The 57,671-nt window shown below is 38.0% G+C and carries 50 protein-coding genes (2 of these 50 cut by a window edge); 16 read left to right on the top strand and 34 right to left on the bottom strand.

Features of this window, described 5'->3' with window-relative positions:
• The 8 genes from ACQ96U_RS10300 to ACQ96U_RS10265 form a co-directional block, all read right to left on the bottom strand.
• A protein-coding gene (locus ACQ96U_RS10300; RefSeq protein ID WP_431721162.1) for a thrombospondin type 3 repeat-containing protein crosses the window boundary here: on the bottom strand, window positions 1-454 show its 5' portion. It extends 8,459 nt beyond the left edge of the window; 454 of the gene's 8,913 nt are visible here — the first part of the coding sequence; its start codon is at window positions 452-454; its stop codon lies off the left edge, out of view.
• A 40-nt stretch (window positions 455-494) separates the two neighbouring features.
• Window positions 495-4,727 (bottom strand): matrixin family metalloprotease, encoded by a 4,233-nt coding sequence (locus tag ACQ96U_RS10295; protein ID WP_431721161.1) that lies wholly within the window; start codon window positions 4,725-4,727, stop codon window positions 495-497.
• Between the two features lie 71 nt (window positions 4,728-4,798).
• On the bottom strand, window positions 4,799-5,062 hold the full coding sequence (locus ACQ96U_RS10290; RefSeq protein ID WP_431721160.1) for a hypothetical protein: 264 nt from the start codon (window positions 5,060-5,062) through the stop codon (window positions 4,799-4,801).
• A 35-nt stretch (window positions 5,063-5,097) separates the two neighbouring features.
• A complete protein-coding gene (locus tag ACQ96U_RS10285) occupies window positions 5,098-5,655 on the bottom strand; it encodes a hypothetical protein (protein ID WP_431721159.1) in 558 nt (185 codons plus the stop codon).
• 54 nt (window positions 5,656-5,709) lie between these two features.
• Window positions 5,710-6,456 (bottom strand): hypothetical protein, encoded by a 747-nt coding sequence (locus ACQ96U_RS10280; protein WP_431721158.1) that lies wholly within the window; start codon window positions 6,454-6,456, stop codon window positions 5,710-5,712.
• Between the two features lie 630 nt (window positions 6,457-7,086).
• Window positions 7,087-8,664: a sensor domain-containing diguanylate cyclase gene (locus tag ACQ96U_RS10275; RefSeq protein WP_431721157.1), complete on the bottom strand. Its 1,578-nt coding sequence runs from the start codon at window positions 8,662-8,664 to the stop codon at window positions 7,087-7,089.
• A gap of 75 nt (window positions 8,665-8,739) precedes the next feature.
• Window positions 8,740-9,912 (bottom strand): L,D-transpeptidase family protein, encoded by a 1,173-nt coding sequence (locus ACQ96U_RS10270; protein ID WP_431721156.1) that lies wholly within the window; start codon window positions 9,910-9,912, stop codon window positions 8,740-8,742.
• Window positions 9,913-10,543: 631 nt separating this feature from the next.
• Window positions 10,544-11,308, bottom strand: coding sequence for a substrate-binding periplasmic protein (locus ACQ96U_RS10265; protein ID WP_431721155.1), 765 nt, complete (start codon window positions 11,306-11,308; stop codon window positions 10,544-10,546).
• A gap of 222 nt (window positions 11,309-11,530) precedes the next feature.
• On the opposite strand from ACQ96U_RS10265, the gene ACQ96U_RS10260 reads away from it, so the two are divergent.
• The 6 genes from ACQ96U_RS10260 (at window position 11,531) to ACQ96U_RS10235 (ending at window position 17,197) form a co-directional block, all read left to right on the top strand.
• Window positions 11,531-13,354, top strand: a complete 1,824-nt coding sequence (locus tag ACQ96U_RS10260) for an adenylate/guanylate cyclase domain-containing protein (RefSeq protein WP_431721154.1) — start codon at window positions 11,531-11,533, stop codon at window positions 13,352-13,354.
• 336 nt (window positions 13,355-13,690) lie between these two features.
• A complete protein-coding gene (locus tag ACQ96U_RS10255) occupies window positions 13,691-14,248 on the top strand; it encodes a TMEM165/GDT1 family protein (protein WP_431721153.1) in 558 nt (185 codons plus the stop codon).
• Window positions 14,249-14,918: 670 nt separating this feature from the next.
• Window positions 14,919-15,842, top strand: coding sequence for an aspartate carbamoyltransferase (gene pyrB / locus ACQ96U_RS10250; RefSeq protein ID WP_431721152.1), 924 nt, complete (start codon window positions 14,919-14,921; stop codon window positions 15,840-15,842).
• Window positions 15,843-15,861: 19 nt separating this feature from the next.
• Window positions 15,862-16,317 (top strand): aspartate carbamoyltransferase regulatory subunit, encoded by a 456-nt coding sequence (gene pyrI / locus ACQ96U_RS10245; protein ID WP_431721151.1) that lies wholly within the window; start codon window positions 15,862-15,864, stop codon window positions 16,315-16,317.
• Window positions 16,318-16,354: 37 nt separating this feature from the next.
• Window positions 16,355-16,495, top strand: a complete 141-nt coding sequence (locus ACQ96U_RS10240; protein ID WP_431721150.1) for a hypothetical protein — start codon at window positions 16,355-16,357, stop codon at window positions 16,493-16,495.
• Window positions 16,496-16,918: 423 nt separating this feature from the next.
• Window positions 16,919-17,197 carry a hypothetical protein gene (locus ACQ96U_RS10235; RefSeq protein WP_431721149.1) on the top strand — a complete coding sequence of 93 codons (279 nt, stop codon included), beginning with the start codon at window positions 16,919-16,921 and terminating at the stop codon, window positions 17,195-17,197.
• A gap of 151 nt (window positions 17,198-17,348) precedes the next feature.
• On the opposite strand, the gene ACQ96U_RS10230 is transcribed toward ACQ96U_RS10235, so the two are convergent.
• The gene (locus ACQ96U_RS10230; RefSeq protein ID WP_431721148.1) at window positions 17,349-18,086 is read right to left on the bottom strand and encodes an alanyl-tRNA editing protein; all 738 of its coding nucleotides are present in this window, start codon (window positions 18,084-18,086) and stop codon (window positions 17,349-17,351) included.
• Between the two features lie 126 nt (window positions 18,087-18,212).
• Between ACQ96U_RS10230 and ACQ96U_RS10225 the strand changes: the two genes are divergently transcribed.
• Window positions 18,213-19,607 (top strand): PLP-dependent aminotransferase family protein, encoded by a 1,395-nt coding sequence (locus ACQ96U_RS10225; RefSeq protein WP_431721147.1) that lies wholly within the window; start codon window positions 18,213-18,215, stop codon window positions 19,605-19,607.
• A gap of 143 nt (window positions 19,608-19,750) precedes the next feature.
• Window positions 19,751-21,109, top strand: a complete 1,359-nt coding sequence (locus ACQ96U_RS10220; RefSeq protein WP_431721146.1) for a sensor domain-containing diguanylate cyclase — start codon at window positions 19,751-19,753, stop codon at window positions 21,107-21,109.
• A 125-nt stretch (window positions 21,110-21,234) separates the two neighbouring features.
• Here ACQ96U_RS10220 and ACQ96U_RS10215 read toward each other — a convergent pair whose 3' ends face one another.
• From ACQ96U_RS10215 to ACQ96U_RS10195, 5 genes are all read right to left on the bottom strand, one after another.
• Window positions 21,235-21,864, bottom strand: coding sequence for a response regulator transcription factor (locus ACQ96U_RS10215; RefSeq protein WP_431721145.1), 630 nt, complete (start codon window positions 21,862-21,864; stop codon window positions 21,235-21,237).
• Window positions 21,865-21,872: 8 nt separating this feature from the next.
• Window positions 21,873-23,264, bottom strand: coding sequence for a cache domain-containing protein (locus ACQ96U_RS10210; protein ID WP_431721144.1), 1,392 nt, complete (start codon window positions 23,262-23,264; stop codon window positions 21,873-21,875).
• Between the two features lie 436 nt (window positions 23,265-23,700).
• Window positions 23,701-24,795: an ABC transporter substrate-binding protein gene (locus ACQ96U_RS10205; RefSeq protein WP_431721143.1), complete on the bottom strand. Its 1,095-nt coding sequence runs from the start codon at window positions 24,793-24,795 to the stop codon at window positions 23,701-23,703.
• 212 nt (window positions 24,796-25,007) lie between these two features.
• Window positions 25,008-25,754, bottom strand: coding sequence for a substrate-binding periplasmic protein (locus ACQ96U_RS10200; protein WP_431721142.1), 747 nt, complete (start codon window positions 25,752-25,754; stop codon window positions 25,008-25,010).
• A gap of 262 nt (window positions 25,755-26,016) precedes the next feature.
• Window positions 26,017-26,775: a substrate-binding periplasmic protein gene (locus ACQ96U_RS10195; protein WP_431721141.1), complete on the bottom strand. Its 759-nt coding sequence runs from the start codon at window positions 26,773-26,775 to the stop codon at window positions 26,017-26,019.
• 449 nt (window positions 26,776-27,224) lie between these two features.
• Between ACQ96U_RS10195 and ACQ96U_RS10190 the strand changes: the two genes are divergently transcribed.
• Window positions 27,225-28,136 carry a DMT family transporter gene (locus tag ACQ96U_RS10190; RefSeq protein WP_431721140.1) on the top strand — a complete coding sequence of 304 codons (912 nt, stop codon included), beginning with the start codon at window positions 27,225-27,227 and terminating at the stop codon, window positions 28,134-28,136.
• A gap of 146 nt (window positions 28,137-28,282) precedes the next feature.
• Here the strand turns inward: ACQ96U_RS10190 and tesB are convergent, their stop codons facing one another.
• The 4 genes from tesB to ACQ96U_RS10170 form a co-directional block, all read right to left on the bottom strand.
• The gene (gene tesB, locus ACQ96U_RS10185) at window positions 28,283-29,146 is read right to left on the bottom strand and encodes an acyl-CoA thioesterase II (protein ID WP_431721139.1); all 864 of its coding nucleotides are present in this window, start codon (window positions 29,144-29,146) and stop codon (window positions 28,283-28,285) included.
• A 142-nt stretch (window positions 29,147-29,288) separates the two neighbouring features.
• Window positions 29,289-29,996 carry a tRNA (guanosine(18)-2'-O)-methyltransferase TrmH gene (gene trmH, locus ACQ96U_RS10180; protein ID WP_431721138.1) on the bottom strand — a complete coding sequence of 236 codons (708 nt, stop codon included), beginning with the start codon at window positions 29,994-29,996 and terminating at the stop codon, window positions 29,289-29,291.
• A gap of 399 nt (window positions 29,997-30,395) precedes the next feature.
• Window positions 30,396-30,686: a hypothetical protein gene (locus ACQ96U_RS10175; RefSeq protein ID WP_431721137.1), complete on the bottom strand. Its 291-nt coding sequence runs from the start codon at window positions 30,684-30,686 to the stop codon at window positions 30,396-30,398.
• A gap of 94 nt (window positions 30,687-30,780) precedes the next feature.
• Entirely contained in the window at window positions 30,781-31,593 is an 813-nt protein-coding gene (locus ACQ96U_RS10170) for an SDR family oxidoreductase (protein WP_431721136.1), read from the bottom strand.
• Between the two features lie 458 nt (window positions 31,594-32,051).
• Here ACQ96U_RS10170 and ACQ96U_RS10165 point away from each other — a divergent pair, with 458 nt between their 5' ends.
• The gene (locus ACQ96U_RS10165) at window positions 32,052-32,894 is read left to right on the top strand and encodes a zinc-dependent peptidase (protein WP_431721135.1); all 843 of its coding nucleotides are present in this window, start codon (window positions 32,052-32,054) and stop codon (window positions 32,892-32,894) included.
• Window positions 32,895-32,905: 11 nt separating this feature from the next.
• Here ACQ96U_RS10165 and ACQ96U_RS10160 read toward each other — a convergent pair whose 3' ends face one another.
• Together ACQ96U_RS10160 and ACQ96U_RS10155 are read right to left on the bottom strand one after the other, a co-directional pair.
• Window positions 32,906-33,637 (bottom strand): FAD-binding oxidoreductase, encoded by a 732-nt coding sequence (locus ACQ96U_RS10160; RefSeq protein ID WP_431721134.1) that lies wholly within the window; start codon window positions 33,635-33,637, stop codon window positions 32,906-32,908.
• A gap of 100 nt (window positions 33,638-33,737) precedes the next feature.
• On the bottom strand, window positions 33,738-34,439 hold the full coding sequence (locus ACQ96U_RS10155; RefSeq protein WP_431721133.1) for a hypothetical protein: 702 nt from the start codon (window positions 34,437-34,439) through the stop codon (window positions 33,738-33,740).
• A gap of 596 nt (window positions 34,440-35,035) precedes the next feature.
• Here ACQ96U_RS10155 and ACQ96U_RS10150 point away from each other — a divergent pair.
• On the top strand, window positions 35,036-35,983 hold the full coding sequence (locus ACQ96U_RS10150) for a phosphatidate cytidylyltransferase (RefSeq protein WP_431721132.1): 948 nt from the start codon (window positions 35,036-35,038) through the stop codon (window positions 35,981-35,983).
• Window positions 35,961-36,632 (top strand): lysophospholipid acyltransferase family protein, encoded by a 672-nt coding sequence (locus ACQ96U_RS10145; RefSeq protein ID WP_431721131.1) that lies wholly within the window; start codon window positions 35,961-35,963, stop codon window positions 36,630-36,632. Before ACQ96U_RS10150 ends, ACQ96U_RS10145 begins: the two co-directional genes overlap by 23 nt.
• Before the next feature lie 54 nt (window positions 36,633-36,686).
• Here the strand turns inward: ACQ96U_RS10145 and ACQ96U_RS10140 are convergent, their stop codons facing one another.
• Complete coding sequence (locus tag ACQ96U_RS10140) at window positions 36,687-37,967, bottom strand: zinc-dependent metalloprotease family protein (protein WP_431721130.1); 1,281 nt, start codon at window positions 37,965-37,967, stop codon at window positions 36,687-36,689.
• A gap of 34 nt (window positions 37,968-38,001) precedes the next feature.
• On the bottom strand, window positions 38,002-38,703 hold the full coding sequence (locus tag ACQ96U_RS10135; protein ID WP_431721129.1) for a hypothetical protein: 702 nt from the start codon (window positions 38,701-38,703) through the stop codon (window positions 38,002-38,004).
• 481 nt (window positions 38,704-39,184) lie between these two features.
• Between ACQ96U_RS10135 and ACQ96U_RS10130 the strand changes: the two genes are divergently transcribed.
• Window positions 39,185-39,478 carry a PA4642 family protein gene (locus ACQ96U_RS10130; RefSeq protein WP_431721128.1) on the top strand — a complete coding sequence of 98 codons (294 nt, stop codon included), beginning with the start codon at window positions 39,185-39,187 and terminating at the stop codon, window positions 39,476-39,478.
• A gap of 91 nt (window positions 39,479-39,569) precedes the next feature.
• Here the strand turns inward: ACQ96U_RS10130 and oppF are convergent, their stop codons facing one another.
• The 6 genes from oppF to ACQ96U_RS10100 form a co-directional block, all read right to left on the bottom strand.
• Entirely contained in the window at window positions 39,570-40,562 is a 993-nt protein-coding gene (gene oppF / locus ACQ96U_RS10125) for a murein tripeptide/oligopeptide ABC transporter ATP binding protein OppF (RefSeq protein WP_431721127.1), read from the bottom strand.
• Complete coding sequence (gene oppD / locus ACQ96U_RS10120) at window positions 40,559-41,527, bottom strand: oligopeptide ABC transporter ATP-binding protein OppD (protein ID WP_431721126.1); 969 nt, start codon at window positions 41,525-41,527, stop codon at window positions 40,559-40,561. The genes oppF and oppD overlap by 4 nt, the downstream gene beginning before the upstream one ends.
• A 12-nt stretch (window positions 41,528-41,539) precedes the next feature.
• Complete coding sequence (gene oppC, locus ACQ96U_RS10115; RefSeq protein ID WP_431721125.1) at window positions 41,540-42,448, bottom strand: oligopeptide ABC transporter permease OppC; 909 nt, start codon at window positions 42,446-42,448, stop codon at window positions 41,540-41,542.
• A gap of 97 nt (window positions 42,449-42,545) precedes the next feature.
• A complete protein-coding gene (gene oppB, locus ACQ96U_RS10110) occupies window positions 42,546-43,469 on the bottom strand; it encodes an oligopeptide ABC transporter permease OppB (RefSeq protein ID WP_431721124.1) in 924 nt (307 codons plus the stop codon).
• 217 nt (window positions 43,470-43,686) lie between these two features.
• A complete protein-coding gene (locus tag ACQ96U_RS10105) occupies window positions 43,687-45,303 on the bottom strand; it encodes an ABC transporter substrate-binding protein (protein ID WP_431721123.1) in 1,617 nt (538 codons plus the stop codon).
• A 966-nt stretch (window positions 45,304-46,269) separates the two neighbouring features.
• Window positions 46,270-47,604 (bottom strand): FAD-dependent oxidoreductase, encoded by a 1,335-nt coding sequence (locus tag ACQ96U_RS10100; protein WP_431721122.1) that lies wholly within the window; start codon window positions 47,602-47,604, stop codon window positions 46,270-46,272.
• A gap of 772 nt (window positions 47,605-48,376) precedes the next feature.
• On the opposite strand from ACQ96U_RS10100, the gene ACQ96U_RS10095 reads away from it, so the two are divergent.
• The 3 genes from ACQ96U_RS10095 to ACQ96U_RS10085 all read left to right on the top strand — a co-directional run bounded on the left by ACQ96U_RS10095 (window position 48,377) and on the right by ACQ96U_RS10085 (window position 51,874).
• A complete protein-coding gene (locus ACQ96U_RS10095; protein ID WP_431721121.1) occupies window positions 48,377-49,891 on the top strand; it encodes an adenylate/guanylate cyclase domain-containing protein in 1,515 nt (504 codons plus the stop codon).
• Complete coding sequence (locus ACQ96U_RS10090) at window positions 49,888-50,952, top strand: hypothetical protein (RefSeq protein ID WP_431721120.1); 1,065 nt, start codon at window positions 49,888-49,890, stop codon at window positions 50,950-50,952. The genes ACQ96U_RS10095 and ACQ96U_RS10090 overlap by 4 nt, the downstream gene beginning before the upstream one ends.
• A gap of 334 nt (window positions 50,953-51,286) precedes the next feature.
• Window positions 51,287-51,874, top strand: a complete 588-nt coding sequence (locus ACQ96U_RS10085) for a YajG family lipoprotein (RefSeq protein WP_431721119.1) — start codon at window positions 51,287-51,289, stop codon at window positions 51,872-51,874.
• Between the two features lie 96 nt (window positions 51,875-51,970).
• On the opposite strand, the gene hemH is transcribed toward ACQ96U_RS10085, so the two are convergent.
• From hemH to hemA, 6 genes are all read right to left on the bottom strand, one after another.
• Window positions 51,971-53,014, bottom strand: a complete 1,044-nt coding sequence (gene hemH / locus ACQ96U_RS10080) for a ferrochelatase (RefSeq protein ID WP_431721118.1) — start codon at window positions 53,012-53,014, stop codon at window positions 51,971-51,973.
• Window positions 53,015-53,023: 9 nt separating this feature from the next.
• The gene (nhaA, locus tag ACQ96U_RS10075; RefSeq protein WP_431721117.1) at window positions 53,024-54,208 is read right to left on the bottom strand and encodes a Na+/H+ antiporter NhaA; all 1,185 of its coding nucleotides are present in this window, start codon (window positions 54,206-54,208) and stop codon (window positions 53,024-53,026) included.
• A gap of 210 nt (window positions 54,209-54,418) precedes the next feature.
• Complete coding sequence (locus tag ACQ96U_RS10070; protein WP_431721116.1) at window positions 54,419-55,177, bottom strand: HesA/MoeB/ThiF family protein; 759 nt, start codon at window positions 55,175-55,177, stop codon at window positions 54,419-54,421.
• A gap of 150 nt (window positions 55,178-55,327) precedes the next feature.
• Entirely contained in the window at window positions 55,328-56,179 is an 852-nt protein-coding gene (prmC, locus tag ACQ96U_RS10065) for a peptide chain release factor N(5)-glutamine methyltransferase (RefSeq protein WP_431721115.1), read from the bottom strand.
• On the bottom strand, window positions 56,172-57,257 hold the full coding sequence (gene prfA / locus ACQ96U_RS10060) for a peptide chain release factor 1 (RefSeq protein WP_431721114.1): 1,086 nt from the start codon (window positions 57,255-57,257) through the stop codon (window positions 56,172-56,174). The genes prmC and prfA overlap by 8 nt, the downstream gene beginning before the upstream one ends.
• Window positions 57,258-57,315: 58 nt before the next feature.
• A protein-coding gene (hemA, locus tag ACQ96U_RS10055; protein ID WP_431721113.1) for a glutamyl-tRNA reductase crosses the window boundary here: on the bottom strand, window positions 57,316-57,671 show its 3' end. The gene runs 898 nt beyond the window's last position; only the last 356 of its 1,254 coding nucleotides appear in the window; its start codon lies off the right edge, out of view; it ends in the stop codon at window positions 57,316-57,318.

The raw sequence follows: 57,671 nt of genomic DNA, 5'->3' as shown, positions 1-57,671 counted from the left end.
CAACAGTAGGATTATTGACTGGAGTTGCCTTATCAAATGTTTTTACTGATGGCAATACTTCTTTATTTGGTATAACCCATGTGTTTTGAGGATTATTTGCATCTTCTATTAGTATTTTGTAAAAGTACTTTTTATTTGATTCAAGGTTTGATATTTGTATAGAAACAATACCTTGCTCACTTAGCTTATTTTCTAGTTCAGTAGAGTTGGATATAGAAAACCCAACTTTCACATCAAGTTTATCTATTTTTTTCAGGCCATAAACATCATCAAACAACTCAACTCTTATTTTAACTGGATCTTTATCATAGTATATTAAAGAAAATGAATGTGACGTAATATCAGCTTCAATTATATTTCCCAAGGTTTTAGCAGTTATACTTTTACTAAATATACTTGCGCAAAGAATAATTAGCACATATATTATGCGGCTAAATCTTTCACTACATATCATACAGATCTAATTCCTTTATAATTTTTTGTTTAACCACATATTAATTAACAGGAAACTGAACTACCTTTTCTTCAGTGGTATTACCAACAGAATCTTTTAACCCAGAAATAACTAACTCATTCCCTTGTCTTATCTGTTTAGCAGTAGGGAAATAAATTATTGTTATTTCACTTGGTTTTTGAGAGAAAAGGCTATCATTAAAATTTGATACTGCGACATTATCTAATACTATTTGCCTATAATAAGGAAACTCGCCATTTACGCCTGGTGATAACAGTGATTTTTTATGTAATTTAATTTTTAATTCTGACAAATCAATACCACTCACTTTCCCAATCGTTGGATAAACATCATTATTTACTGTCAATCCAGTTTCTGGGAAAGGATCTTTTATAATTAACTGTATTTTTACTGGTTTAATATTAATTGAAGTAGTGATTGTCTCACCGATAAACTGCTGTGTTTTAAATTTTTTTCCAGACTGGCCTTTATGAAAATTGTCATAGAAAAATGGTACAACTGATCCGCCGTTACTACTCACAATTTGTACTATTCCCGAAATATCTCCTGCTTTTATTTTATTAATTGTTGCAACGCCATTTTCATCTGTCTTAACCGTATAGTTTGTTGTTCCATTTATTGTTGTTGAATTTAATCCCAGCGATGAAAGATCTTTTTTGTCATCACGGCGAATTCCTAAATTAACTGTTACACCAGAAATATCAATTCGCCTAACTTTTGAATAATCTTCATCAGTCCAATCTCCACTATCATCATCATTACCTTCTGAATCAATGGGTATATATCTATCTACCCTCTGGAAACGAAAGACTTTATATTTGACAGGCTGTTCTAGTGATTTGCCTATATATCCTGTTGAGTTTGATCCTTTCGAAGTAACAAGTGTAGGGCCCATATCAACAGCAATAAATATGTTTTTTGTTTCACTCCCCACATTTACTGAACATTGAAAAGGTGCTCCTATTTTTACTCCAAACTCATCAAAAGAAGGTTTGAATCCTGGTTTTGCACCAATACCACCAACCCACAATCCCCTCTCATCGGTTTTCATTGAAGTATATATTTTACCTTTATATTCACCATTATATAGTTGTAAGTTATCAGGTAAATCTACTTTTATTTGAGCATTTGGTGCAGGGTTTTTATATTTATCATACGCTTTAACTTTTACTGCATTAGAACGAACAGTCCCTATTGATAGTCTATTATATGGTGCAGCAATTATCTCAATGTCTGAAGCAATATCAGGTTTACCTATTGAAGAAAATATAACTGGTGCAGCATGTCCAGGAATCGTTGCAATAACCTGATGCGGGAAATTTATTAATGATACATTCGGGTTATCACTAAAATCATCAAAATATGCTTTTTCACCAAGCTGATGACTTACTTGAATGATTCCACTATCATCTGTTTTTACTACAAATTCATTTTCATTATTATTCGAATATATAACTCCTTTTTTAACTTTTATTTTCCCTGCTTTATTCATTATTTTCCAATTAGTCATAACTTGACTTACTGGCTCATTGCTTTCATCTAGGAACTGTATACTATAATCTTTTTTAAGCGTTTTACCTACAATTCCTTTTTGCTCTTTACCTTTTATCAAAACTTTTTTAATTTGCTTTTCTACAACACTTACCGTTAATATTGCAGGTTTCATATTCGGTGCACTAACAATAATATCATAGACACCTTTTTGATTCGGTGTTAACACTTTTACTGCTACAACACCTTGACTATTAGAGTTTACTGAAAATGATTTGTTATTTATAGAAGCTGCATACATACTTCGTTTTTGAATATTGAATATTGATGCATTATCTCTTCTTTGAACTTCAAATGTTACTGGAATACCTGCTGCGGGAAAACCTGTAGGCCCTGATGTAATAACTTCCACAGGTAATCCCAATTCTGCTCCTGCAATAGCAGTTTGCCCATTACCACTAGTTATATGTACTTCAGGAATTTTTTTCTTACCTTTTATATTAAAATCTAATCTATATTCAGCTTTCCCTGATTTTTCGATTATACTTACCTGTAAACGATATAACCCAGTATTTGTTATTTCAAAATTATTTATTAGTATTTGATTTACCTTACCGGTTCTAACTTTCTTTACTACAGCACCATTTGGATCAATAAGGGCAAGCTCTAGTATAGAGTTTTGGTTTAGCACATTAAAATTTATATTAATTTTATTACCACTGATTCCAATAAATGAAAATTCATCAATATCACTCAATTCGTTCAACGTAGCACTAACTTTTTGCCCATTAACCAATTCAGAAGATGCACTTTTTATTTTTTGGGGAACAATTTCAAATGGAATTTCATTACTTTCTAAACCAGCTACTTTAACTTTCAACAAGCCTTTTGCAACTTTACTTGAAGCCTTAACAACTAGTTGATTTGCTTTAGCACTGATTATTTCCAAACCACTTTTATTGAAAATTACAACATTTTTCGATATATCAGTGTTAAATCCTTGTCCATCTATATAAAAAACTGACCCAATTATTACTTTTCCAGGACTAACTAAGGTTATAACTGGAGCATAATTACCATGGCTTTTTAACTGTAAATTCTCTTTATCTTTAGCCATTCTAACAATATATGCTTCACTTTCGTTAAGTTTAAAATTATCACCCGTTATCTGTTCTTTATCATAGTATGCAATTTCAAATTTCTTAGTTTTTATATTATACTTTTCAATTGATTTGACTTCCTCACTAGTTCCAAGCTCTTTTAACCAATCGAATGCTGAATATTTCCCAGGAATACACCCGACGCCTATTAAATTCATACCTTTATATAAATTTACTTTAGGACAATTTTTACTACCTATTAAACCAACAATTTTTGTTGTTTTACTATGTATAATATACCCAACACCTTGCTTAATAGGAAAGTTGTATCCATAAACCTCATCATTTTTAGAATCAAATGTTGCTTTTTCAAATGTTCCTGTTTTTGAATTAAATCGTTGAATACTTTGAATATTACTTGCTTTTCTCAATTCTTTCAGTAGGCTAAAAGCATCAATACCTTCAGGTGACGATACTGGATATGAAAGATAGTTAATACCTTTATTTAATACCCAATAGCTATTTGGTTCAGCAACACTATTCGTTATAAAGTTTATATCAGAAATTTCCCTTAATTCACTAATGTTAAATAACTTTGGCGAAGTATTTTCTCCATCGACCGCACTTTCATTTTCGTTGTAATATTCTTCTGGAAAGTCTGTATCCAATGTGTTTCGAATTATTGGATTGATACGCTCAGGTTCTAATCCTCTGGGATCTCCATCTAGGGGCTCTATACCAATGATATAATTACCTTTTGGAACAGGTATTTCAAATATTCCATCTTTTAATGAATATGAACCAACAATCTTATTCTTTGTTAGCGGGTCAGCTGCATAAACATGAGCACCAACAATTGCTTTACTTGTGGCACCATCAATGACTTTTCCTTTTATTAATCCATAATTATTTGAATAATTTTCTTGTAAAGGGTATTTTTTTGAAATATACGCAATATCATCGCTATGCAAGGTTCTACCAATTTCAAAATCATTATTCACAAATGGAAACATTATTGAATTTTTTATTGATGAATGTGACAACCCAAAACAATGTCCTATTTCATGCAGTAAAACTGACTGCAAATCATTCCCATCATCGTTTTTTGTAAGTTTAAATATTTTTTTTCCATCAAATACTATATCAGCATCAATAATTGTTCCCCTTGGGTATATTCCATTTGGTATATCTTGCTTACCATCTCCATTAAGGTCATTATTAATATCTGTTACAGTTAGTTCTGATGAAGTTATTGTTGTCATACAGTAAGCTAATGTTTCTTCATCAAATTCAATATCAGGATCTGAAAATGTGATCAAATTATAACCATCCACCCCAGTTCCAATAATACTTTCTGCTTTATGTGAAAATTTACTTACTTCACCAAGATACTTAAATTTTAAGTAGCTTGTGTTTATTTCTTCCCATTTATTTAATGCATTATTTATTTCTTGACCAATTTGCTCATTTGTAATTTCTGAGTTCAGATATCCCACATCACTCAAAACATAGGATATAGGCAACATTCTTTTATCCCATTTTGCTGGAACTGCATCCCCATTATCTGTAAACTTAATTAAATCACCACCTGCTAGAGCAAAATTAATTGAACAGATGCCAACCCCAAATAAAGTAATTAATCGAATAACCAATAACTTCATAATATTTTCTTAATCCATTACTTATTAAGCCAATATAACTTCAATAAGCTTACTAATGATTTATTGTTTTACTATTGAATAGGTATAAATTTAAAATTCTGTGTTTTATTAACAACCTTTTTATTTTCAACTTCAAACTCTATCATTTGAACTATTTCTTTTTTTTCTTTTTTATTCAAATCAACATCCTTATTATTCAATTCATCTTTTCGGACTAATTTTTCTTTTACAAATTCATCTTCATAATACAGAATATCAGTCGGATCAATCTCATATAAATTATCAGAAAACAAATTCGTACTTAATAAACAATAAAGACATAACAAATATTTCATCAAGTCACTACCCGCAATAATCTTATCTATCAATATTAATTATTTATTATTTTTTTAATTTTTAAAATAAACTCATCAAGTTTAATGCTTTCATGTAGAAGTTCAGCTTTTGAATTCTTTATATCTAGTTTTGCTTTTTTAACAAATGTAACTACTGATTTATTACCTTTTTCATCTACTTTAACTCTAAAAACACCTTGACTACCACCCACAACATTAAGCTGTCCATTCTCTTCATTTTTATTCAAGAAAAGAATTACTTTATCACTTAATTTAAAGTTAACACTCCCAGGAACGTTTGTACTTATTTTTGTTTTTAATAGTGGATGTAAGGCTGTGCCGCCAATTGTTTCAATATTTATATATTGCACATCATTTTTAATTGAATCTATTAAACTAAATCCATACCCTGTAAATACTTTATTATTTCTCCAAAAACTTTCAACTTTATCACATTTTGCATATACTATATAGTTAGCTCGTTCTATCAATTCATTTAAACTTAATGATTTACCAATGTCGGCATATGAATACTGCCACCATGCACCCATACATAAGACTAAAAAAAATTTTGTTATTTTTAAAATCATCACTTTCACTTCACAAGCTGTTATTTATCTAATAAAATTTTATGTTAATTCGATTTTTTATTTATCACATCTAACAAGCACCATAAACCCTTCTATTTTTTCCTCCCCCTCAATTTCATTGTTTTTCATTCTATAGCATACTTCATTCACAGAAACCACACTACTTCCTGAGCTATAATTTATTTTATTTATAGCAATATCCTCTAATTTTTTTATTAACACTGGATTACCATCACTTCCATAAAATCGATTTATATCAATATATACTTTATTTGTACTATTATTTGGAATTGTCGCCACTGGATATAAAGCAGCGTGATGCTTCGCCAGAATAAGAGTGTTATTGGCATCTAAGTAATTATTATCAGTTAGCTTAAAACTCACTGGTTTTTTGATCGAAAGCAATCCTTTCTCATCAAAAAATGTAGTTTTTTTCGGAGTTTTCAAGCTTATAAATTTATCACTTTCAGGGTATATTTTTTCATTTTCTTCTATAGAGAATAATATTTTTAGATAGTATTTTGTATTAGCTTGCACTCCAATAATTTCAATCTTTGTTAATTGTCTGTTTATGGCAATTGACTTTTGTTTTACTTCTATTAGCCCCTTTTTTTTAAAATAGTCACTTCCTTTTTTATTATAGAATTCTAATTTAGTATTTGTTAATTTTTTATCTGAAAGAATCCAACACTCAAAACTTCCAGGTGTAACATCACTTATAAATATATCTAAAACTGAGGCATTACACTTCGATACAATAAAGAGTATCAAAATAATGCTATAACTTACTATTTTTTGAAGCATACATACTTCCTTGATTTCTTTTATTCATTTCTCTATTCTTTGCAAAATCAGAATGCACACTGTGCTCTTACTGTAAATTTACATAATCAAGCCTTCCATGCGATGCTGCCTTGCATTTTGACTATTACAATTTCAAGATCTTCTATTTTATATAAACCTTAAAGTCGGTTATTCTATCAGCATTACAATACGAATGCTATCGTATTGTAATGCTATAATTTAGGAATTAACTTAAAGTACTCTATGAACTTCCAAATGTTTTTTGTATAATTTTTAACCGGATTCGGACTGTATTGACTTAATAGATAGACAAAACGAATCATTCATTGATTGCTATTTCCCTTAATTTATACCTCTATTGGAAAATAGTCTTCATGCCATATAAGTACCTATTTTTAAGGTACGATGCTATTCAGAAAATAATTTGTTTGAGCCTGATGTTAACGGCTTATAAAGCCTATTTAAACTAGGTAAGGTTAGGATATATCTAAGAGTCTCGCCCAAATAACCATTTATTTAACAAGGGAAAATAGTTCAAATTGCGTATTTTTGTGATCACTAAGCGAAGTAATGATTTACTACTAATGCAATTCATTGAAGCAAAGTTAGGCAAATACCTTTAATTAAAATTTACCCTATCCCATCCTCATCCACATTCTTAGGCAGCTCACTAAACGCAACGACACCATTGCGGCCTCGGCGCTTGGCTTCATATAGTGCTTTGTCAGCCATATTGATGAGCATATCGGGGTTTTGATGAGGGATGGGGGAGCAAGCAGCAACGCCAATACTTGTAGTAACTATTTGGAATTCACTGCCAGGATGAGGAATTGCAGCTTGTTTTAAACCTTCTATAATACGACCTGCTAATACTTTAGCGCCAGCCTCATCGGTTAGAGGGAGTATTCCAGCAAATTCTTCTCCGCCATATCGAGCTAATAAATCATGACGACTTTTTACTACATTACGAAAAACATCTGCAACTAATGACAGACAATCATCGCCTTCGGGATGGCCTAAGGCATCGTTGTACCGTTTAAAATAATCCAAATCAATCATAAGTAATGCAATAGGGTTTCCTGTACTGATCGCACTACTCCAAGCACTTGCCAGGTATTCGTCAAAGCGTCGTCGATTAGCAACTTGTGTTAGCTCGTCAAGGCGTGCATTATCAAACAGTTGTAGGTTAACCTGAGCCAACTGATCCATGACTTGTCCGCGCTTTTGAATTTCTGCAGCCAACAAATCCCGCTGCCTAAAAAAGTCATTCACCAGTGATGCTAACCTGCCATATTCATCATCTCTTGCAAGCAATGTATTTAACTCACTGGCTGTATTTTTGTCCAAGGCACTTGTTAAACGTTTTAATGGGGACAACACCCAAATTTGCAGTAAAAAATACGTTAAAAACAACAAACAAATGATTGAAAAACCATTCACAATGATTAGCTGAGTCGAAGCATTATAAAGCTTCTTTAAATCTTCCAGCACTGTTGTTGCTACAAGAAAAGCAACAGCTTGTCCTGATACCCCTCTTAAAGGTAAGGCAATACGAATATTCCATGGATCATTCAACGTTGACGTCAATGATTGGTGGTTATTAAGTACAATACTGGAATCACTGTCAGTTAGTAAGGCTATTTGCTTTAAATAATCTTCACCCACAGGTTGAGCAAGTACTAACCAACCTTTTGCTATACCCAAGCGTTCATAGTCTTCACTACTATTGAGAGGACATGCAGCAAGTTCAAAAATAGATTGTTTATGTCGGTAGAATCCTTGATAAAACGCTAATCCTTTAACTGTCTTCAAGGTGGCTTTTTGTAGTGGTTGCTCTAATTCAGGCTGGTTATCTACAACAAATCTGTAAACTGTTTGGTATTCAGGATTGACAACCCAGGTATGCGTAATGCCAAATTCAGGAAGGCTAGTATCAATATTGACTTTAGCCCAGCGTCGATCCAGATTTTCTGAAAAAACCTGCATCTCAGTCCACTGACTATAATCACCACAAGCACTGCGTAGCGTTAGCCCTAAACGCTTAACCATTCGAATTAAGTTTTGCTGCAAAAAATTCTGGCGATAATCTACTAATTCTTGAGTTGACTGGTTACGCATCCATGTCATCCAGCCTTCTAAACTCAAAAAGCCAAGCGATAGAATCACTAGAACGGTTAAAATACGCTTTTGTACTTGCTCCTTATACATTGCCCCCGACTTCGCCGAATGATTAAGTTCCTTTTAAATTTAGCAGAAGGTCAGGCATCCACTGCATATATTTGGCTATTTACCTGCCATTGAAATACGACGAAGCTTATCCTTGTTATATACGTCTCTTGCAAAGCGAAGCTCTCCCTCTTTATTTATCCAAGCAGTAAGATAAGTAATATATACAGGGACAGGCGCATGTAGCGAAAGCGTTGTCATCTGACCAGAATTTAATACCTGATCAATTTTTTTACTTGAATAATATCGATTATTTTTTAAGAGTTGTTCAGCTAATTGTCTAGGTTTTTCCACTCTCACACAACCAGAACTAAGCGCGCGGTTGTGGCGACTGAATAAGTATTTCTGAGGCGTATCATGTAAGTAAATTGCCTGGCTATTTGGGAAATTAAATTTAAACCGTCCTAAAGCATTATGTGAGCCTGAACTCTGTCTAAGCTGATATGGAAATGCTGAACGATCTACTTTGTTAAAATTTATGTTGTCCCAATCAATATCATCAAAATCAACGTTTACTACATTATTATCTTTGTACTGGAACAAACTAAAATTATGTTTTTTCAAATAGTTAGGTTGTTTCTGTAATTTAGGAAGAATATCTTTATAAGCTATCTTGCTAGGAACAGTCCAGGTTGGATTCACAATAATGGAGCGAATGGTATCTACCATAAGAGGTGTTGGTCGATAAGGTTTACCAACAATCACTCGCATAGACAACTTTATTTCACCATTTTCAACATATTGAAGCGAGTAATCAGGTACATTAACCATCACATAACGTCGCCCTAAATCATCAGGAAGATGCTCTAGTCTCTTCAGATTTTGCGCTATTAACTGTGCTTTCTGTCCAGGCCCAGCATACAAAGATAGGTATGTTGCTTTGTTAATATGACCAGAGGCTGGTAACTGGTGACGACGTTGATAGCGCTGTATCGCTAAATAAAGAGGGTCAGAAGATGTTTTATGATCACCCGTCGCTGTCAGCAATTGTGCCAGCAACGCATTCTTGTCTTCTGGCTTATACAACATGAATTGATCATACGTTGGCAATGATTGCCATACAGAACTCTGTGCCAATTGATGGTATCTGAGAAATGCCATTGATAATTGATAATACTGTTGGCTTGCCACTGCCATTGTCGATGAAAAGGCCTTGCCCTGAAAAGCTAAAAGCACAAGCGCAAGGAAGCTACCCATCTTACATTTCTGATTCAAAGTGACCAATGTCATATCAGGTACTACTATCATCCAATGAATGTATGCCCGAAAATCTGTTTACTTCAGGCGTGTAACAGCCATACACCTTAAAAACCAAGTTACACTGCAGCAAATGCAGTAAACTGTATAATAGGTTTTTAACTAATCTGACTTTTTTAAATACTGTTAAATTATAGTTGTTAACACGTAACTAAAAAGAATGAAAATGAATTATTCATTCTATTACTACATAGCAAAGTTATAAGTAACATACATGCTTAAATATCAAGTTAATAGCAACATATTACCATCCATACACAGCCACAAACGCTTCTGTCTGGCACTGTACCAGTATGGATGGAAGTTATAAATTCAAACCTAGCTTATGAAGAATAAATAACGGGCAGGGAAATTAACACAACTCACAGTGATTCTCTATTACACTTAAGGAGAAAGCGCAGTTGTGTGATTCTTTTAAAACAAGACAAGCCAAACAGATCGAAACACTTATCGCTATTGTATCACAGTCTCTTGCCGAACAATTTTAATGATAATATGGAAATAAAAACCTGTTTAAGCGTATCAGACAGAAATGCCTATCAAAATTCAACAACTTAACCACCACTGAAAACTTCATTCATAATTGATATGTTATTACCTCAATTTATTGACTAAGGTATTTGGCCATTATGGCTGAGACATCAACCTTTTTTAGCGCTTCATTAAACTTCTGCTGTATTTCTTTTCCTTTTTCACTTTTACGAAAGCAAACATATAGCTTCTTGTCTTCAAGCAGTGTCTTGTTAAATACAAGCTTTCCTTTTACTTTTTTCAATGAAGGATCCGTATCAAGCAAGTAAGACATAACATACTTGTCAATGACCGCCAATTTTACTCTGCCAGCATTTAATTTTAGTAAGTTCTTGACATCATCACCCGCACTATCCACTTTTATTGTTCCGGCCTCAGCCATTTGATCGAATTCTGTGGTATTAACGTAGCCACTCACTGTACCAATTTTATATGCTTTTAAATCCTCCAAACTCTTCCATACCACAGGGTCACTTTTTTTCTCTGCCAAACCTAAAGGTCCGCTTCCCATCGGCTCAGAAAAAATAAAGTCTTCCTCAAGCTCTGCAGCATAGTACTCGGGAAAATAGCCTAAATATTTATCATCATTTTTAGCTAAATTAACCGCACGTTTCCAAGGGTAAAAGTCAACTACTAACTCAAGACCCGCCTCAGCAAATACAGCTTTAGCCACTGCAACGGATGCCCCTTGATCAGGTAGGGTTTTACCCGTATAGGGAGGCCAATCCAAAGAGGTCAGATAAACCTTATTGTCTGCTAAAGCAAACGTAGCTTGCACCCCGAACACCCATAACATCAAGCAAACTGTTAAACGAAATACATTTATGCTTTTCATCATTACACCCCCACTATGTTCCAAGATGAATGAATCATCTTCATGCAGTTTATTCTCAGTTTAGCCGTTTTATATAAGGTAGATATAAAGTTCGTATGGGGACAACATTGCACACTGAGTAGCCGATAAAGTATGGTGTAAATTCGTTCAACAACATTTCAGGAAACAGCTACACTCATTCAACACGTTTAAAATGAAAGTTACAGGCTATATAAACAACCGTTCATGAAAAAAATCACTTTGACAGGTTTGCTTACCTACGGCTTCTCACTCATTCTGCTTATTGCTGTCATCAGTATTTTGTCACTTGGACTCTTTAGTACTGAAAAAAATACTGAAAAGCTTTTTAATCAAATTGCAGAAATGGGGATAACCTCCATAGAAGACCAATTAAAAAGTCACCTTCGTCCCATTAATAATCAACTGGAATATCTTGCCTCACTGATTGAGTCAGGCTACATAGCCACCAATGATTCGCAGCAGTTCAATAAGCTACTACAAGGTACTTTAGCCGCTACCCCTCAAGTGGTGGGCATCGCCTATGTCGATGAACAGTTCTTTGCCCGCTATTATGCACGAGACAAAACAGATGTCTTTAAAGACTACTGGCGAGACCATCCCGTTATCACTCACTTGTTAAGTGCACCAGAAGCAACCAAGCGTGTGAAATGGCTTGACCCGGTTTATATTCCTGGTTTGAAAGCCAGCATCATCCAGGCTTATCGCAAAGTATCACTGCCTAATGGCAAAACAGGTTTATTACTTACAGGGGTTACGCTGGAAAAGCTCAGTGCCATTATTAAAGAAAGTGCAAAGGATATGCGACCAGTTATCTTTTTGCTTAACAACCAGCAACAACTCTTAGGTTTATCCAGTACAGATTATCAACCTGGCCATTTCGTGAGTGCTGAAACTCCCGCTCCAACCTTAGCAAATCTAGCCAAAAATCATCCCTTAAAAGCTATTTGGGGGGGCAGCCAAACACCCAGTAAGTGGCTGAAAAACCCCTCAATAAAAGGACACAGTATTGCACTTGATGACAACACATGGGAGTTCATCTACACAGACTTTACCGGATTTGGTGATTCTCCATGGATAGTGGGTATTTACTTCAGCTATGACCAGTATGCAGATATCGAGCAAACCTTCATTCATTTACTGATTGCCAGCTGTTGTATTCTGTTGGTTATGATGCTGCTTGCTGTGGGTGGTGCACGTTTCATTGGTAACCGGTTAAGGCATATTACAATGATGTTTGCCAAAGTTGGCCAGGTTCCACTCACCAAAGTACCCAGGCTGAAAAAACAACCTCTTCAAGAATTAAACCTGCTAGCACATGCGTTTAATAACATGCTGGATGATCTACAATCCCATGAAAACCTGAGACGGTTATTTGGACAGTATGTCCCCCACAACATCGCTAAACAACTCATGCAATCTAATGGTACATTAGAACCAAAGATGCAAAAGGCCACCATTGTTTTCATTGAGATTGAAGGATTTACTGCGCTGGCAGAGCAAATCTCACCTCAGCAACTTTTTACCATGCTCAATGAGTACTTTTCCCTGATCACACGTATTTTAGAAAAGCATGATGGCATGATTACTCAATTCCAGGGAGATGCAGTATTAGCCGTATTCAACATTAATACTCCCGCAGAGCATGCAAGGCAGGCTCTCACTGCAGCAATCGAAATACAACACGCACTCAGCACAACATTATTCTGTAATCATCCAATGCGCTGTCGCATTGGTATTAATTCAGGTGAAGTGATCGCCGGTAGTGTAGGCGCTAAAGACCGTTTAAATTATACCGTTCATGGCGATGACGTTAACCTTACAGCACGTTTAGAGGGGCTTAATAAAGAATACAATACCCGTATACTGATTTCTGAAGCAACACATCATTTAGCACCCGACTTCACCTGTCGAGAAATTGGTAAAATACACATTAGGGGAAAACAACGAGCAGTAAGCGTTTTTGCCCCAAACTCCGAGCGAAGTAGTCATTCATCAGGACAAGGCTATGTGTACCAAACTGCCATTTAGTTATTTGCATTTGCTACCACTAACATTATTTCATTCATAGTGATCAATCAGGGTAGAAAGCAGGTAATGTGTTTATGCCACTTAGACTGCTTCTATTGCAGATACTCAAAAGTAAGGTACAATCTGTCCCGTCTTAGGGGAGTAGCCGCTTGCAAAGGCTAAAACCGTTAACGGTTTAACCTTCAAGGTTTAGGTCAACATAATTGATTCCTCAATGAATCATGGCCTAAATGCAACAGTCCTCGCTGTTTTGGCAAGACCTTTGACACATATCTCCTTCGCATAGGGCGGGTAGGAGTGTGTGTCATTGGAACGAGCCCGCCCTAAGAGTCCATTATGAGTGCATTATTTTTTTCAACTGTTTCTGTTGCTCTAGCAGAAATCGGTGATAAAACCCAGTTATTAGCGCTATTGCTCGCTACTCGTTTTAAAAAACCAGTTCCCATTATCCTTGCGATTACACTAGCAACACTCGCCAACCATGGACTGGCTGCGGTTTTAGGCAACTATCTTAATCACCTGATCAGCCCTGACTACTTATCTTGGATTGCAGCTACCAGCTTTATGCTGATGGGTATGTGGATTTTGATACCCGATAAACTGGATGACACTCCCACCAAAACACATCACTGGGGTGCTTTTTTAACCACGCTGGTGCTGTTTTTTCTGGTAGAAATTGGCGACAAGACTCAAATAGCAACCATCATTCTAGCAACCCATTATTCAGCCACCCTACAAGTAATCGCAGGCACAACCGTGGGCATGTTACTCGCCAATGTACCTGTGGTAGTACTTGGTCGATTCGCTGCAGACAAGCTACCACTTCAGTGGATTCGTTGGATCACAGCGCTACTCTTTATCTTACTGGGAGCAATGGCACTAATCATCAGTTAACCGCTTTTAGTCACCTTTAAAGTCCTACTGTTCAAATCAGATCACAACAGAACTTGTTTTTAAAACAAAATCTTCTAACTACAGGGGTTGTGTTTTTGATTTGAGTATGTAAAATTCCCGCAATTTTGTGCGAGTAGAGCCAACCGCTATTGCACATTAGTTATATACCCTAACGACGTCGTTTATAGATGTTAAAAAGGGTATATACTCTCAGTGAAGGATTTTGATTTACTGGGTGGTAGTTTTTGCTGAGTGATAGCAATTAATCTTAAAAATCACTCTTGAGACTAAATCTTAGTTGTACCACCAAAAGGGTATGTACTGAGTCAGCTAAAAACCTAATTTGTCGTATTCCAGACAAACAAGTGAGGAAAAAGTAGTTGTGAATTGTGATGGGCAAATTCTAACGATATCTATCACCAGCAATCACTGTCTTGTTGGCACAGAGTTAGCTCATTCTTCTATATTTTCTTCTACTTCGACTGCATTGCATTTCAAATCAATGCTTTTCAATATAATACACCTTACCTTTTTGTTTGCTATGATCTGGCAATACCGTCCCTTTAAACACCAGATAAACAACCGATTTGCTATTTTTTTAATTTATTATCAAAAATTTAAAAAGCCCCGTAATCGGGGCTTTTTTTTGACCCGAAAAAGCGAGTGAGCTATGGCAAACCCTCTATTTCAAAAAAATATAATCTCCATTTCAGACTTAACGCGAGAACAAATGGAGTTAATTGTTCGCACTGCTGAGCGATTAAAGTGTGAGCCTCCCCCCCCTTTACTCAAAAATAAAGTTGTTGCCAGCTGTTTTTTTGAAGCATCGACACGTACCCGGCTTTCTTTTGAAACGGCCATCTTACGCCTGGGTGGAACGCACATTGGCTTTGACAATGATGCTAATACCTCATTAGCAAGAAAAGGTGAATCGCTAGCAGACTCAGTCAAAGTGATTTCCTCTTATACTGATGCATTTGTCATTCGCCATCCTCGTGAAGGTTCTGCGCGATTAGCCAGTGAATTCTCTTCAGTTCCTGTCGTCAATGGCGGTGATGGCGCTAACCAACACCCGACTCAAACACTCTTGGATTTATTTACTATTTTTGAATGCCAGGGAAAACTGGATGAATTAAATATCGCTTTTGTTGGGGATCTAAAATACGGTCGAACCGTTCACTCTCTTGCCCAAGCCTGCTCTTTATTTAAATGTCGCTTCTTTTTCATTTCTCCTGAAGCATTAGCCATGCCAGACTATATTCTGGAAGAGTTAGATGAAAAAGGCATTGAATACCAAGTATCCCAAAGTATTGAAGATGTCATTAATGACGTTGATATTGTTTATATGACTCGTGTTCAAAAAGAGCGCTTTGATGAAACTGAATATAAACATATGGCCTCTAAATATATTCTAACCGCAGAAATGCTGAAAGATGTCAGAAAAAATTTAAAAATACTTCATCCACTTCCTCGTGTAGACGAAATTACCGTCGATGTGGATAAAACCCCTTACGCCTATTATTTCGAACAAGCACAGAATGGCATCTATGCCCGTCAGGCATTACTCGCGCTTGTATTAAACGAAACTCTTTAACCTGTAGGATAAAAACACTATGGCTAATAAATTACTGGTTGAGGCCATTCGCAAAGGTACTGTCATTGATCATATACCTGCGGGCCAAGGCATTAAAATTTTAAAACAACTTCATTTGGTTGATGGCAATGAAAAAATTACGGTTGGTTTTAACCTACCTAGCCAGGAAATCGGTTTAAAAGATCTTATTAAAGTAGAAAACCGATTATTTACTGAGTCAGAGGCGAATGAGCTTTCATTATTTGCACCTAGTGCAACCATCAACGTCATTGATAATTATGTCGTAAAAGACAAGTTCACAATGTCAACACCTAAAACATTAGAAGGTGTATTTGATTGCCCCAACTCAAACTGTATTTCACTCCATGAACCTGTCACCAGTTATTTTAAGGTTACTACGAAACATGAAAGCATTTACCTGAAATGTAAGTATTGTGAAAAAACATTTAGCAAAGATATTGTAGCGGGGTTATAACCCCCTACCTTTCCAAACATATACCCTTAAGGGGTATATGCAACGCGATTGTTTTCACCTGACACTGCATAACACCCTTCGAACACGCCGTAAATCCTTCCCTGGAGGATTGTTTGCCACATCCTTGCGGCAAACAGTCCGCTATGCATTATCCAGTCGTTGTCTACCATTAAACTAATTCATGCCCTGCATTGGCACAATCTATACTCATCACAAGCTATTTTTATATGTAATTGCTCTGTTCAAACTCATGGGTCATTCAAAATATTAACCAGTGGGTTGCTGCTTAATAAAAATGTCCAAATTGAAGCATATGCTCTTAGTCAGTGCATACATACTTCACTTTTAGCTGAATGATAAACACTGAAGTTGCTCCTTAATTCAACTCCAGGCCTTAACAGCACTTGCTGTAGACATATTTTTCCGGCTATATGATTAATCGGCATTAATAATGCATTAATCCCAGTGCATCATTTAGCAAAAGGCATCAAGTGTTTTACAACCTGCTAATAATTACTGTTTAGCTATAAAACACGTTATAAAGTAATGGAAATATGCTCTTCACTCTATTAGAGATACCACTTCATCAAAAAGGGAGTTCATGATGACATTCATTGCATCTCAGTTATTTTCTTCAATGGCTTTACAAGAGTTTTTTGCACATTCCACAGGAGAGCAAACTCAACCTTTACGACATATGCGTTATTTAAATGGTGCTAAGAAACAAAGCGTCAACGATGCATTTGACCATTTTCTTCCAGAGTTTAACCAAGCGAGTACCGAAGAAGCATTGGCTGAAAACTGGCTCAGCAGTGAAAACTTAATGGCTTCTCTCTGGCTTGATAGCATTTGCCGAGCTGAACCTGATTTAGCCCTTTAAAAAATACTCATTAGAGAGAGGAGCATATTCAGTACCATTTATTTCTCCTTTCTCTTGCCTCAATCCCTTTCACTTAGACATACCTCATTAAGAGCGGTAAACATCAAGTTAATGGCGCCTTTAAGTATAAATACAGAAAAATATTGCTATATTACTCACAGTGCAAGCCCAATACCTTTGGTTCTTCAGCAAAGCAAATCGTCACCCGCCTGTTTTGTTTTCCCTTTGATTTAATATTAGAAACAACAAGCGCTGGAATTTCTCCTGTATTCGCTACATGGGTTCCTCCACAAGGTTGATAATCAATGGAATCAATTCGAATCATACGAATATTACCGACACCTGTGGGCGGCTTTACCGACATGGTTTTTACTAATTCTGGTTGTTTTTGCAGTAATTCTTCTGGCAATTGTTCCACAGTAACAACATGGTTAGCACAACAGAAATCATTTAACTTTGTTGTTATTTCTTCTTTGGTCAATGTTAACTCAGGGCAAGCTAAGTCTATTCGAGCTGATGTCTCATTAATTTGACACCCTGTCACAGGAAAAGGGAGTACGGCGGATAACACATGAAGTGCCGTATGCAGTTGCATAAACTGATAGCGACGCTGCCAATCAAGTATTAGGTTAACCTGCAACCCTACAGGAAGTACGCATGATTTATCTTGCAAATAGTGTACTACCTGACCTATTTCCCCACCTTTTAGGGTATTCACAATCATTAACTGACTGTCATCACCAAAAATTACCTTACCCGTATCACCCAACTGTCCTCCACCTTGAGGATAAAAGATAGTCTCTTGACAGCGAAACCATCCTTCGCCACTTTCCACTATGTTCGTAGTACATGTCTGAGCATAACTTTTGGTTAAAAACTTCATTTCCATAAAACACTTTCCCACACAAAATTGTATCGATACAATTTAAAAATAAACCTTTAATAATCGCTACAAAATAAAAACATTGTTAGTATTAATCACCCTAAAACTAACATCAACAAAAATATTGATACCATGACAATTCTCTGGATAAACCCCGAACAGGTTAATGAGCAAACAGGCCCCAGCTATCAACGCATTGCAAAAGCTTATATTGAGCAAATTAAAACGAGCACTCTCACACAAAAAAACCAGCTCCCTCCCCAAAGACAGCTAGCCGACCGCTTGGGTGTTACCGTTGGCACTGTGTCACGAGCGTATAAACGATTGGAAGATCAAGGCTATGTATATGGACATGTAGGGCGTGGGACATTTGTACGCCAGCAACAACCTGATAATGGTTTTCAGATTCCCCAGCATGTTGCAACCAACCGCATAGACCTGAGCTTAGGTATAGCGCCTCTTACTGAGCAACCTTTACTACTCAGTCAAACACTTAAGCAGCTCAGCCAACAACCAGAATCTTTAGCTTTACTAATGGGGTATTACTCTGAGCAAGGTATGCCCCATCAACGTGAAATAATCGCAAACTGGTTGCAACAGTTTAATTTAATAACCAGTGCTGATCGGCTGTTATTAACAAATGGTGGGCAACATGGGGTTAATATTGTCATTGCCAGTCTTTGCAAACCTGGAGATACGGTACTATGCGAACAGCTTAATTATCCTGGATTTATCGCCTCAGCACGCCAACACCGACTTCAACTGCTTGGCGTTCAATTAGATGAAAAAGGCATTATGCCCGATCATTTTGAAGCACTTTGTCAAAAGTATCAGCCTCGCGCCATATACCTCAACCCAACATTACATAACCCAACAACACATACTACTCCCACAGAGCGTAGGCAACAGATTATTGATATCGCCAATCAATACAATACATGGATTATTGAAGATGATGTGCAGGGTATTTTGCAGCAATCACGCCCACCTGCACTTTATAATTATGCCCCTGAACGTGTTTTTTATATTGGTAGTTTTTCAAAGCTGTTGGCGGGTGGTCTACGCAGTGGTTGGATTATTTCTCCAAAAAGTACATTACCTTTGCTTGCCAGAAGCTTACGAGCCAACTGTTGGCTAACACCACCCATAACCCACGAAATAGCCTGTCGCTGGTTACAAGATGGCAGTGCCAATAAACTGATTCAATTACAGCTTTCCACATTAACACGACGTCATCAAATAGCAGAAAATATCTTAAGTTCTTTCAATCCTATCAGCCACCCACAAAGCTACCATATTTGGTTACCGCTTCCTCCCATCTGGCAAGCTCAGGAACTGCATAATGCTTTAGCACAAGAAAATATCGATATAACGCCCAGCGCTTCATTTGCCGTAGGTAATGCCCCCATACCTCAGGCTATTCGAATCTCTATTAGCCATATCATAGAAGATAATCAGCTTATTCAAGCATTACAAAAAATTTCAGAACGACTAAAAAGTATTCCTCCAGAGCCCGAAGATTGGTAATCCTGACGTAATAGATAACATCACTGATCGTATAGCAACTGCTACACTTAAAGGAAAGTAACGCTTAAGTGACTGTACAACACCAATAACAACAGGAACACTCATTCATTCTCAATAACTAGATCAAAAAAGGTATAGTTATCTTGAACCATAGACCGTACAATGTACTGGTAGTAGCAAGCACTAATAAAGCACTGCATAACTTACTTAAAAACAGCAAAAAACTTCAGGAAGAAGTTATACTGATTGCAGCCAGTTCCCTAAATGATGCAGAGCAAACTATCGGATCATCTGAAATTGATGCTGTTATTGTTGATATTAATATTGGTTCTACATCACTCATTGAGTTTAATTATCAACAACCACAACTTCCCACACTTCTAGCGGGAGACTTGAGTGCAGAGCTATCAGTTGATGAGTTAATTCATGAAGGGATGTATGATTTTCTGGATGTAACAAACCTGCCTTTAACAAGTATTGTAACCTCCATAAAATTATGTATATCACGCTATGCAGCCCAAGGTATCGCCCATGCTTGGCACCATCCTATTCTGCATAAACTAAAAAGCATGGAACATATTTTTTCATTTACCCCTCAGAAAGAATACTCAACTTCAAACCAAATCCATAAAATGTTAAAAGCAAGCTGTGAACTTTTTGGTGAGCAGTTTTGTTTTATATATCGCTTAATGAACGATCAATTTGCTGTGGATTTTCAACACACAACAATAGAGCAAAAACCACTCTTTAGCCTACCGATTCAAGAAAAATTGAATTATCTCACAATTAACAGTCCTAACCCTATTCACTTTACTTACCAACAATTAAGTGAGCATTTTAGTGAGGCACAACTAGAACAAGCTACCAAATCCTACATGGGCTGTCGAATTATTGTTCAAGAAAAAGTATATGGGGTACTTTGTTTATTTAGTAATATGCCTAGAGTTGTCCCTTATACAGGAATAGATATTAGTTTTCTGAAAATTCTCGCAGAATGGACGGGTACACTACTTAGCCGACAACTTATTATTGACCAACTACAATATACTGAAACGCATGATGCATTAACTGGGCTACTCAAACGTTATAGTTTCTTGGATCAATTAAAACGCTGTTTTGCCAGAAGTCTATTATCAAACAATTATAGCTTTGCCCTCATTATACTCGATATAAATAATTTTAAAGAAATAAATGAACAATTTGGCCATACGGCAGGTGATGCTCTATTAAAGCAAGTTGCAACACGCTTACAAGCTAACACCCGCCCCAAAGATACTGTTGGTCGATTCGCAAGTGACGAGTTTATTGTTATCGTGGAAGATGCAGATCGTCAACAGGCAGAACAGTGCTGTATGAGAATTCATAGTGCATTTACTGAACCCTTCGAAATTGAAAATACTAAAAAAAATGTCACCTGTGCTATAGGCTTCGCAATCAGCAATGAACACCAAACAGAACATAACTTACTAAACGCGGCAGAAAGCATGCAGGTCAAAGCCTAATAACATTGCTTCAAAATGATACCATTTCCAAGGCGCCCTATTCAGCGCTATAATCGCCTAATAATTAAAAATATATACTTTTTACAGCTTATTTAAAGACGTTAGAACACATCTAATCGCATAGCTTATAAATTATGCTCTATTGCATAACGCGTTAACTCTGCTGTGCTATTAATGCCAAGCTTTCGTTTAATTTTCTGACGATGAGTTTCTACTGTACGCACACTGATGTGCAATTTCTCTGCAATATGCTTACTACCCTCTCCTTCAGCAAGCAAGGCAAGCACCATTTGCTCTCTTGGGGTTAGTGGTATATTTGGTATCGTTGCTTCTTTCTCACTATCTAACAATGTCTGTGAAACAGTCCGACTCAAGTATGTGCCACCATGAAATACCACTTCAATAGCATTAATCAGTTCAGTGGCAGAAACGTCTTTAAGCACATAACCAGAGGCTCCAGAACGCAATGCACTTAGCAAATACTCTCGACTATCATGCATTGTCAAAATCAATACAACTAAATCTGGATACCATGATTTAATACGCTGTAAAACCTGTATACCATTCATGCCTGGCATACTTATATCCATTAACACGACATCAATAGGTGTATTTTCTATTTTTTGTAGTGCACTTTCACCATCACTTGCAACTGCAACTACATCTAAATTAGATTGTTGCGATAAACGTGCTCTTATACCCTCTTGCACAAGCACATGGTCATCTACCAATAATATTCTGATATGCTGACTCATAATGACTATCAAGTTTCTTGTATAGAAAGCAGAGGTAACTTGATTATTATTTTTGTGCCTTTTTGAATTTTGGTATCAATGAACATCTCTCCTCCATGATAGCCTATGCGCTCACGCATATTTCTTAGCCCTACTCCTGTACTAGCATCCGTTATCGCGCTGCCATTACCATGATGATTTAACGAAATACCTTGTCCATTGTCTTCAATATACATCATCAAGGCAAGCTTATTTACTTGAAACCAAAGCTTTACTTGCGTAGCTTTAGCGTGACGCTCAACGTTAGTTAGTGCTTCTTGAGCAATTCTATAAAGTGTGGTTTCTACATCACTTGCCAATCTCAGATTATCGACAGCAACATAATGAACATCAATATGTGTGCGATATGAAAAATCACGACATAGTGCTTCTAATGCCGGAAATAACCCAAGATGGTCTAATAAGCTAGGTCTTAAATCTCTTGATATACGCCTTATTTCCTGAATAGCCTCATCCAGACGTTTAATACCACACTGCAACTCTTGCTCAGCGGGGCTTTTTTTGTTGACATGCTCTTTTGCTGCTTCTAACGAATATTTAATACACACTAATAACTGATTAATCCCATCATGAAGTTCTCTGGCTACTCTCGCACGCTCTGCTTCCTGTGAATCTACAATTCGTTGAGTAAGCTCTTTTAATTTTTTATCTGCCAATTTTTTTTCACTGATATTGATAGACAAAATCAACATGATAATCATTGAGATACTGATAATTGTAACAACTAGCACTCGAACAAAGGTATTATTAAAGCTATCAGTCACTTGGTTATTAAAATTTTTTATCTCTTCGTCGATATCATCAATATAAATACCTGAGCCTATCATCCACTCCCACTCTGGTAGTAATACAACATACCCAATTTTAGGCATTTCTTTATCTACTGATGGCTTATTCCAGCAGTACTGGAAGAATCCACCACCTTTTTTGGCAATTGTTACTAGCTCTTTAATGACTTGCTTACCATTTTTATCTTTTACATGCCATACATTTTTCCCCTGAATATCAGGCAACATAGGGTGAACAATATTTGTGCCCTCCATGGTGTAGACAAAAAAGTACCCATCCGTATCAAACCGCATACTATTCAGAAGTTTCTTCACCTGCTGTTTTGCGGTAGCAACATCCTTATTAACATCAATAATATGGCTAATGGAATACATAGCTATATCTACATAACTTTGAAGTTCATACTTTTTTTCAGCCATGATGTTTTCTTTTACTATACGACGCTGCTCCTTAGCTAAATCTATAGATCCAAGAAAAAACATTAATGAAATCACTGTGATAACAACCACTAATGGAATAATAGCTAAAAGGATTATTTTAAATTTTAACGAGCAAATCCCATAATCAGGCATAGAGTTGTTCTCACTTCCTTGTTTTTAGTTAAAAAGTCCCTTAACTCTGTGGATATATTCCACAAAGGTCAATGTTCTATGCAATTAAAATTGCATCAAATTATTCGCAAAGTTATAACATGAGGAATATAATCTGCAACTGTGGTTCATTATTTTCGTTGTCTAACAAACCAACAGATAAGTAGTTTTACTTAAGAAAAACTACTGAGCTAATTTGCGTAGTTTTGCGGATAGGTAACATCAAAAAAAAAACATAGAATAGGAACTGTCCCATGCGGCTAATTGGCATGCTTGTTTGATCCTCTTGTCAGTGCAGATCTTTCAGTGAGTCAGGTAATAGGTAGTTTGAGTCAAGATCAGTACTGACCTTCTTTTCAGCTCCTTTTTATAAAAATAGCCTGTTTGCACTACTCCAAGTGTTGCCTCACCAAATGATCTATAGAGGAAACACCTTGCTCATTTTTCCATCAGCATCCATTCTGAAAACCTCAAATTTAAACTGGTTTAAATCACCTGCATCATTGAAAGATAATGAACCTATAAGCGTATCAAACGACTTCTGACGTAAAGTATTAGCGATATCAGCAGGCACAAGAGACTTAGACGTTGATATTGCTTTTGCAAGCACCTGGACTGCAGCATAGCTCGTGTAAATAAAAGGGCTACCCTCATCTAATTTTTCCTGATGTAATCGCTCAACAATATTTTTAGCTTCAGGCCATGTTGAAAAAGCGGGAGGTAGCGTTACCAATAAACCATCAGCCGCTTGAGCAGACAGCGGCATGATATCTTGACTGGCAATTGCTTCAGGTCCCATGGCTTGAATAGAAAGCCCCTGACGTTTACTTTGCCTCAGCATATGAGCTAATTCTGGATAGTACCCACCATAATAGATAAAGTCGATTTCTTGCCTCTTCAGGATCTCTACTTCTTGATCAAAGTTCATGCGACCGACTTCTACTTCCAGCATCAACTTAATAGGGAACTTATTCTGCATAAGCGTTGTTTTAACTGCCTCTGCCACTCCCTTGCCATACTGTTGTCTATCATGAATGATGGCTAGGTTCTTAGGCTTATGATGCATAATAAATTCTGCAGCCAATGGACCCTGTTTTGAGTCAAGCCCAATGGTACGAAACACCAACCGGTATCCTTGCTGAGTGATCGAAGGACTGGTTGATGCAGGAGTTATCATCAATATGTTATTTTTCTCATAAATGGGGGCAGCAACTTGTGTCGCACTTGAACACAGATGGCCTATTACATATTGAATTTTTTGTTGAACAATTTTCTTCGCCACATCAACGGCTTGTTGCGGGTCACAGGCATCATCAAATGAAATTAAGTTTAGGTGGACTGAATGTGCTGCAGACTGATTAACATCATCCGCTGAATATCGAGCGCCAGTAAACTGCATATCACCATATTCTGTAACAGGGCCACTCCTGGGACCAACCACTGCAACATCAACTTGGCTTCCTGCCCAGAGACTTTGTGAACCCCACAGCAGGATCACAAGCAATATTCGCATAAATATACCTACTTAGAGCGTCTAGTGATCAATTGTATTAGATTGGTATAAATCCTTTCTTGAAGACGACTTAAAGCACTATTTACATCGATCAATCTTAACATCCCAGCCAAACTGACACTTTGAATTGAATTAGAACGTGCTACCATACAATTGCTAATAAAGTAGCCGAAAATATCAATAAAATTCCATTGAAAATTAATTAATGAACATTATCTAAAATAACTATTCTGAATTTCGTAAATGCGTCCTGATTTATTTAACTCTTCTACAGCTTTTTGCATTTTGCTCGCAACATCGGCAGGGACTTCCTTATTAAGTCCAATAAATAAATCGATTTCACCAAATACAAAAACTTGCTTAACCGAAATCCCTAGCTTTTTTGCTAACATCTGGCCCGATAATTCACTCGATGCCCATAAATCTATCTTGCCTTCATCCAGTTTCTTGGCAAGCCGATCATCTTTAAGCGATGTTTGTAAATTGAAACCATTGTCAGTTAAAAATTTTTCTTTAGCATCCCCTTTATAAGCCCCAACGATATATTTCTTTGCATCACCAAGCTTGTTAAGCGTGATACTACTATCTGCTTTAGCAAGAAAAACCCACTTATTCTTTGCTACTGGTCCTACCCACTGAAATAAACTGGCTCTTTCTGGCGTCCGTGCCATAGAAAAAATACCATAGTCAGAGCGCTCTAATGTTTGTTGATAAATACGGTTCCAAGGAAAACGTAAGGTAATCTCACAAGATACATTTGCTTTCTTACACACTTCACGAACAACGTTAGTTGCAATGCCTACCACTTGGTCACCACGAGCAAAATTCCCCCCCCCTGCACTCATGTTAAATGGGGGACTGTTTTCAGTAAGTAGTTTTAACTCAAAAGCAGGCAAGTTAAATGAAATACTGCCGAATAGCAAAAATATGCTGGCTATCAGCCAATTGTTGCGGCTCATTAAAAATTACCTTTTAAAACAGGTAGTATTATCCATCCCACATAAAGCATCATACTTAAAACACATCCTTAGCGCTCAATAAACATTATTCATTGTTAATATAAATAAGTATGACGACAAGAGTAATCATTAGTCAATTTTAGATTAACATCACAAAATATTTTGGATATTTCTTTCAAAAACAGCAATTAGTAAACCACTGTTTATTAATTAAGTCTTTTACCTCATCCTTACAGTTAAAGCTTACAGATACACTTAACACCTACAAATAGCTATTGATCGTTTCTTCAATAAAGCCTTCTTTACGTATCTCATCCAATGCACTTTGTAATTTATTAACGACTTCTTCAGGGACTTCTGGATTAAGTGCTAAATACAATTCTGACGTATTAAAGGTAAATACTTTCTTAAGGTTTCTAACACCTTCTTGTTGAGCAAGATAGCGTCCTGAAGGATCACCAGTCGCCCACAGATCAATTTTACCTTGATTAAGTTTTTTAGCATTTTGATTGTCTTTTAACGATAAAATCAGTTCAAACCCTCGTTTTTGTAAGAAGTTTGCCGTGGCATCTCCTTCATAACCACCCACGCGATATTTTTTAGCATCTTCTAAACTGGAAAGAACGATTGAACTTGATTCTTTAGCAAGAAAAACCGAATCAAACTGAGCAATTGGCCCTACCCATTTAAACATTTTCTCACGATCCGAATTCCGGACTGTGGAAAATAGCCCATAGTTACTTTTCTCACGGGTTAAGTTAAAAATTCGATCCCAGGGAAAACGAAGTGTTAACGTATAGCGAATACCTGCCCGCTTAAACATCTCTCTGACAACGTCAGCTGAAATACCATCAATATTATTATCTCGAGCGAAGTTTTTATCATTAACGCTCATGTTATACGGGGGAAAATTTTCTGTGAGTAAAATAACTTTGTAGTTAGGATCGATGTCAGCTGTAGAAATATTAGCAAACCCAGCTGCCAGGCATAGTACACACCATTTCAACCATTTATAGAACATGCCACTAACCTCGTTACTCGCTTACTTTATTGTTAGTTTAGGACGTGTGGCGTTCCTTGCTTAATAATCTCCTATCAATTAAATGAGGTTCTGCTAAAAAGTAGGCATATATAATTTACACACGTTATTAATTCGTAACTGTCTAAATTATAAACGCTCACTAGAATGCTTCTAACTTATAATCCTATTCAAATATCTGTCAAGTGCTTTTATCATAAGATTTAGAGGTGTCCTTAAAGTAAGTCTACTCACCGCAAAGGTTCGCATAGTTTAGTACGCCACTAAGTGAACAAGCATCAGTAACTTACCAAGACCTCAGCACTAAGGAACACATTGTGCGTAATGCCCAAACTTAATGTAGAATACGCGTTCAATATATCACTTCATTTAAGTTAAGCCACCGGCTCGGCTATTGGTATATTTTTAACCATCCATTAATAGGAAACATTATGACGTATGCCCAGCGTTCTTCGGAGCTATATGGCATTTCACTTGCTGCGCTCGGCTTTTTATTATTCAGTTTGATGGATGCCAGTTCAAAATGGTTAACATCCAGCTATCACTTTGCACAAATCAGTTTTTTGACTTTCTTATTTAGCCTGTTGCCAATAGGTTTCATTCTATTACGTCAACGTAAAGGCAGCAGTAGCCTTTTTAAAACACAACGCCCTACACTTCAGTTAACCCGAGGGCTAGTACTATTAGGGTTAAGGCTTTGTGCTTTACTCGCCTTTAGTATGATGCCATTGGCAGATAGTTTTGCACTCATTCTAACAGGCCCAATCATCTTAGCGCTCTTAGCCCCCTTATTATTAGGTGATAAGCTGAATAAACGGCAAATTATGGCCATAATGATTGGCTTTTGTGGCGTATTAGTTGTGCTTCGACCTGGAATAGGTAATTTTAATATCGGTATGTTAGGGGCTCTAGGTACCGCATTTTGCTTTGCTCTTAATACTATTATGCTGCGTATTATGAGCAAATCTGAACAACAAAGCACCACGCTCTTCTACGGTTGTCAGGTACCGCTCATTGTCTCAGGCATACTCATGCTTTATTACGGGTACACACCACCTACAGCCCAGGACTGGCTCATATTTGCACTATGCGGTTTTTTGAATGGTCTTGCGCAAATGCCAATTTTTGCTGCGTTAAAATATATTCCAGCGCCCATGGTTGGAGCCTTTCAATATTCAGTTGTTGTCTGGGGAGTTATTCTTGGCTACTTCATTTGGGGAGACATTCCTGATGCCTTCATCATAATTGGTGCAGCCCTCATTGTGTGTGGCGGATTAGTGATGGCCATCAACCCAAAACAGTTTCGTCGCCAACCCTTTACAGATAACTCAACTCAACCTTAATCGCTCTTCGAGTGCAACTAAATCATTGCACTCGACATCAGCGTATTAGTAAAAGTCAACATGAACAGATTGAGTTAAGGTACCATCTAAATCAAAAATCCATAGGGATTTATTTTTTAATGAAAAATGACTCCATTTTGGGTTACTTATTTCTCATGTTGCCTGATTAATCCTTCTTGCATTGTTGAGGCAACCAATTGTCCCTGTCGGTTAAAAAACTGCCCTCGCACCAATCCTCTTGCGCCTGAAGCAGATGGACTATCTACAGCATAGAGTAGCCAATCATCCATTCGAAAGTCTTGATGAAACCACATCGCATGGTCTATCGTTGCAACTTGCATATTTTTTTGCCACAGAGAAACCTTATGCGGCAATAATGCTGTTATTAAGAAATAAAAATCTGATGCATACGCTAATAAATATTTATGCACACGAAGATCATCAGGCATAGTACCCGTTGCCTTGAACCACACATAGTTAACAGGGTCTCGCCTTTCTGGTGCAAGAGGATTTACTGGGTTTACAGGTCTTATTTCAATTGGCTTATCGCAGGTTAATTTTTCTCTTAAGGGTTCTGGAATTAAATGCTTAAATTTTCGAGCCATTTCCAGCTCTGACATTAACCCTTCAGGACCAGGAACCTCAGGCATACTATCCTGATGCTCAAAGCCATCCTCTTTACGCTGAAATGAGGCTGACATGTATAAAATAGGCTTACCATTTTGAATAGCTGCAACACGACGTGTTGTAAAACTTTTTCCATCACGAATGCTATGCACATCATAGACAATGGGTTTGGAAACATCACCTGGACGTAAAAAATAACTATGGAATGAGTGTACACTACGACTTTCATCTACTGTTTGCTTTGCCGCTGACAGCGCCTGCCCCATTACTTGGCCACCAAAAACCTGTGGAAATCCCAAATCCTGACTTTGACCTCTGAACAGGTTTTCCTCAATTTTTTCCAGTTGCAGTAATGCTAACAGATTATTTAATACATCAGCCATTGATTACCTCAAATACAAAACTCATAAAAAATGCTTTATTACTACCAGAGTTTAGTCAGTATCTAAAACATCAACTTTTTAAAACAATTTCTTACAACAAAAAACTATCATGCTATATTCAAAAAACTGATAATATTTCCGTTTAATCATTTTTTTTTACTGAACTATTCAGTAATACTTTCACCTGACTATACCACTGCTGTTGCTCAACAATTATCCCCTCTTGATTTAATGGAGGATAAGGCAGTTGGTGTTTATCACAAAATTCAGCTACTAAAGGGTGGCACCACCTAAACAGTAACTGCTGATAAACAGATTGTTCAAGCCTAACATGATTATAAAGCCCTTTATTCTCACGTTGTCGTTGTGCTTCACTTAAAATAATAGCGGCTGCAACAGATACATTATATGATGCCACCATACCTTGCATAGGAATAATAATATGCTCATCTGCAACCTCGGCAGCCGTTGCACTGACGCCCTGCTTCTCAGCCCCAAGTAAAATCGCACAAGGTTGTGTGTAATCAACCGCTCGAAAGTTCACTGCTCGTGTCGAGAAGTGTGCTGCAAATATCTTAAAACCTGCAGACTTCAAGTAATCAATACCCTCTTGCACAGTATCATGCGAACGTCGAGTAACCCATTGGTGACTGCCCATCGTTGTGCCCGGAAGGCTTCTATAGCCTACTCGTGGGGTTGTGTAATGAAATTCACCAATCCCCACAGCATCACATGTTCTTACAATAGCCGCTAAATTATGCGGTTTATGCACCCTGTCAGTGATTACTGTCAAATCTGGTTGACGACGATCCAAGGTTGCTTTATATCGCTTATAACGCTCAGGAGTCACTTAGTGTTCCTTCTAATTCACTACTACTGAAATTATCGCTATATACCGCTAATCACGCACTATATTCACCTTCTGATTCAGTATATCTGCTATTAATGTACTTTTGGAGCGCCAGATAGAACGACAGACTTAGCATCCACTACCAAAATGGATGTACGAACAACGACTTATACTCATGCTATTTTTTATTAATTATTGCTCTTTCATATATTTTGTTTCCCATTTTTACTCAGTAAAAGCTTATATTTAATACGACAGGGGAATACCACAGGAGCCCTTAATAATGATTGAGGTAAAACAAGAGTGGGTTTTCAGATCAGGAAATGGGCTGCTGCAAACAACAACCCTCTTGTGCCCTAGCAGGGTAAAATTGATTCATGAAGGGGAGAGTAGCGTTTTTTAATCTGTGTTATCTGGCTTACTATTACATTCGCCAGGGTAATACCCATAAACTTTCCCATCTGCACAAGCCTCACAACTATTTGACTTTTGCACCCACTCAACCGCTTCATCACAAGGTGTTGTTACACAACGAACCCCCGTATCACGCTCAGCACACACAGGTTGATAATGACGTGTACAAGCCTCAGGTCTCGTTTCTGGGCAAGCAACATAATTCGCAGGTTGTTTAGCTACACAACCAACACATACACCCAATAATATACAGATAAAACTAAGATACTTTATCATCAACCTTATACCTTATCATCTTAAAGCTTATATCAGTGCTAATTATACCCAATGAAAATGATATACAACCCTTATTTCCTATTTTCAATAATATTTATGAATGCCCTTGTTGCTGTTTCTTAATCTTTAACATTAAACGTTCAAATAAATGCGGACAGAAATATGAAAGCATACGGGCTCTTCGACCTACATTTGACAGCACTACTAACCGCTTACGTTTTGTCGCCGCTTGATAAATCTTATCAGCCACATCAACAGGTGATGCTAACTGTCCAACCAGCGAAAAAGGGGACTTGGTAATTGAACCATCGCCTTCAAGCGCATTTTTATGGATATCCGTGGCCGTAAAACCTGGACACACCATCATAATGTCCACCCCACACTCATCAACTTCCAGCCTTAGACTTTCAAATAAACCATGCAATGCATGCTTACTTGCACTGTACCCTGAGCGATACCACATGGGTGTAAAGCCAGACATACTACTTAACGTGATGACTAACCCTTTACTCACCAATAATGCCGGTAAGGCTATTTTTGTGCAATATAATGCACCAAAAAAGTTGACATCCAACACACGTCGAAATACGGTAATATCTGTATCGATAAAAGCACTCCGATGTGTAATCCCTGCATTATTTATCAAAACATCAATACTTTTAAAGTGATCAAGAATCAAATTAAAGGCATGATCAACATCATCTTCTCGACTTACATCACAAGCAATCCCCAAGGCACGGGTATTAAGTGCTTCCAAATGATTGGCTAAGGCATCAAGTTGAGACTGGTCAAGATCTATTGCAGCAATCCAAGCACCTGCACGAGCAAAGCGTAAACACAGCTGCCGACCAATCCCTGCACAAGCACCAGTAATGACTACAACTTTATTACGAAAAAAATATTTCATTATAAAAACATATTATTTTAATTATTCTTAAAAAACTTATACTAAAGAATAGCAAATTTTTTATTACGTAGCGGTTACCTATACTCTTCGAAAATGGTTCAAATCCAAATGTTATTTCAGTCACAAATGAAAAATCATAAGGCACCTCTAAAAATAGTGATTTTTTTGTGAGAGCAAGGAAGCACTGCACGGAGGACCGCAGTGTATAAGACATACATGAGGGCTAAGCAACTGCTGTATGCTTAGCGATAGCAACCTTAAGTATTTAATAAGCGCTAGCTGGGGCAAGAATACAGCGCTGACATAGCTTTCACGGAAAAAGTGAATTATTAGAGGTGCCCATAAGCCATATACTTGAATAATCACCAGATGCCTTCATATTATATAACCTGGCTGCCCACCAGAAAGTGCATACCCTGAAAGGGTATATTTTTTTACTTGTCTATAGGAATGTCTTAGTGCCTGACGTTACACTCGTCATTTATACAGCAGTCTGTATCCTTTTACTGGGTTTTGTCGTATTCAAAGTATTTATCATACCTCAACTTCGACGCAAACGTGCTCTCAGAACAGCGTTTCCACAAGATTGGCATGAAGTCTTAAATAAAAACTTTGCTATTTATCACTTATTGCCTCAATCATTAAAACTCAGACTACAAAAATTAATCCAACTTTTTTTGTTAGAAAAAAAATTTTATGGCTGCCAAGGACTTTCCTTAACAGAAGAAATTCGAGTCACCATTGCTGCACAGGCTTGCCTACTCATATTGAACCAACCTAAAGCATGGTACAATAAGTTACAATCAATCCTTGTTTATCCTGGTGCTTTCACTGTTCCGGATGCGCAACATTCTGAGCAAGGCGTTATTTCCTCCGCCCCTTCTCACCGTTTAGGTGAATCCTGGCATAATGGGCGAATTGTTCTGTCGTGGGATGATGTCATTACTGATAGCCGTTACCCACAACGAGGCCAAAATGTGACCTTCCATGAGTTCGCCCATCAGTTAGACGCTGAAGATGGGTATACTGATGGTATTCCTATTTTAGGCCCCAAACACAGCTTTCAACACTGGAGCCACTTGATGGCTGAAGAACTGACTCGCTTAAGGCATGAAGTCATCGTAGGTATTCCACATGTAATTAATCAATACGGCGCGACAAATGCAGCAGAATTTTTCGCTGTAGCCACTGAAACTTTTTTTACTCATCCCCATCAGCTGGCAATGCATAATCCAGCATTATTCCAAATTCTACATAGTTACTACCAATTAGATCCTCGAAGCTGGACAAATAATCAATAGAAAAATACAACTTAATGATTAAGAATGTATTTTTCACGTTTTATTTGAGAAGCTTTTAAACCTTTTTCTTTTGTAAACAGCGAAAAACAACGATCGACCATATCAGGATGGCCGCAAAGCATAACTAAAGCATTAGGGTGAGTATCAAGTGCAATTAAGCTGTTTTGTACATGCCCCAAATGCCCATGTGGCAATTTTGTTGTCTGCAGTCGACTGAAGCAGACAGAAAAGTGAAAATTTATATATCGTTCTGCAAGCACTCGAAACGGATAATAAAAAAATAAATCTTCGGTATTTCTGACCCCAAAGAATAACTCTACTTGGCAACCATTTTTCAGGTACTCTTCCAGTTCAGGTAACATTGCATAAAATGGCGCTATGCCAGTACCTGTTGCAACCAAAATGAGTTGAGGTGGACACTCCGCAGCTTCAGGTAATAATAAACGCCCATACGGTCCCTTTAACAAAATTTGCCAACCTGGCTGAGCATGCTGAAACTGGGTAGAAGCAACACCATGAGTCAATAAGGTTGCCACAAGACTCAATGACGTCATTTCCTGATACGGAGGTGAAGCTAAACTATAGCTTCTGGCTACTCGTTGCTTGTTAACATCCCACTCCAGCTTGATAAACTGTCCCGCCTGGAAACAGAAAGGTTCAGATAGTTGAAAACGCAACCATAACACTCGTGGTGTTAATAGCACTTTACTTAACAATGTGATTTTTTGGCTCGTGATATCCATTGGCTTTTTCAATGTAAACTACGCTGTCGTTTTAACTTATTAGACTAGCTCATTTTACATTTACCTAAACCCCTTCAAGCACGATCAACAAATAATCACATTAAGTATACTGAGCAACAGAAGCTTTTCTAACCATGTGAGTTTGTAGCGGAGCATCCATTAAAGACTTATCTTCAACACCCACAACAACCCCCAATGATTTACCTTGCTTTTGCATAGCTGATTCAGCAACCGTACGCATTGCTTTTCTCAAAGGTTTACCTAACTCTGAATACCACTTCTTCTGTAGTCGAAAGTCTACTAACTGTCTTCTGGCTGCCTCATCCACTAACATGCAACCATGATCTAACAGCATAATCATCCTTAACAGGTTCCAAACAAGCGGGTCATTCCAGAGCACTTTGTATTGAACTTTGTTATTAACTGCAGTTGCACACTGGGGTAAGTGCCCTGACAAGTCGATTTTTATTCGGGTTATAACTTGTTCCATCTGCAGATGTTGCTCTAGTATCAATTTATCCCATTGTTTAATTTTTTTGTCGGCTTGTTGATCACCTAATTGCACACGATATGTCATTCTTTTAATCATTTTAGCAACAGCTTTAATGTCCAGCACTCTGGCACCATTCACAAAGGCTTCATGATTGTCCAGATGACGCATCGTCAATGCAGAATAGATAGACAAAACACCAAACACTTTTTTAGAGCTAACGACTTCATCTTGCTTGATTTTTGCCGTATGAATCACCGCTTTGCCGTGGAAAGTTTGACTATTACCAAACACATCAACTTGATTACTCATCCCATAATACTCCTGCTATCCCTATTCAAATTAGGGTGCACTCTCCACAGCATATACTTTTACGATAAAGTCAAATTTATGAAGTAGAAGTGCTCATCATAAAGCGAGAGCTATACATAACAGCAAGGACAGCTATGTTTTATAACCTATGTATGATAGGTATAACTCTCATCAATGAATTTGTCTTAACTTTATGACCACAAATATTACACTAGTGCTATTTTCATAATGGGAGAAGCCTCACAGCATAGTTTACATTCTGCAATAATTTTGAAAAATCAAACCTATTCTTACACGAATGTGCAAAACATCTGTCTTCCTCTTCACATTACTCTCTTGAACTCAATTCGTAGTATACTCACAACACTGTATACTTTTTTCATTAGTGTAACCCATACAAGAGGCAATCATTAAACTTGTCATACCCTTCACGAATCATTTTTAGGGTTTGTTGTCAGCGCTCTTCACCCCAGTCACTTATTAATATAAGCTCCTGGGGCTTCATCACTTGACAGCCGCCCCTAAAAATCCTTCGTTATGGGTATACATAAAGATAAACGGTACATCTGTCAAAACTTATTCTTTAAAGGAACTTTATGAATAACCCGTTACTAGGCATACCCTCTATCATCTTTATCATTTTTGGGGGAATATACAGCCTTCTAAGTCTTGGCTCATTGCTTATTTATCATTTAAAGCAACGTGTAGCGGCTCATGATTACCAAGAATTAACCAAACGTATTAATGCTTGGTGGGTGATGGTGACTATTATTTTTTGTACCTTTTTAGTGCCTGAAGGCTTTACTATAACAGCGATTGGCTTTCTTAGTTTTTTTGCTTTCAAAGAATTTGTATCACTGATTCCTACCCGTCGTACTGACCACCGCCCCATCTTTTGGGCCTATATTGCAATTCCCCTCCAATTTTACTGGATTTACATAGGTTGGTATGGCATGTTTGTTATTTTCATCCCTCTCTATATGGCACTTTTTTTACCCATGCGTATGGTATTAATCGGTAATACCAAAGGATTTATGGCTGCGGCTAGTACAATAAACTGGCTACTTTTATTTACTGTTTTTTGTTTAAGTCATATGGCGTACTTTTTGAAGCTTCCAGAGAGTGTTAACGAACATGCAAGTAATTATGGTTTTATTTTATTTTTAGTCCTACTTGCTCAGTTTAACGACGTTATGCAGTTTACTTGGGGGAAATTACTAGGCAAACATCCCGTTTTATCAACAGTAAGTCCTAAAAAAACAACTGAAGGATTTATTGGTGGTTTAATCATTACCACATTATTAGCCTATCTATTAGCCCCTTACCTAACACCGCTTACGGTATGGGAAAGCATTGGAGCAGGACTAATGATTGCGACTTTTGGCTTTATCGGCGATGTTTCCATTTCTGCCGTTAAACGCGATCTGAATATTAAAGATAGTGGCAATCTAATTCCTGGACATGGCGGCCTTCTTGATCGTGTTGATAGTTTAATTTATACCACACCATTATTTTTTCATTATGTCTACTACTTACACTACTAAAACAAAAACTAAGTGGCTCAAGCTACTCTTTTTTGCTGCGTTTATAAAGCCGCTTATTAAAATTCTGATTGGCCTACGTATTTATAACCGTGAGCATTTACCTTGCAACGGGCCTGCTATTGTCGTTGCCAATCATAACAGTCATCTTGATGCCATTGTCTTGATGAGCTTATATCCTCTTAAAAAATTATCAATGGTAAGACCTGTCGCAGCAGCAGACTACTTTTTAAGAAATCGTTTCCTTTCATGGTTTTCAACGCATGTACTCGATATTGTCCCCCTTTCTCGTAATAACACACAGAATAAAGAAGATCTCTTACACCCCTGCCATCAAGCATTAATTAATGGTCAAATACTCATTTTATTTCCTGAAGGAACCCGTGGAGAACCAGAACAACGTCAACCATTAAAAAAAGGGATTTATTATTTGAGCCAAGCACATACAGAGTGTACGGTTACCCCTGTCTTTATCTACGGACTCGGTAAATCATTACCCAAAGGAGAAAAAATTATTGTTCCTTTTTTCTCAGATATTGTCATTGGACAATCAATTCCAGCAGCATCTAACGCCTCCGATTACATAGTCAACCTGCAAGCAAGCTTCGATCAACTATCAAGCAAAATAAAAACTGATCGTTATATTATTTAAAACATAAAAAAAGCCACACATTGTGTGGCTTATACTAAAATCAGTAATATCAAACTATAATTGCTTTATTCTCACATTATCTACAAAGAATCCTTTATATCCAGGAGTATACATATAAAGTTCAGCATATTTAATACTTTGATTAGGGACATTAACTACACCCTGTAATGTTGTCCAACGCCAACCAGAAACACTTTGTGTACTTACAGGAATCCACTGATACTGACCACTTGTATTGACAACATAAAGATATGCATATAATGGCGTTGAAGTACTTATCCAAGTGTCAAAGCTAACTTGGAAATTTTCCCCTGCTTTAATATGCTCTTTCACATTGCCAATAGTTCCCGTCCAGTAGTAACCGCTGTTTTTAACTTCCAGTATCTGGTTACTTCTGTTCCGATGATCATAGGCATAGTTTAATGAACTATAAAACCTATTCCACCCTGACATTGATCTTGCAAAGTCATAGGTGAAGTCACTCTTCTGTTGTGTATAAACTGGTGTAGTTACCGTTGTTGTATTCGACACTTTAGTGGGGCGGAAAGAAACAAGCTGATTACCCATTTCAGATAACGCTCTACTTGCATCTGCAACATTGTCACTGCCACAAGCTCGACCTTCACAAATATTTTTTCTGGGGTTAGAGAATATAGGTTGAACATTCCAGGTGCCATAAGCTGAAGGATAAGCCATAGGTGTGTGAAATGTATTATTTTCACCCCAACCTCTACTGAACGTGAATGCACCTAAACTATGGTAATAAGGATTATAACCACTTTCATTATCCTGAGGTAACGAGTGACGAAGCCCCATATTATGACCTGTTTCATGCGCTACAATATAAATATAGCAATTTACTGCTGACAGATTATAACCATGATCCCCTCTTGCTGAATTACGGTAAAAAGAACCATCATTAGCGCCACTGGAAATCCAACCAATACCACATGACTCTCCAGGAGGGTTTTTATAAACAACAGAAACTATATCAGCACCATATTTATCGCGTAGCTGATTAATCCGCTGGTCATAACTTACTTGATTTAATTTTTGGTTCGTTGCCCTATTAAGATCGCCGGCCCAATCTACTTTCTGAATATGGACAATTCTGGCATCAAATCCTGCATCACTATTTTTTAACGTTCGGTTAAAGTACTCAACAAAACTATTAATTCGAGCATTTATATCTCGCCCTTCCCACGTTGTTGTCGCTTCAGGTGTATACAACAAAAGCATATCGAGTGTTTTTGCTTCTGCGGCTGAAAGCATAGTCAAACACGATAGTCCTATTGCTGTACTTAACCCAATAATTTTATTATTTATTAATCTCATAGTTTTCCTCTATTTAGTATCGGCTTTTGTTTATTTAAGAATGTTCATGACCGTGAACATTATTTTTTGTTATCTGACTTTTATCTATACCTGGGGGTAATGGCTCTTCAACTTTGGGTTGAATCAAGCCATCATTTTCATCAATGAATTGTTGTTTAGCGCGCTCTTTTTCATCAATTATTTTTGTTTTTCCTGTTTTATTATCAACAATAACGGTATAAGTTGAGTTTGCTGTAATAATCGTAAGATGAGTATCAAGCTTACCTTTAACGACAGAAGCACCTTGAGTTGTATTTGGAATATCTCCACTTACAATATCTATATCCCCAAATCCTTTTTTCTGTTTAGAAAAAGTTACTGAAAATGGAATCTGCTCTTGTGGTATTTGAAATGTAAGTGTTTGACCTGGAGCTAAAGAAGAAAATACTGCTGAATCAGTTTTTGTTTCATAATAAGTTAAGCCTTCCGCATCATAAGTCGGCTGCCACTCATCTACGCTCCATAATGTATTAGCTCCAATATTATTTACTTGCTTTGCCTTTTGTTCTTTCGTTTGATGAACCACTCTTTCTTGTAAGGATGGAAGATGAAGATCCTGCTTTACTTCAGGCGCTTCTACACTATTTTCACTTATTTTAATGGGAGTAGTGTTTGACTCTGTTAGTTTAATTAAAACTACGATGGCTGAACCAAAGATAAAGCCAGCAACGGCTAGAGCTATTTTTTTATGACGCATCCTTGTTACTCTTTATTACATTTTAAGGATAATTAATACACGCAATTTATACCTATTACGTCATAATTTTGTTTTGAAACCTCTCTCAAAACAAAACACGCTTTTAAAAAAAATTGAAATAAAAAAATAGTTTTTATTTTAAATAAATATAATCAATAAAGGTTAATATTGATCAAATGGCAGGATGCATACTCATAACAAAGTTTTTTAGTAGGGCCTTCAGCTAATACAAGGCTTGTAGTAACAACGTTTATTTATAGTGGGACGATTATATTAATAGATGACTGAGGTAGAAATTTTTACTATTTTCAAGGTCCAAAATGCGAGCTTTAGTAATTCAATCATACACACTGAATATAATTTATAACCTTATCATTAAAAATTATAACAAAGTCTTTTACATTCAAGCAGATAGAAGAATAATACTGAGTAAGTTATTGAGTAAAAACAACGTCTACATACTGCAAACACTGTGAATAGCATGAAAAAAGACAAACAAAAAGTAATCGGAGAAACACTAAGCGATGATCGCATTAAATCGCTTCTTGAAGTACGTCCAGCAGATGATACTCCGGTAGGTTATTATATTTTACAGAGAGCCTATCAAAGCTTACGGGAGGATGACTTTGCTCGCTTCTTAAGCTTTTATGTAGAAGCAGGCTTTGACATCAATGTAACAAACCAGTCAGGGAAGGCTTTTCTAACACTTTTGTACCAACACGCTGAAGCATCCCCCTATGTGACAGCCATGGAAAAGTTGGGAGCCACCCAATAATAACCAGCATCCAAATACTTACTTCCAGGCACAAAGAAACGGCAAGTTTTCACTTGCCGTCAATATGATAAAGCCGAGCAGACACTTTCAGTTACTCATCCACTTTATGACATGCAACTCGATGCCCATCGCGCGCTATCAACGTTGGACGCTCACGAAAACAACGTTCCTCACTGATCGGACAACGAGTACAAAAAACACAGCCAACAGGTGGGTTGATGGGTGATGGCAAATCCCCCTCCAATAATTGCATTTGCTTCTTACGTTCTTTTTCTGGATCAGGTACCGGAACAGCAGAAAGAAGTGCCTTTGTGTAGGGATGCAACGGATTATCATACAACTCGTGCCTATCGGCTAACTCAACCAGATTACCCAAGTACATCACCATAACACGATCACTGATGTGCTTTACTACGCTCAGATCATGAGCAATAAACACCAATGATAATCCCATCTCTCGTTGTAGTTCTTTCAGTAAGTTGACCACCTGGGCTTGTATAGACACATCCAGAGCGCTCACAGGCTCGTCACACACAACGAGTTTAGGTTCTAAAATCAGTGCCCGAGCAATACCGACACGCTGACATTGTCCTCCTGAAAATTCATGTGGATAACGGTTAATTACATTTTGCAGGAGACCAACACGCTTCATCATTACTTTTACCCGCTCCTCAACCTTTCTACGAGCCAGGTGCGGATAAAAGCTAATCAATGGTTCAGCAATGATTTCACCAATGGTCATTCTTGGGTTTAAGGAAGCTAACGGATCCTGAAATATAAATTGTAAGTCCTGACGTTTAACACGAAGTTTTTTCTCATCAAGCTGAGTTAAGTCCTGCCCCAGCCAAAGTACCTGGCCATCCTGAGCAGGAATCAACCCAATTAAAGCCCTCGCCAAAGTCGATTTGCCGCATCCGGACTCGCCGACAACACCGAGTGTTTCGCCTTCATAGATATCAAAACTCACACCATCAACCGCTTTTAAAACAGGCTTAGGGTCCCAGGGCCAGCGGCGCCCTTTATCAACCTGAAAGTGCACCTTTAAATCTCGGATTTGGGCTATGACATTCTGTTGTGCAATCATGCAACCGCCTCCTCTTTCAGATGGCAAGCACGCTGTTGATAATTATTAAAGGATGTTAAGGCTGGTTTCTCTGTACGACAAAGGTCTACAGCATATTGGCAACGTTCCTGGAATGGACAACCTTTAGGTAAACTCAATAAATTGGGTGGATTACCTGGAATGGTCAGTAGCTCTGCCTGATCACACTCTAAATCAGGTATAGAGGCAAGTAGACCTTTGGTATAAGGATGCGTTGGTCTGTAGAAAACATCTTGAACAGAACCATACTCCATAGTACGACCTGCATACATTACCATGACTTTATCACATAGCCCTGCTACAACACCTAAGTCATGAGTAATCATAATAATTGCGGTATTAAACTCCTTTTTTAATTCCTGTAATAAGGTAATGATTTGTGCTTGAACAGTCACATCTAATGCGGTTGTCGGTTCATCAGCAATAAGCAGTTTAGGGCTGCACAATAAAGCCATCGCTATCATGACACGTTGCCGCATTCCTCCAGAAAATTCATGGGGATACATATCGAAACGTTTTTTAGCTTCAGGAATTTTTACCGCATCCAATAATCGAATCGATTCGGCTTTAGCTTCCTGCTTTGACATATTTTTATGAAGGATTAATACCTCCATTAACTGCTTGCCAATTTTCATATAAGGATTAAGGCAAGTCATCGGATCCTGAAAAATCATAGCGATTTTTTCAGCACGAATTTTATTTAAGGCTGAAGGTGGCAAATTTAAAATATTTTTACCTTCAAACTCAGCAGATCCTGATACTTGACCATTTTTTGCGAGCAATCCCATCAAAGAAAACGCCATTTGGCTTTTTCCTGAACCTGACTCACCCACAATACCAAGTGTTTCTCCTTCAGATAAGGAGAACGTTAAATCATCTACTGCGGTCACTACACCATCATGCGTAGAAAACTGAACTTTAAGATTATTTACTGCCAGTAATGACATACTATCTTCTCCCTAGCGGTCTTTGGGGTCTAATGCATCACGCAAACCATCACCAATAAAGTTAAAACAAAATAGTGTCACTACTAGAAATCCAGCAGGAAACAATAACTGCCATGGGTATAAATCCATGGTTTTACGTCCTTCAGAAATCAAAGCGCCCCAACTCGTTTGCGGCTCTTGTATACCTAACCCTAAAAAGCTCAAGAAAGACTCAAATAAAATCATACTAGGTACTAACAAAGTAGCATAAACAACCACTACACCTAACACATTAGGAACAATATGCCGTGTAATTATTTTATTGGTCCGTACGCCACAAGCATGAGCAGCTTCAATAAATTCTTTATTTTTCATACTTAATGTTTGTCCACGTACTATCCTGGCCATATCCAACCATGACACCATGCCTATTGCCACAAAAATAAGTAAAATATCTCGCCCAAAAAATGTGACTAATAAAATGACGAAAAACATAAAAGGAAATGAATTGAGTACTTCAAGTGTACGCATCATTAAGTTATCGACTTTTCCTCCCAAAAAACCTGAAATAGCACCATAAAGTGTACCAAATATAACAGCCACTAATGCCCCAGAGACACCAACTAGCATCGATATTTGTCCCCCCATCATCGTGCGTACAAATATATCTCTACCTAAACTATCAGTGCCAAAGTAATGCCCATTATCCATTGATGGCGCAACATCCATAGCTCCCCAGTCAGTATCATCATAGACATACTCACTGATACTAGGACCAACAAATGTCATGATCGTAATTAATAACAGTAAAATTAAACTTGAAATGGCGGCTTTATTTTTAATAAAACGTATCCAGGCGTCTTGCCATAAACTTCGCCCTTTAACCTCAGAAGCTTCTACCAGAGTATCCAACGCATTGATTTTTTTGGTTAGCGTCAACATGTGTTTATCTCTTCTCTCACCGGCATTATTTTTTGCCTTTCACTGATGACAGATACATTATTTTATTTTGAAGCTGTATCAGTGAAGACACGTTGTTCTATGCATAACGAATTTTAGGGTCAATAAGCCCATACAAAATATCGACAATTGCATTAAAACTAATTGTTAAAACACCGATTAAAATGGTTAATCCCATTACCATTGAGTAATCACGGTTCAGCGCACCATTCACAAACAGCTGACCAACGCCACCAATATTAAAAATGGTTTCAATGACAACTGATCCAGTAATAATACCGACAAATGCAGGACCTAAATAAGAAACGACAGGTAACAACGTTGGACGTAATGCATGGCGGAAAATAATATACCCACCCGGCAAACCTTTCGCGCGAGCTGTACGGATATAATTACTATTGAGTACTTCAATCATGCTCCCCCTGGTTATACGTGCTATAGCCGCAATATAGTGCGTTGCCATTGCAATAACAGGTAAGATCATGTATTTAAACTGTCCATCATTCCAACCACCCGCAGGCAACCATTGATACATAATGGCAAATATCAAGACCATAAGTGGTGCCAATACAAAGTTAGGAATAACGACCCCCGTCATCGCAACAGTCATACTGGTATAGTCAACCCACGTATTTTGTCTTATCGCAGCCACCACACCAAATGTCACGCCAAACAACACAGCAACAATAAAAGATGCAATGCCTAATTTGGCGGATACTGGAAATGCCTGAGCTAATAATTCATTAACAGTATAGTCTTTATATTTAAAAGAAGGACCTAGATCTCCTTGTAGTAAATTACCAAGATAAATTAAAAACTGTTTCCAAACAGGTTCGTTTAAATGATATTTTGCTTCGATATTGGCAAGCACTTCAGCTGGAAGCGCTCGTTCTGAGGTAAATGGACTTCCTGGTGCGGCATGCATCAGAAAAAAAGAAATGGCAATCAAAATTAATAAGGTGGGCACAGCAATAACAAATCTGCGCATAATTAGCTTTAACATAAACTGATCCCGCCGTAGCAATTGCCAGCCAGTTTTTATTTAGAATTTATTTGTTTATTAAATAAAAATCTGAGCCAGCGCTGATAGCTATAACGAATTTTTAAGACCTATAACCAATAAATTAGCTCAATAATAAATAGTCTGTACTATTAATTATCGAGCTAATATCACTGGTTACTCTCCTTGTGGATACTCGCTATAGATATGCGTTGTATTGTTAATGTTTGATGATGTAATAATCTTTAGAGTAAATATTATTCAGTGGGTCCTGATTGTGGTAACCACCAACAAACGGCTTAACAAGACGGGCTGTCACATCATGATAGATGGGTGCAATGGGCACATCACGGGCAAGCAGTTGCTCTGCTTTCATGTAAAACTCACCAGGATTTTCAGCTTTAACAGCATTAACAAGCAACTGGTCATATTCAGGATTGTTATACTTTGGATCATTTAAGCTGTTCTTTGATGTCATCAAATCAAGCATTGTTGATGCTTCATTGTAGTCACCATTCCAACCAGCTCTTGCTACTTCAAAATTACCTAAACGCTTATTATCAAGGTATGTTTTCCATTCTTGATTTTCGAGTGAAACTTTAGCGCCTAACGTTTTTTTCCACATGGAAGCAATTGCGACTGCAATCTTTTTATGGTTGTCATCTGTATTGTATAACAAAGTAAATGATAATGGCTTATCTTTAGAATATCCTGCCTCAGCTATTAGTTTTTTTGCTATTTCATTGCGTTCTTTTTGAGATAACTTAGCAATTTTACTCTCAGGCGCCTTAAACCCATCAATATTAGCAGGTGTTAAGTTAAAGGTTGGTAACTGCCCCATACCTAAGATTTTGTCCGTAATTACTTCTCTATCAATGGCTAGTGATAAAGCTTTTCTTACTTTAACATTGTCAAATGGCTTCTTACGCGTGTAAAAGCTGTAGTAGTAAGTAGATGCCTGACCAGTGATATGCAATTCGTCAGCCATTTCTTTTTTAATACGCTTGAACTGCTCTATCGGTAACCGTTCATAGGTTAGATACACTTCATTAGCACGATAACGATCTAGCTCTGCATTCCGCTCTTGAATGGGTAAAAAGACAACTTCATTTAAGACGGTATGCTTGTTGTCCCAGTATTCAGCGTTACGCTCCAAAACAATTTTTTCATTAACAACCCAGCTCTTTAATTTAAACGCACCGTTGGACACCATTTTGCCAGGACGTGTCCACTGGTCACCAAGCTTTTCAATCACGTTTTTAGGCACTGGGTATGTGGTTGTATGCACCATCATCTTAACGAAATAAGGTAAAGGTTTTTCTAGTGTAACTTGGAAGGTATGGTCATCAACTGCTTTAACACCTAATTTAGAACTATCTTCTTTACCATTAATAATAGCGCCTGCATTTTTAATTGCTGCAAGCTCAAAGTACCACGCATAATTAGAGGCTAATTTTGGATCGACACCACGTTGAAAGGCATATACAAAATCTTCAGCCGTTACTGGATCTCCATTTGACCAGTGAGCATCTTTACGTAGGTGGAAGGTATAAACCATCTTATCTTTGCTCACATCCCAGCGTTCAGCAACACCAGGTATTACACTGCCATCCTGAGCATTAGAAACAAGCCCCTCAAATAAATCACGCGCAATGGCTGAACCAGGTGTTCCTTCAATCTTTTGCGGATCTATAGAGGCAGGCTCTGAACCGTTGCCCCGAATTAGGCGTTGTTCTTTATCCAGCTTTACTCCTTCTGGCACAACGGCAGCATGTGAGGCAAGGCCTACACATAGCAAGGACAGACACACAGCATGTGAGATCTTTTTTAGTATCATAGTCAAGACTCCTATTGGCAAAACAAACGCAATCAACTTTTCATTATGTTTTCATTATTTTGGCGTTTACTACGCAATACCCATAGAGAGTCATTATTAGCGGGCCAAGCTTCTGCACAATAAGTGACAGCAGCTTTCAACTAAATTAAAAAGTGCTGACTGTGCCAAATAAGTAATGTAGCAATTCCACTGACTACTCCCTGAGTGGCTGAAGAACAGCACACTGGCAACAAGATCTAAACACACCCTCTAAAAATGACTAGCAAAGGGTACAAGCTTCAGGGTAAGTCCCCTTCCCCTGAATGCTCATCGGTACACAACCTATTAATCTCTTTTTATAAAATAAAACACATCCAAAATAAACAATCTGTTACATTCTAGATAATTATTATACAGTCAGCAAACTAAGTTTACTAAAGACAAGTGATGTATATAAAACACAAAAATAAAGGTATCTCTAATATATACCCTTGAGTGCAGACATCTATAGAAATAGCACGTTCTACCCATTAAAGGCTGTTTTTTCTATAGAATGAGTAAAAAGTACTGCGATAAAACATGAGGGTATTTCTATTAGAAATATTAATTTTACTCTATCTACGTACTGATAATTCAATTTTAATAAAATCTAATTTAGTGTTTACAAATAAAAAAGCAGTGAACAAGTCACTGCTGAAAAATTACAATTTGGAAGGAGTTAACACTTTTTATATTTAGCATAAAAAGTGCCAAGTTTACTTAATCTATTCATTAATAGTTTATTTTATTAGCAGGATATGTGTACTACCAGCAACAATAGTGTATTTGAGGTAATTCAATACTACCAAGTCACCTGTGAGCAAGAAAAATAACTCACTAATGCACGAAGAAAACGAATAAGCTGATTATTAAATATGCACAATAAAAGCGCAGTATGGTCTAAATTAGTGCACAAAAAGGCCCTTTAAGGGCCTGATTAAAAATGCATCACGTCAACAGTGTCTCTTTAAATTTAATCTCATCAAACTCACAGCCTAAATAGTCAACAATTGACCGTAGGTCCTTTTCAGCATTCTCTAAACAACTGGTTCCCCCTGGAGAAGGCGTCATATTAAAGATAATACCTTTTTCTTTAATTTTGGCCTCACCCATTAATAGCTGTTTTTTCTCTTTATCAATTAATTGCGGCCTTACACCACCAAATCCTTTCGCAAAAGAAATATCGGCCAAGGTTAATGAGGGAATAATTTTTTGGGCGTCTTTTAAAAATAAACGACGTCGAACATAAGGTACTTCAAATAACATATTCTTAAAAATGTAATTACGAATATCAGGTACCTTTAATAAATCCCAAAATACTTTAATAACAGCACTGTCTAATCGAAGCACTTTTAAAAAGTCTAAAATAGTCCCAGAGTTATAACGTTCCAGCATTGGCAATAATAACGCTGTAGGTCCAAACCGGGTTTTACCATCTACCAATACATCGGGGTCACCATGAATAGCTGCAAAAGGAAGTTTATCATTTTGAACAGTATAAACTTTTCCATTTAATACTTTAGGTGTGAAGTAAAAGCTTCCCGCCATAGGCATACAAGAAAAATTTAAGCCATATCCCATTTTCTGTGCATAGAGCAAGCTATGCCCACAAGCGGATACAACGACAAATTTAGCAAAATAGTCACCTTTATCAGTCACTACTCTAAATCGTTCCCCATCTTGACGAATGTCCTCGACTTTTGTTCCTAAACAAATATCAATGGACTTGTCTTGAACTTGTTTTGCCTGTGCCACAAAAGAACGAGCGAGTGCAGCAAAATCTACTGCGGTGTACTCATCAACAGCACCTAGTGCTGCCAACTCTTCTGGCCGTTCATGACCTTTAATGTTAACAACATTGGGTTCGACTTTGGCGATATCACGCTTATCAAACAGCTCCATATTAGGAAAATGGTGCTTAAATACCTCAAAGCGTTCCCGAAGAAACTGGCTCTCCTTTGCCCCAACCCCCAGAACCATTTTGGGGTATTTGAACATAATTTGTTCACATTCATCTTTTGGCAGTTGCAAAGCGTATGTTTTAAGCATATCGGCAGCACGCTTAACAACAAGGGCCTTTTCCAAGGAGTAATTGGTTTCAATATCGCCGCAATGAATTGTCTGACTGTTATTACTACCCTTGGAGCTCACCTGAGCCAAGTCATAGTACTTTTCAACTAAACATATAGACTTGATGTTGGTAAATGCTGCGAGTTGGTAGAGGAGTGCGGTACCGGATACGCCACCGCCGACGATCAATACATCATGGGTATGTACAGTCATAACTGCTTCGGCTCTCTAAGGTGCTTTTAGTATGTTTATAGCTTCACGCGTTGAGATTGCTGTGACTGGATAAGTACAGCAATCTCATTATACCGAATTCAAACCTATTTGACTGCGTATTCCCATTGATATTAAAAATGGTGAATATAAATCTAACTTATTCTTATCTATAGACTCAAAGTATCGGCTGCATGATACGACGACTTCTTTCGTATAAAGCCTAAACTTAGAAACTGTTTTAACTTCTGATAAATAAGAGACTTTTGGTATAACACGGCTCATAAATTACACCGCATATTAGAACTTGCTCTTAATCAAAATGAGACGTAGAACAAAATTATTTAGCAAGATGCCACATAGTAAACTGGTATAATACGCTCCGCAAAATGACTAACAATTGTCATTATTTGATGGCTTTTCTTTTGATTAAGATAAATCTTATATAGCATGCAGGTTTTCTGAATTGCTTTTTAGTTCGATACCTTGATGACTTACATTATCTATATCAATGTAAGCTGCAACACAGTTAAAAGAGCGTATGACTCACTCAAACTGTGATAGCTTATCTCAGGCATTACATGTTTAAATTATGACCAAACAAATTATCACTTAGGAGTACTTATCCAAAACAAAGCAACAGAATATTAGTAAGCTGTCTTATTTTACTGCTTAATACAACACGTATCATCAAACTATGAGTCAATACACTAGATACAACTAACGATACATTAGTCAATATTAGGTATAACTCATTTGCTATTTGGGCCATACATTGTCAAACGCGATTAATACGTCAACTCCATCGTCCTTATCACAGACCCCTTCCGTCTGGCAAAGTATACGTTTACCCATTGCCTATAAACTTGCTTTTATTCTTACCCTAACAATGACTGTTGGTATGGCCATCATGGGTACAGTGATTACAACAAATCAATACCGCCTAATGAGAGAGCAAGTTGACGACTTTGGTACTACTATCGTTAATCAGCTAGCAGCTGCAGCCCAAGAACCTCTGTTTACTGATGATTTAGTCGGTCTAAAAGTTTTAACCAATAATCTTTCTAATGAGTCCGATATAAAAGGTGTGGCCATTTATACCAACAATGGTGAACTCATGGTTGCCCAAGGTTATATTCCACAGACAACTGTTAACGATTTACTCACAGAAGAAAGTCGCTTGCCTAACAATACTTTTCGAATCGAGTGGAAAAAACCAGGGAGTTATTCTGAAAAAGCAGAAATGGTTGCTTTTGTGAGCGCTATTCAATTTCAGGATGTTGTCGCTGGATACGCAATGGTGAGCTTTAGCCAGCTGCGCATGTTTGAAGTAGTACGTAGCTCAGTCAAAGGAATTATTCTCACAACCGTGATTCTGTCATTACTTATGAGCTTTATAGCGATTGTGATGGGCCGTCGTTTATCAAGACCTATTCACAGTCTTATGAATGCGGCCTCTGAGGCTCTTAACCATGGCAGTGAAGAAAAAAACGTCGCGTTATCTCATGATGAACTTAGCTATCTCGCCACCAGCATGAAAACATTAGCAAAAGGCTTTGGCGAACGTTCACAGATTGAATCTATTTTTTCACGCTTTGTATCCAAAAGTGTGGCAACACAGCTTTTAGAAAAAATGGATGAAGTCACCATTGGCGGCGGCCAACAAGTCGAAGCAACCGTCGTTTTTGTGGATATTGTCGGTTTTACCAGCCTATCAGAAAACATGTCTCCTAAAGACGTCGCGGCCATGCTTAATGAATATTTCAGTTACTTTTACGAATGTAGTACAGCATTCTCAGGCATTGTGGATAAATTTATTGGTGACTGTGCAATGGTCGTATTTGGTACACCAACACCAGATGAAGACCATCGATTAAACGCGATTGCTTATGCTGTTGCTGTACAAAAACTAATTCGTGTAGTCAATAAAAAACGACAAGCAAATGGTTTATTTCCAGTCAATGTGCGAATAGGAATGAACTGTGGTTTAATGCTAGCGGGTCTATTAGGCGCTAATGAACGCCTGGAATACACCGTTATTGGTGATGCAGTGAATTTAGCATCCCGTTTAGCAGACAAAGCAGGCTCAGGACAAATTATTATTCCCTCTAGTATCTATGAGCACCCAACAGTAAAAAACAAAATTTGTGTACAACACCATGGCACTTTATCACTTAAAGGCAAAACCACAGAAATAGAAGCCTTTCGCGTAACCAATCTCACAGGTGAATATCACGAGACAATGCGAGAATTAGTCAAAAAGATTCTCCACGAGGCGCAAGACCAATGAAATACTCGTCATTTCGCTTCTCTATCTTAGTTGCATTATGCTGTATACAGCTTACAGGGTGTCGACTGCCTCAAGCTTTCCTCACCTATAGAGAAAAACCACCCTACCCAACCCAAAACATTGAATCCTTAACAGCAGAAGCAGAGGACGCCGCAGCAAACCAAAAGTGGCATACGGCACTTACACGTTATGAGCAAGCATTAATGCTCAAACCTAATGATGAAAAACTGCAAGCTGCTTTTGAACAAACACGATCACAGCGTGATATCCATATCACCAAACTACAAAATCGACTTTACTTATTACAAGCCACTGTACTCAGTGACGAAATCAGCTTACTTGAAGAAATGGCAGAAGCTGATCCGAGCAATTTACATATTCGCCAACAACTCAAGTCAGCCAAAGCAAAACAGGGGGAGCTGTATTATTTTTTACTACAGTGTGCTGATAATGCTGTAGCTTTACAGCGATCTCAACGAGGACTGGAGTGCTTGCAATTAGCAAGTAAGCTCCCATACCACACAACAGATGAAGAAAGAATAACTTCTCTTAAAAAGCAATTAGCCAAAATTGCAGCCCAAGAACAACAGGAGGCACTTGCTGCACGTGCACCAGTAAAACCATTGCATGCAGAACTTCTTGCAGAACAGGCAGAACAACGCCAGCAAGAAAATCAGCAAAGCAAAAATGCGGCTAATAATGTCAAGCAACTGAGTAAACTTCAGGAACGTTTTTCTCTCGCATTACAGCGACAGGATTTTCTGTTAGCACAAACGTTATTCAGCCAAATTGAGCAAATGGCTCCCAATGATCCTGACCTGAAAAAACAACGAAAAGCATTAAAACAACAAACCCAATACTATGTTCAGGCACAAACCCAAAAAGGTATTGAGCTTTACAGTACAGGGTATCCAGAACAGGCACTTGCCACCTGGAAGCCATTACTACAGCTAACGCCAAAAAATCAGGAACTCCATAATCACATTGATCGAGCCAAACGTTTTCTGAAAAAATTAAACCAGTTACAAAAAGATAATCACGACGATATTGCAACTCACTAGTGTCTGACAGGAAAAGAAAAAAGATTAAGACAAACACGCTCGGTTTAGATTATAAATACTTATTGCAAAAACGAAGCCCTAAAGAGACAAGTATCACACAAAAGACCAAAACAGTGTCTAAAGTGAGTGACCTGACGTTTAATCTGCCTTATGGTTTTTTATACTAAATCTAAAATAGAACAGTTGATTAACGAGGAGAGGGGTTAGAAAAAACCTCTAACATCTATTTTCACATTATGCCATTTACTTAAAACTTTACCTTAGAGTTTTGTTTACTTAAATGGTAAAAACTACACAACACGTTTGGTTTAGACTGACAAAGCGATGAACTAGTATGATGAAAAAAATGATATCTGCAGTATGCCTGGGTTTATCCATACTACTTACCATGACTGGCTGCGTCTTGTCTCCCCAGCAAATTGATGTAAACCCTACGATCACGCTACCAACACGCGTACCTGTTGTGCAACGTACGGTAACCGTTAATGTACAGGATAGCCGCCCAACAAAAGTACTGGGGACACGAGGTGGGTTATACGATAAAACAAGCACAATCACGATTCATAATGACCTTACTAGAGCAATTAAGCATGCTGTAGAACAAGGGTTACTGCAAATGGAAATGCAAGTTGACAATCAAAACCCTAGTGTGAAATTCAATGTATACATTGAAGAAATGAACTACGACACACCTGACAGCAACTACGTCACTCAAGTTAATGTCTCTGCGACAGTTAAAGCTGTTGTCGAAATTGGCTTCAAACGATACACAGGACGCTATCAATCCTCAGCTAAACACCGTGTCGTAAAAGCACCATCTGATGTGAAAAACCAAGAGATTATAAATGATCTGTTAAATGATGGTTTAAGTCGCATGTTTAACGACCAAAGCTTGATTAGATTTATGCGTTCGAACCCATAAGCCACTATTACAGACTAAAAGCCAGATACCACTATCAACACTTAACTCAATTGATAATTTGATAGTGGTATCCAATCAATTTCTTATTTTCAAAACTTATACTTTAACTCTGGATAGCTTAGCGGGTGACTTTTGCCACCATGCTGCTAACACATCAGTCCAAACTTCATGATCATTAAGGCAAGGGATCAGCGTTAAAGACTCACCTCCTGCGGCCTTAAATATTTCCTCACCTTGAATTGCAATTTCTTCCAACGTTTCTAAACAATCAGAAACAAAGGCAGGACACATCACTAACAGCTTTTTCACCCCCTGACTAGCTAACGAAACCAGCTGTTTACTTGTGTAAGGCTCCAGCCATTTGGCTTTACCTAGACGAGACTGAAAAGCAACGGAATATTTATTCTGTTCAATGCCAGCTTTTGCGACAAAAGCCTCCGTGGTTTTAAAGACTTGAGCTCGATAACAGGTCGAGTGCACAGCCGAGTTTTGATGACAGCAATCAGCTGAAGACAGGCAGTAAGTACCCGTTGGGTCATCTTTACGAATATGCCGCTCAGGCACACCATGGTAACTAAAAAGCAAGTGATCATAGGCTGTTTGAAGAAAAGGCTCTGCCACTTTATACAGCGCATCAATATACGCATCATCTTCATAAAACACTGGGTGTACATAAACAGGTAAACGTATCTCTTGATCACAAACAATACGCTCTAGCTCAACAATACATGTTTTAACAGTAGACATCGCATAGTGAGGGTAAAGCGGTATAACGAGTACTTCTGTTACATCAGCTTGATGGGCTAAACTCACTAACTCCTGCTCAATACTTGGCGATCCATAACGCATGGCATAACGCACACTTACCGCACGTGTTTTATTTGCCAACTGTTCAGTCAATCGTTCAGTAAGTACTTTTAAAGGTGAACCTTCTGGCCACCAAATACTGGCATAAGCCTCAGCCGACTGCTTAGGCCGACTAGGCAAAACAAAACCACTGACAATCAGTCGTCTCAAAAGATAAGGAAGATCAATAACATATTTGTCCATCAGAAACTGATTTAAATAGCGACGAACATCAGTGACTGATGGAGAATCAGGTGAACCAAGATTCACTAAGAGTACTGCACGCCCTTCCATTCATAGTCCTCAGTTGGCTAGTGACTTCTGATTACTGGGAGCACCTTTCAGCACAAGGTAACCAGCAATTCCAGAGAGTAACGACCCAAATAAAATGCCAATACGATCAGTCATTAGATAGTCACTACCAAGCTGTTCAAATGCCAGTGAACCTATAAATAAACTCATGGTAAAGCCAATACCACATAACAAAGCAACCCCATATAGCTGCCGCCATGTTGCATGACTAGGAAGTGAAGCTAAACCCAACTTAACCAATAACCAAGTGAAGCCAAATACACCTAACTGTTTACCGATAAACAATCCACCAATGACCCCTAATGGAATTGAGTCTGTTACTGACTTTAAGTCATCCACACTTAAACCAACCCCTGCATTGGCAAAGGCAAAAATAGGTAAAATGGCAAAGGCCACCCAGCCATGAAGCCCTGTTTCCAGTTTATGTAAAGGTGAAAGTACTGTGTGATCACCTGTCCTCAGTGGAATTGTAAATGCAATAAGCACACCCGCTAAAGTTGCATGAACACCTGACTTTAAGACACATATCCACATAATCGTTCCTACAACCATATAAGGTCCCAGGCGCAATACTTTATAACGATTAAGTAGTATTAATATCACCAGACAGATTGAGGCACCAATAATGGACTCTACTGATAAATCACTGGAATAAAACAGTGCAATAATAATAATTGCTCCCAGGTCATCAATAATAGCCAACGCCATTAAAAAGATTTTTAACGAAGGGGGTACACGTTTACCTAATAGAGAAAGTACACCTAGTGCAAACGCAATATCTGTTGCTGCAGGGATAGCCCATCCTTGTAGTGCTAAAGGATCCTGATAGTTCATTAGCGCATAGACCGCTGCAGGTACTACCATTCCTCCCACTGCAGCCACGGCAGGTAAGAGTACTTTACTTGGAGAAGACAACTCTCCAGATAAAAACTCACGTTTTACCTCAAGCCCCACGACCAGAAAAAAAATAGCCATTAAGCCATCATTAATCCACAACAAAAGAGGTTTATCGATGCCTAATTCACCAATGGTGACGGCTAATTTGACAGAAAGGAGTTGATCATAAAAATAAGACAATGGTGAATTGACGCAAATCAGCGCAAAAATAGCTGCAAGCACCATAATTACGCCACTGGCTGACTCTTTATGCAAAAAGTGCTTTATTTTCTCAATCATTGATACCCCTGAATAAACAACACCGGAAATCTATATCTAGCATCACTTAAGCTAAATTAAAAAGCCAGCGTAAACTAGCAAGACGGATAAATGCTAACCTGCTTGCAGTCATTATCACAGTACTTTTGTAATCTAAAGCCTCAGAAAACACTCAAAAAGCTTGTCGTTATATCAGGCTAACTCTAAATAGATTGCTCTATAAAATACAACTTATGATGTCTCACCTGCACACACTTTGCAGTGAGTATCTTTAGTTAACTTCAATGAACGCCACTCCATATGTTTCGCATCCAAAACCAGTAAGCGTCCCACTAGAGTAATACCAAAGCCAACTAATAACTTAATAACCTCTGTAGCCTGAACGGTGCCAATCATCCCAACAACTGAGGCTAAAACGCCTGACTCACTACATGTCATGGGTTGCTCTTCATGACCTTCTGGATATAAGCAGTGATAACATGGAGAGCTTGACTCTCTTGTATCAAACACGGTTACTTGCCCAGAAAGACCTATAGCAGCGCCTGAAACTAAAGGTTTTTTATTACGGACGCAAAAATTATTCAGCACATAGCGTGTAGTGAAATTATCTGTCGCATCCACAATAACATCAGCTTGCAGGAGTTCATCAGGTACTTGCGTATGTGAAAGTTGACTTTTTATGGTGAAAATCTGTATTGCAGGGTTAAGCTGTTTCAGTGCTTTGCTTGCTGAAAGCACTTTATCCATACCAATCGACTCAGTATTATGCACTATCTGTCGTTGCAAATTTGACATATCCACCTGGTCAAAATCAACCAAGACTAATTCGCCAACACCTGCTGCCGCAAGATACATACTCACTGGTGAACCCAACCCACCAAGCCCAACAATCGCAACGCGACTTTTTGCTAATGCCTCCTGCCCCTCAATATCTACCTCTGGTAACATAATTTGGCGGCTATACCTGAGCAACGCTTCATCACTTAGCATAGGATAATTTCCTTCGACAGATAGGCCTTTTCACCGTAGCTGGACAGACTAGTCAACGCAAAATAAAAATATTTCAGCACAACCATGGAAGACGAAATAGAACTGTTGATGACTTAGTAGCCACCATAAGAAGGGCATAAATGGAATAGATTAACAAGAGGGCCATACTCCCCAAGTAATGCGCTCATTCCCTCCAAAATCAAATGCTGACTGCACATGATTATAACCCAGCTTAGTTAACAACTGTCGTACTGCTTCAGCCTGTTGAAAACCATGCTCAAAATACAAGCAACCATTAGGCTTCAAATAGCGTGTACTTACCAGTGCGATATGATTCATCGCCGCCATACCATTTTGCTCAGCAACTAAAGCAGATTTTGGCTCAAAACGGACATCACCTTGTTGTAAGTGAGGATCACAAGCATCAATATATGGGGGATTACTGACAATAAGATCGTACTGTGCTGTCTTAGAAATAGCCGAAAACCAGTCGCTTTCAAGAAACTGAATATTGCTTACACCAATCCGCTGCTGATTTCGCTTAGCAAGTGATACCGCTTCTGGCACAACATCCACCCCCAGCACATGCCAATTAGGCCGCTCATAAGCAAGTGCCAGCGCAATAGCTCCTGTGCCGGAACCTAAGTCCAACACATGAAAACGTTGATCTTTCGCATGATGCTGTAATACCGTTTCAACCAAAAGCTCAGTGTCTGCTCGGGGAATGAGGGTGCTACTTGACACTTCAAGGTCAAATTTCCAAAACCCTCTTTCCCCCACTAAATGAGCAACAGGCTGACCTGTTTTCCGTGCATTTAAAAGCGCGATAAAAGCTGCTTGCTGTTCGTTAGACAGTATTTTTTCTGGCCAGGTAAAGCAATAACTGCGAGGCTGCTGTAAAACAAAACACAGCAAGTGTTCTACATCCACTTCCGGCTCATCACAAACCGCTGCTAAATCACGAGCCATTGCCAGCGCTTGAGCAATCGTTAACTCAGTCATCACTCATTGATGCCAGCAGTTCAGCCTGATGCTCATGCAGTAGAGGCTGGATGACGGAGCTTAAAGCCCCTTCCATTACTTCTGGTAGCTTATACAACGTTAGATTTATACGATGATCAGTAACACGCCCCTGGGGATAGTTATACGTTCTAATACGTTCTGAACGGTCGCCACTGCCAACCAGACTTTTGCGCTGATCAGCTACTTCTTTACGTGCCACTTCTTCAGCAGCAGAGTTGAGTTTTGCTGCCAGCAAAGACATCGCTTTGGCCCGGTTTTTATGTTGAGAACGCTCATCCTGACACTCAACAACAATGCCTGTTGGTAAGTGAGTTAAACGAATGGCTGAGTCTGTTTTGTTAACGTGCTGTCCACCAGCGCCAGATGCCCGGAAAGTATCAACGCGTAAGTCGGCTTTATTGATTTCTATCTGCTCTATTTCATCAGGCTCAGCCATGATCGCAACAGTGCATGCGGAAGTATGAATACGGCCTTGAGACTCCGTTTCAGGCACACGCTGTACACGGTGAGCCCCTGATTCAAACTTCAGCTTACCATAAGCACCTTCACCCACTACACGACTGATGATTTCTTTATAACCACCATGCTCACCTTCATTGGTGCTAACAACTTCTACTTTCCACTTTTGCTGTTCAGCATAGCGGCTATACATACGAAACAGGTCACCTGCAAAAATGGCCGCTTCATCACCACCCGTTCCAGCACGAATTTCCAGAAAAATATTGTGGGAATCATTTGGATCTTTAGGCAATAACAAAACCTGCAGCTCTTGCTCAAGATCTTCAATCAGCTTTGCGGTTGTCGCCAACTCTTCCTGAGCCATTTCCCGCATTTCAGCATCGCCATCTTTGGCTAAAGCTTCAGCTTCTTCGTGATCTTCTTTGGCTTGTTGATACTTTTTAAAACAACTGACAACGTCCTCTAAATCGGCATACTCTTTAGAGAATTTACGAAATCGCTCCTGGTCAGTAATGACTTCTGCATCACTCAGGAGTGCGGCCAATTCTTCATAGCGCTCGGCCAGATTTTCTAATTTAGCGTGAATAGAAGGCTTCATGATCCTCAGACTTTCAAGTATTAATGCTTTAATAAAATAACAGGTATAGATTCAGGGGCTATTGATCAGTTTCAAAAAGGTGTTGTGCCCAATTGACCAAATCCATTCTTCCTTCAGCCCCCGCTTTCTTGATTTGCACGCTAGGTGCATGGGTTAATTTATTGGTCAGTGCACGCGCAAACTGTGCTAACACAGCCTCAGGATCTGCCCCATTCTTAAGTTGACGTTGGGCTTTCTCTAACTCAGCTTCTTTAAGCATATCCGCTTTTTTTCGAATAGCTTTCAGCACATCAATCGCATCAAGCTCTTTCAGCTTGAGCATAAACTCTGCTGCACCTTCAATCACTAGCTGTTCAGCTTCAGATGCAGCTTGCTCTCGCTGTCGAACATTTTCATCTATCACTTCTCGAAGGT

Origin of the sequence: Zooshikella sp. RANM57, assembly GCF_050749885.1 — a bacterium.
Lineage (GTDB): Bacteria > Pseudomonadota > Gammaproteobacteria > Pseudomonadales > Zooshikellaceae > Zooshikella.
The sequence above is the reverse complement of the archived record's forward strand: the minus strand, read 5'-3'. Positions and strand labels throughout refer to the sequence as shown.

Bases quoted from the DNA above. Each gene is read 5' to 3' on its own strand.
- ACQ96U_RS10270 (WP_431721156.1), bottom strand. From the start codon at position 9,912: ATGACATTGGTCACTTTGAATCAGAAATGTAAGATGGGTAGCTTCCTT.
- ACQ96U_RS10290 (WP_431721160.1), bottom strand. From the start codon at position 5,062: ATGAAATATTTGTTATGTCTTTATTGTTTATTAAGTACGAATTTGTTT.
- ACQ96U_RS10225 (WP_431721147.1), top strand. From the start codon at position 18,213: ATGACAATTCTCTGGATAAACCCCGAACAGGTTAATGAGCAAACAGGC.
- ACQ96U_RS10140 (WP_431721130.1), bottom strand. From the start codon at position 37,967: ATGAGATTAATAAATAATAAAATTATTGGGTTAAGTACAGCAATAGGA.
- pyrB (WP_431721152.1), top strand. From the start codon at position 14,919: ATGGCAAACCCTCTATTTCAAAAAAATATAATCTCCATTTCAGACTTA.
- ACQ96U_RS10190 (WP_431721140.1), top strand. From the start codon at position 27,225: ATGACGTATGCCCAGCGTTCTTCGGAGCTATATGGCATTTCACTTGCT.
- ACQ96U_RS10240 (WP_431721150.1), top strand. From the start codon at position 16,355: ATGCAACGCGATTGTTTTCACCTGACACTGCATAACACCCTTCGAACA.
- ACQ96U_RS10100 (WP_431721122.1), bottom strand. From the start codon at position 47,604: ATGACTGTACATACCCATGATGTATTGATCGTCGGCGGTGGCGTATCC.
- ACQ96U_RS10170 (WP_431721136.1), bottom strand. From the start codon at position 31,593: ATGAAATATTTTTTTCGTAATAAAGTTGTAGTCATTACTGGTGCTTGT.
- ACQ96U_RS10200 (WP_431721142.1), bottom strand. From the start codon at position 25,754: ATGAGCCGCAACAATTGGCTGATAGCCAGCATATTTTTGCTATTCGGC.
- ACQ96U_RS10255 (WP_431721153.1), top strand. From the start codon at position 13,691: ATGAGTGCATTATTTTTTTCAACTGTTTCTGTTGCTCTAGCAGAAATC.
- oppC (WP_431721125.1), bottom strand. From the start codon at position 42,448: ATGTTGACGCTAACCAAAAAAATCAATGCGTTGGATACTCTGGTAGAA.
- prfA (WP_431721114.1), bottom strand. From the start codon at position 57,257: ATGAAGCCTTCTATTCACGCTAAATTAGAAAATCTGGCCGAGCGCTAT.
- prmC (WP_431721115.1), bottom strand. From the start codon at position 56,179: ATGACTGAGTTAACGATTGCTCAAGCGCTGGCAATGGCTCGTGATTTA.
- ACQ96U_RS10215 (WP_431721145.1), bottom strand. From the start codon at position 21,864: ATGAGTCAGCATATCAGAATATTATTGGTAGATGACCATGTGCTTGTG.
- ACQ96U_RS10295 (WP_431721161.1), bottom strand. From the start codon at position 4,727: ATGAAGTTATTGGTTATTCGATTAATTACTTTATTTGGGGTTGGCATC.
- oppD (WP_431721126.1), bottom strand. From the start codon at position 41,527: ATGTCATTACTGGCAGTAAATAATCTTAAAGTTCAGTTTTCTACGCAT.
- nhaA (WP_431721117.1), bottom strand. From the start codon at position 54,208: ATGATTGAGAAAATAAAGCACTTTTTGCATAAAGAGTCAGCCAGTGGC.
- tesB (WP_431721139.1), bottom strand. From the start codon at position 29,146: ATGGCTGATGTATTAAATAATCTGTTAGCATTACTGCAACTGGAAAAA.
- ACQ96U_RS10155 (WP_431721133.1), bottom strand. From the start codon at position 34,439: ATGAGTAATCAAGTTGATGTGTTTGGTAATAGTCAAACTTTCCACGGC.
- ACQ96U_RS10145 (WP_431721131.1), top strand. From the start codon at position 35,961: ATGTCTACTACTTACACTACTAAAACAAAAACTAAGTGGCTCAAGCTA.
- ACQ96U_RS10160 (WP_431721134.1), bottom strand. From the start codon at position 33,637: ATGGATATCACGAGCCAAAAAATCACATTGTTAAGTAAAGTGCTATTA.
- ACQ96U_RS10265 (WP_431721155.1), bottom strand. From the start codon at position 11,308: ATGATGAAAAGCATAAATGTATTTCGTTTAACAGTTTGCTTGATGTTA.
- ACQ96U_RS10090 (WP_431721120.1), top strand. From the start codon at position 49,888: ATGAAATACTCGTCATTTCGCTTCTCTATCTTAGTTGCATTATGCTGT.
- ACQ96U_RS10280 (WP_431721158.1), bottom strand. From the start codon at position 6,456: ATGCTTCAAAAAATAGTAAGTTATAGCATTATTTTGATACTCTTTATT.
- hemH (WP_431721118.1), bottom strand. From the start codon at position 53,014: ATGGAAGGGCGTGCAGTACTCTTAGTGAATCTTGGTTCACCTGATTCT.
- ACQ96U_RS10175 (WP_431721137.1), bottom strand. From the start codon at position 30,686: ATGATAAAGTATCTTAGTTTTATCTGTATATTATTGGGTGTATGTGTT.
- ACQ96U_RS10260 (WP_431721154.1), top strand. From the start codon at position 11,531: ATGAAAAAAATCACTTTGACAGGTTTGCTTACCTACGGCTTCTCACTC.
- ACQ96U_RS10195 (WP_431721141.1), bottom strand. From the start codon at position 26,775: ATGTTCTATAAATGGTTGAAATGGTGTGTACTATGCCTGGCAGCTGGG.
- oppB (WP_431721124.1), bottom strand. From the start codon at position 43,469: ATGTTAAAGCTAATTATGCGCAGATTTGTTATTGCTGTGCCCACCTTA.
- ACQ96U_RS10070 (WP_431721116.1), bottom strand. From the start codon at position 55,177: ATGCTAAGTGATGAAGCGTTGCTCAGGTATAGCCGCCAAATTATGTTA.
- oppF (WP_431721127.1), bottom strand. From the start codon at position 40,562: ATGATTGCACAACAGAATGTCATAGCCCAAATCCGAGATTTAAAGGTG.
- ACQ96U_RS10210 (WP_431721144.1), bottom strand. From the start codon at position 23,264: ATGCCTGATTATGGGATTTGCTCGTTAAAATTTAAAATAATCCTTTTA.
- ACQ96U_RS10230 (WP_431721148.1), bottom strand. From the start codon at position 18,086: ATGGAAATGAAGTTTTTAACCAAAAGTTATGCTCAGACATGTACTACG.
- ACQ96U_RS10085 (WP_431721119.1), top strand. From the start codon at position 51,287: ATGATGAAAAAAATGATATCTGCAGTATGCCTGGGTTTATCCATACTA.
- ACQ96U_RS10130 (WP_431721128.1), top strand. From the start codon at position 39,185: ATGAAAAAAGACAAACAAAAAGTAATCGGAGAAACACTAAGCGATGAT.
- ACQ96U_RS10275 (WP_431721157.1), bottom strand. From the start codon at position 8,664: ATGTATAAGGAGCAAGTACAAAAGCGTATTTTAACCGTTCTAGTGATT.
- ACQ96U_RS10135 (WP_431721129.1), bottom strand. From the start codon at position 38,703: ATGCGTCATAAAAAAATAGCTCTAGCCGTTGCTGGCTTTATCTTTGGT.
- ACQ96U_RS10205 (WP_431721143.1), bottom strand. From the start codon at position 24,795: ATGCGAATATTGCTTGTGATCCTGCTGTGGGGTTCACAAAGTCTCTGG.
- ACQ96U_RS10105 (WP_431721123.1), bottom strand. From the start codon at position 45,303: ATGATACTAAAAAAGATCTCACATGCTGTGTGTCTGTCCTTGCTATGT.
- pyrI (WP_431721151.1), top strand. From the start codon at position 15,862: ATGGCTAATAAATTACTGGTTGAGGCCATTCGCAAAGGTACTGTCATT.
- ACQ96U_RS10235 (WP_431721149.1), top strand. From the start codon at position 16,919: ATGATGACATTCATTGCATCTCAGTTATTTTCTTCAATGGCTTTACAA.
- ACQ96U_RS10150 (WP_431721132.1), top strand. From the start codon at position 35,036: ATGAATAACCCGTTACTAGGCATACCCTCTATCATCTTTATCATTTTT.